Below are 57,671 nucleotides of genomic sequence, written 5' to 3'. Positions count from 1 at the left end.
ATCTTGACCTAAGAATGCATAAGCTATAGGTATAACAGCTGTACCACCAAGTATTATTTCAGCAAATTCATTTAATGATATCATAGCTACCGAAGATACTACTATATCTTCATCTGGCTTTAAGTAAGATGCATAGTTACATACTATACCCATACCTAAAGATAATGTAAAGAATATTTGACCTGCTGCTGCAAGCGCTGCTCTCCAGTTTAATGATGAAAAATCAGGATTCCATATATAACCAAGCCCACCTATAGAACTCCAATCAGGATTTACAGGAGAACCTATTGTAAGTGCTCTAACTGCTAATATTATACCAAATACATATAGTGTAGGCATCATTAGCTTAGCCCATGCTTCTATACCTTTTTGTATTCCTCTTGTTACTGCAAATCCTATGCTAAGTAAAGCTACTATCCAGAATATTAATGATGATGGATCTTGGATATATTTTACAAATATATCTGTTGTAGCTACAGCGCTGTCCATATATCCACCTGTTATTGATAAGAAACTATATCCTAATGTCCATCCTATTATATGATTGTAATATGAGTTCACTAGTAATGATACTGCAAATGCAAATGCTCCACATAACCCGCCAAGTATTATTGCCTTTCTAGGTGCTATACGTTTTTTAGCTTGAACATAAACCATAGGACCTACTGTTCCATGACCAAATCTACCTCCAAAACGTCCTATGTGCCATTCTATTAACATAACTGGGATACCTATAACTAGAAGTGCAAAGAAATAAGGTATCATAAATGCTCCACCGCCGTTAGATGCGGCTTGGTACGGGAACCTCCAGAAGTTACCTAATCCTACAGCATTACCTGCCATAGCTAATATCAGACCTATCTTGGACCCCCAATTTTCTCTTGATTCAGACATATAATGTTTCCCCCCTTTAATTATTTTAATTAATAATACTAGCATCGACGTCCTTTTATGCATACTTTTTATTTTATTTTTTGAATTAATTATTTTATTCATTTCTTTTTTCTGTAAATTGTTAATATTTAAACAAAATAAAACAAAGGACAAGACCTGTAATATCAACTATTACAAGCCTTGCCCTTTATAATATGCTACTTTTATAAAACTCTAGTTGAGCCTTTATATACTACACCTCTTGCAGCATCTACTGTTATAACATCCCCGTTTTTAACTAAGTTAGTTATATTTTTAGCAGATAAAATAACTGGTTTATTCATATTTAATCCTACTATCGCAGCATGGGATGTCATACCACCTTCTTCAGTTATTATAGCTCCTGCTTTTTCTATATATGGATTCATATCAGCATCGGTCATTGAAGTTACTAATATATCTCCTTCTTCAAAATCTACTGTTACACTTGATTTAGTTATAAGATGAACTCTTCCTTCTACAGTCTTACATCCTACACCTATACCAGTTGTTATTTCTTCGCTTATTACATGTACTTTTATTAAGTTAGTAGTTCCTGTTACTCCAACTGGAACTCCTGCAGTTATAACAACTAATTCGCCATTTTTTATAAATTCAGCTTCTTTAGCTGCTTTTATTGAATTCTCAATAACTTCATCTGTATTTACAGCTTGAGCTGATTTGACTGGATATACGCCCCAACACAATGCCAGCCTTCTCATAACTTTCTCATCATCTGTAGTAGCAATTATAGCACATTTTGGTCTAAACTTAGATACCATTCTTGCTGTATGTCCAGATGATGTAGATGTTATTATAGCAGTTGCACTTAAATCTACTGCAGTAGTACATGTTGCATGGCTTATTGCATCAGTAACTGTTATTTCAGTTATCTTTTTATCCTTTAACATTTCATTGTAGTTCAAAGCTTCTTCTGTTCTTTTAGCTATTGTCGCCATAGTTTTAACAGATTCTATTGGATATTTACCTGCTGCAGTTTCTCCTGATAACATTATGGCATCAGTTCCATCGTATATAGAGTTTGCAACGTCTGTTACTTCCGCTCTTGTAGGTCTTGGATTTCTTATCATAGAATCAAGCATTTGTGTAGCTGTTATAACTGGTTTTCCTAATTCATTACATTTTTTTATTATCATCTTTTGAACTATAGGCATTTCTTCTGTAGGTATCTCAACTCCTAAGTCCCCTCTTGCAACCATTATACCGTCAGAAACCTTTAAGATTTCATCTATATTTTCAACACCTTCTTGGTTTTCTATTTTTGATATTATTTGTATATCTGTAGCATTGTTTTTTTCAAGAACCTCTCTTATAGCCAAAACATCTGTCGCCTTTCTAACAAAGGATGCAGCTATATAGTCTATATCTTCTTTAATACCAAATTCTATATCACCTATATCTTTTTGAGTCAAAGCAGGTAAGTTTATTTTCACCCCAGGAACATTTACACCTTTATGGTTTTTTACTATACCTGAATTTTCAATTGTACATAGTATATCATCAGCACTCACTTCGTCTACTCTTAATCCGACTAAACCGTCATCTATTAATATTCTATCTCCAGGTTTAACATCAGAAGCCAATCCTTTATAACTTACAGTACACATTTCCTTAGTCCCTAGAACCTCTCTCATAGTTATAGTGAAGTTTTGTCCTTCTTCTAATAAAACTTCTGGATCAGCAAAGTTTCCAGTTCTTATTTCAGGACCTTTTGTATCTAATAATAAAGCTATTGGCTTATTTAGTTCTTTCCTTATTTTTTTAGCTACATCAATTCTGACTTTCTGCTCTTCATGATTTCCATGAGAAAAGTTAAATCTACATACATTAAGTCCATTTTTTATAAGTTCTCTTAAAATTTCTTCATTTTCGCTTGCAGGTCCTAGTGTACAGACTATCTTAGTCTTTTTCATATTATTTATCATAATTTACTCCTCCTATATGTAGATCATTATTATATGGATAAGATTTTTACTAGTTTATAAATATCCGTATCAAAGTCCCTTTTCATATCTAACGCTTCATTAATATCCATATCTATTATTTTATTATCTCTTATACCCACAACTTTAGCAGATTTTCCTTCTAATAATAATTCTACTGCCCTAGCTCCTAGTTTACTTGCTAATATTCTATCAAATGCTGATGGACTTCCACCTCTTTGAACATGACCTAATACAGTTACTCTTAAATCTGCTTTTGTTTTCTCAATTATTTCTTTGCCGAGTTCTTGAGCACTTCCTACACCTTCAGCTAAAACTATTATACTATGTCTTTTTCCTCTTTTTTTAGTTGTGTCTAATCTATCACATAATTCATCTATATTGTATGGAGTCTCAGGAACTATAACCGTCTCTGCCCCACCTGCAAGACCTGCATATAAAGCTATATCTCCACAATGTCTTCCCATTACTTCAACTATATTAACCCTTTCATGAGATGATGATGTATCTCTTATCTTACCTATAGCATCTAGTACCGTATTTATAGCTGTATCGAAGCCTATCGTAAAGTCCGTATATGCTAGATCATTATCTATAGTTCCAGGTAAACCTATAGCTGGGAATCCCATTTTACTTAGAGCTTGAGCTCCCATAAATGAACCATCTCCACCTATTACTACGAGACAATCTATATTATACTTTTTTAAAATTTCTACAGCTTTTTTTCTTCCTTCTTCAGTTTTAAATTCTTCACATCTTGAAGACTTAAGTATTGTTCCACCCCTATGTATTATATCTCCAACAGAAGACAAGTTCATCTCTTGTAAATCTGATTCTAAAAGTCCTTTATATCCTCTATTTATCCCGAACACCTTACAATCATAATATATTGCAGTTCTTACAACTGCTCTAATAGCAGCATTCATACCTGGAGCATCTCCACCACTAGTTAGTATTGCTATTGTTTTCATAGTTATAGCCTCCTAATCTAATAATATAGGGACCTGTATGGTCCCTATATTATTTTCTCATCCCATCAATAATAAAAAAATTAAACAACAACATTATATTCCATTTTTTGTTATTATATCATATATTTTTATTTTTTAATTTTTATACTTTAACCTTTATATTTTCTTCCCCAATTGTATTTTTCAATTTATATAGTAAGTCATCATTTATATCTACCATATATTCCTCAGACTTAAATGCCTTTTTGATATCTTGAGCAAAAATATATACCATACTATCTCCCTTGTTGCTATGGATTACGTCTTTTATTTTATTTAATACCTCCGTATTATTCATGCTATCTATTCTTATATATAAAGATTTATTATTTATTTTTTTTATTTCGGAAAATTGTCTAGCTATAATTTTTGCATTTTCTTCTTCTTTTATACTTAGTTTTCCTTTTACGTATACTATATTATCTTCTTTTAATATGTCATTATATTTTTGAAGTATTTGAGGAAATACCATTATTTCTATACTTCCATATAAATCTTCTAATTCAATAAATGCCATTATATCATTTTTTCTTGTTGTTTTTATTGTTTTGTTTACAATCATACCGCCTATTATTATTTCTTGTTCATCTAGTTTTAGATATTCTTCATTATCATCTTTTAGTTCATTTAGCATGCTATTATTTATAGTTGTATTTAGATTTAATTCATATTCAAATTGAGATAGCGGATGACCACTTACATATAGTCCAAGAACTTCCTTTTCTAAACTTAACTTTTCTTTTTCATTAAACTCTGCTACCCTAGGAAGATTATATATAGTGCTTTCATTAGATATACCTATATCCATAGTGTCAAATAAAGAAACCTGTCCTTGTATATTTTTCTTTCTATCATTTATTATACTCTCTATTAAACTTTCATACCCAGCTATAAGTTGCGCTCTATTAGGACTTATAGAATCAAATGCCCCACATTTTATCAAACTCTCTATTACACGTTTATTTAAATCCTTTGATTCTATCCTCTTACAAAAGTCTATAAAATCTTTAAATTCCCCGTTGATTTCTCTTTCTTTAGCTATATGATTTATTACATTTACTCCTACATTTTTAATTGCAGATAGCCCAAACCTTATATTTTTATCTTCAACCGAAAACGTAGAGTAGCTTTTATTTATATCAGGTTTTAATACTTGTATTCCTAGTAAATTACATTCTCTTATATACTCTACTACTTTATCGTTATTACCCATTATACTTGTTATTAAAGCAGCCATAAACTCTACAGGATAGTATGCTTTAAGATATGCGGTTTGATACGCTAGAACGCCGTATGCAGCAGAATGTGATTTGTTAAAAGCATATTTCGCGAAGTCTATCATATTATCATAGATTTTATTTGCTGCATCTTCTGGTATTCCATTTCTTATACATCCTGGAATTTCTATATTTCCATTATCATCTAGCTTGCCATATATGAAGTACTTTCTTTCTTGTTCCATTACATCCATTTTCTTTTTACCCATAGCACGTCTAACTAAATCACTTCTACCATAGGTATATCCGCCTAGGTCTCTAACAACTTGCATAACCTGTTCTTGGTATACTAAGCATCCATAAGTAACCTCTAGTATAGGCTTTAGTTTTGGATGAATATATGTCACTTCATCATGATTGTTTTTATTTCTAACGTACATTGGTATAGAGTCCATAGGACCTGGTCTAAATAAAGAGTTGCCCGCTACTATATCTTCAAAACTATCGGGCTTTAATTGCTTCATAAAAGCTCTCATTCCACTACTTTCAAACTGGAATATTCCAAGGGTATTTCCTGAACTAAATAATTCATATACCTTAGGGTCATCATATTCCATTTTTGAAAAATCTATTTTAACTCCATGGTTCTTATATACTAAACTTAGTGCATCTCTTACAACTGTAAGTGTTCTAAGACCAAGAAAGTCCATTTTTAATAAACCTAACTCTTCAAGAGTTGTCATTGTAAATTGAGTTGTTATAGCATCCTGATGCTTATATAAAGGAACGTAACTATCTACAGATTCTTTTGCTATAACTACTCCTGCCGCATGAGTCGATGCATGTCTCGGCATACCTTCTACGCCTCTTGATATATCTATTATTTCTTTAGTTACTGGATCTTCATCATACATTTTCTTTAAATCTTTATTTATTTCAAGGGCCTTGTCTATAGTCATACCTATTGCAAAAGGTATTTCTTTGGCTATTTTATCTACATGAGCATAACTTATATCTAATACTCTTCCTACATCTCTTATAGCTGCCTTTGCACCCATAGTTCCAAATGTTATTATTTGTGCAACATGGTCATCTCCATACTTTCTTTTTACATAGTCTATAACTTCTTCTCTTCTCTCATAACAAAAATCGATATCTATATCAGGCATTGAAATTCTCTCGGGATTAAGGAACATTTTATTGTTATCGTATAGGCTCTTTATCCTATACTTCTGGAGGTTTCCCTCATCGTTATCAAACCCGAATAATTAATAACTACTATAGGTCAGTTCCTATCCAGCTCAGACTATATCATCATAAAATCTATCGTATTTTCTCTGTATATACCATTCAGAATCTTTATACATCCATTCAGCAAATTTAGTAATTTCTTTCTGTTTATACAATTTAACATAAATTGCGCAGCTAGTCTCTCTGCTATCATTAACTAAGGTAAAACTAAAACCTAGTTGTTTAAGCTTATATTGGAGCTCTAATGCAAATTCTTTACTGGCAATAGTAAAGCTTAAATGTTTATAGGTATGATTATTAACATGATTTAAGAATATACTTCCATCTCCATCGAAAAAGCCTCTTACAAAGTGTCTAAATTGTTTATCTGTCAACAAGGGCATTTGTATTATTTTAGACTTTCTACTCATAACACCTAGTCTTTTTAATTCATTTAAAGCTTCTACATTAGTACATATAATCTTATAAGTGTCTGAATGAGTTTCTTTTTTACCCCTGGTTATATATAGTTTTCTATGGGGAGATATTAATGGTTTTATATTCTCTATAAATTCTTTGTCTTTTAATTCTAATGTTAATCTTTCTAGTTTATTCTGCTGTTTAGATATACAACCATCAGCATATATTAATCCTAACATATAATACTTAAACTCATTCTCCGCTTCCATAAAATTTAAGTCGTGTGCTTTCTGCCTGTAGGATGTAGCACAACCTTTACTACAAAATTGCTGATGTTTTTTACTATTCTGAAACTCTTTATTACAATTTTTACATATTATATTATGCATAATATCAATTCCTTTCAGGATTAATAATATCGCACAAATTTGTATTTTACAATAGATTTTATGCCCCGCTTTCATGGGTGAATTATTGGCATAACCATAGTTTTAGCCTCACACCTAGTCGTTACGCACACATTAACATTTCTATCAATGCTTTGCTCGGTATTGGCCTACATCTTTCTAAGATGCTATAGCTTTCACCGAATTAACGGAGTTTAAAGAGCGCATCCTCAACTTACGCTCAAAGAGTAGAGAGTACTTTATTGGGTCTATGTCTGTTATATTAAGGGTATATGCTACTATAGAACCTGCTGCACTACCTCTACCAGGCCCTACCATTATGTTATTTTCCTTTGAAAAGTTAATAAAATCCCACACTATAAGGAAATATTCAATATATCCCATTTTTTCTATAATATCTAACTCATAATCTAGTCTTTCAACTATTTCTTCTGATATATTTTCATATCTTTGCTTTAATCCGCTATAGCATAATTCTCTTAAATAAGAATTTGGAGTGTAACCACTTGGAACTTCATATTTTGGAAGATGTATAGTATTAAAGTCAAAGTCAACGTTACATCTATCTGCTATCTTAGCCGTATTTTCTAACGCCTCCTGGGCATAAGGAAACAGTTCATACATCTCCTCAGGTGACTTAAGATAGAATTCTTCACTTTGAAATCTCATTCTATTAGGGTCATCTAGTGTTTTCCCCATTTGAATGCACATAAGGACATCGTGAATTTTTGAATCTTTTTTATCAACATAGTGTATATCATTAGTTGCAACTAATGGTATATTTGTTTCTTTAGATAATTTTAACAATGCAGAATTTACTTCTCTTTGTTCTTTTATATTATGGTCTTGTAGTTCAAGATAAAAATTATCTTGTCCAAATATATCACTATAACTTAATACTAGTTTTTTTGCTTTTTCATAGTTTTTGTTTAATATAGCTTGTTGAATGTCACCAGCTAGGCAGGCTGATAGTGCTATAATACCTTCACTGTATTTTTTTAACTCTTCTATGTCTACCCTAGGTTTATAATAAAATCCCTCTACATAAGATGTAGAAACTAACTTTATTAAATTTTGATAACCAGTCATATTTTTAGCCAACAATACTAAATGTCCTTGATATTTATCAAAACTAGGGTCTTTATCCTTTAGCGTCCTAGGTGCTGTATATACCTCGCATCCTATAATAGGCTTTATACCTTCTTTCTTAGCCTTTTTATAAAATTCTATAACTCCAAACATGCAGCCATGGTCTGTTATAGCTATTGAATTCATTCCGAGCTCTTTAGTTCTTTTTATTAGTTTATCTATTCTGGAGAATCCATCTAATAAGCTGTACTCAGTGTGAACATGAAGATGAACAAAATCCTTACTCATCCTTATCACCTACCTTTTGTTTTAAGTATAAACATATTTTAACACAAAATCTAAACAAAGAAAAAGGAGACTATACAAGTCTCCTAATTTTATATATGTCCATTTTTTTCCCTTAAATCTTCTGCTATCTGTTCTATTTTTCTAAGTCTATGATTTACTCCTGATTTTCCTACAGGAGGGTTTAACATCTCTCCTAATTCTTTTAAGGTCAAATCTTCATATTCTATTCTTAAGTTAGCTATTTCTCTCAAATTCCTAGGAATATATTCAAGTCCTTTTGCATCTCTTATATATTTTATATTATCTATTTGTCTTACTGCAGCACTTACTGTTTTGGATAAATTAGCTGTTTCACAATTTACAATCCTATTTACATTATTTCTCATTTCTTTTACTATTTTTACATTTTGAAGACTTAAAAGAGCATTGTGTGCACCTATTATACTCAGTAAATCCGAGATTTGTTCACTTTCTTTTAGGTAAACAACATAATTGTTTTTTCTAGGCACAATTTTAGAATTAAACCCTATCGAATTAATGAGGTCTTTAAGAGATTCTGCAAATTCCTCATTACTAGTTACAAATTCTAAATGGTAGTTTTTTTCTGGGTCGCTTATAGATCCTCCGCCTAAAAAAGCCCCTCTTATAAACGATCTAGCACAATCTTCATGTTTTACTAAGCTATGAGGAACAGTATTTATAGTATAGAAGTCTTCTTCGCTATATAGTATCCCTAAATCTTTTAATAAATTTATAGCCCCCATATCACTAGTTACTAATAGCACATAACTAGTACTTTTCTTTAATGTTTTATTCTTATTTACAGATATTTTTGTATTAATTCCAAAATTTAACTTTAGCAATTTGAAAATCTTTCTAGCAATAGAATTGTGTTCAGTTGTTATCTTTAAGTTTATCTTTTTATTTCCTGCAAGCTGTAAGCTCCCACTTAACTTTACAAGGGCAGATAACTCCGCTACATTACAACATTTCTTTGGAGATATCACCCTTGATAATTCATTTTTTGTTTTTGCTGAAAATGACATTTATATCACCTATACTTTATTGGCCCTTTTTAATTCTTCTTTTTACTTCTTCAAGGGCTACTTTTATAATTTCCTTTTCATCATCATATCTAGCTAAATCTACTACTCTATCTAGGTGTATAAACTTAGCATCTATAAATCCTTCTTCTTTTTGGGGAATAGTATCCATATATCTCGCTTTCATTAAATACCAGTAAACCGTTTTATGAACAGATCTACTCTCATCCCAGTTTTCTTTAAAAGTATAATGAATTTCTCCTAGATATTTAATTATATCAGCTTTAACGCCTGTCTCCTCAAGAACTTCCCTAAGGGCCGCATCTTGCCTATCTTCTCCATCTTCTACTTTTCCTTTTGGAAGTACCCAATCCCCATTATACTTTTTTAGTAATAATATGGCATTACCAAACAGTACTACTCCTCCGGCACTAACTTCTTCTCTCATAGATGTTCACTCCTTAAATACATAGCATAATAATAAGGATTTCTACAAAAAGTACTAAAATCCTTTTTTACTTAATATTATCATCAGAAGCATAACTTAGTGCCAAATCTATAACTATCTTAGATATCTGCTGTGCATCGTGTCTAACATAATTCTTTTTAACCTCAACTAAGCTAGTTTCTATTGTCATAATTCCCATATCGTACAACTTTTCCATTTGCCCCGCATCTAAAAGTACTTGTCTTGCCCCGTCCTGTCTGTAATTTTTAAGTATATCTTCACTTAATATTTCATTATTAGATATTATTATATCTATAGTATTTTCGCCAACATGTTTATTTATAGCTTCTATATGGTTATATACATTGTAATTATCAGTTTCTCCTGGTTGAGTCATTATATTAGATATATATACTTTGGGAGCATTAGTGTTTTTTATAGCTTCTACAACTCCATTTACCAATAAATTTGGCATTATACTGGTGTATAAACTACCCGGGCCTATAACTATTATATCTGCATCATGTATTACATTTATAACTTCATCTAAAGGAGTCACATCCTTAGGATCTAAATATACTTTATCAATAGGACTGTGTTGTTTTTTAGATTGAACTGGTATAGCTGATTCACCTTTTATAACATTTCCATTATTTAGCTTTGCAATTAAGTCTACGTTTTGCAATGTAACCGGTAAAACTCTACCTGTTATTGCAAATATCTCAGACATTTTGTATACTGCAGTTTCAAAATTACCATATATCCCGTTCATAGCTGCTAGAAATAAATTTCCAAAGCTTTGACCTTTTAAATTACCTTCTGTAAATCTATATTGCATAATTTCTTGCATAGTAGGCTCTATATTTGCCAAAGCAAGTAAACAGTTTCTAATATCTCCAGGAGGAAGCATCCCAAGATCTTCTCTTAGTACACCTGACCCTCCTCCATCATCTGCAACAGTTACAATAGCAGTTATATTTTGAGTAAACAACTTTAATCCTCTTAGAAAAATTGATTGACCTGTTCCTCCTCCTATAACTACTACCTTAGGACCCTTTTGTTCCTTAGTCATTATACTAATATCTTCTATATTTTCTCTTTCCTTTTTAACTTTATATAGTAAATATATAGCTATTATTATTGCAACCCATCCCAGTACAGCTGCTATATATAAAATAATTGGCATTATTTTCTCCACCTATCTTACTTTAATGTATAATCTCTATGTTTTTTTAGAACTCTATATCCACTTTCCTTAAGATAGTCATATAATAAATTAGCTATTGTAACCGATCTATGTCTTCCACCCGTACATCCTATTGATATAATTAGGTGATTTTTGCCTTCTTCTATATACTGAGGTATTAAAAAATCTACCATATCTTTTAGTTTTTTATAAAATTCTATGCTAACCTTAGAATTCATTACATAAGTTCTAACTTCCTCATCTTCTCCTGTTTTCTCTTTTAATTCTACTATATAATAAGGATTTGGCAAGAATCTAACGTCAAATACTAGGTCAGCATCTATAGGGATACCATGTTTAAATCCAAATGATAATACAGATATAGTAAGCTTAGGGTTATTTTCTCCTACTAAATACAAATTGCCCAGTTCATCTTTTAAATCTTTTGGCTTCATATTAGTAGTGTCTATTATATAGTCCGCATCTTTTTTTAATCGTTTCATTATTTCTCTTTCTTGCTTTATTCCATCTAGTATATCCATGTTCTGTGATAAAGGATGATTTCTACGCGTCATTTTATATCTCTTAACTAACACTTGGTCTGCACAGTCCAGAAATAATATTTCATAACTATATCCTTCTTTTTTTAAAAAGCTCAAACTTTCATGAAGTTTTTCAAAAAACTTTCTCCCTCTTATATCTATGCCTAAAGCTACCTTATCTACAGTTCCATTAGACTGATAGCACAGTTCTGCAAATTTAGTTATAAGAGTTGGAGGTAAATTATCTACACAATAAAATCCCATATCTTCTAAGGATTTCATTGCTTCACTTTTCCCTGAACCAGATAACCCCGTTACTATAACAAATTTCATCTATTATCACCCTTTCGGTTACATCTCTACATTGCTTATCAACCTTAAGTCTACGTTTGTATCTCTTACTCTCTTTATTGCATCATCAAATCTTCCAACATCTTCAGGCCTATGAGCGTCTGAACCTATCATAAATTTAACTCCAATATCCTTTATAAGGCTTAATTGTTCTGTAGTTAAATATCCATGATGAGAGTTTATCTCTAAATGAGTGTTAGTTTCTTTTGCTGCTTTGGCTACTTCTTCTATATACACAGCCCCTTTATCTCCTGGATGTGTCACAATAAATATATCATTATTTTTCATAGCATTAATAGTAGCCTCTGTATTGTAATCTTTAGTGAATTTATCTAATCCTACAAAATTGAAAGCGTGATTTAATATACCCGTTACCTTTTTATTAGGAATAGATCCAAAGTGGTATCCTGCCATAACATAATCTACTAACTTCAATACTTTGTCATCTACATCTATACTTCCTTTGTTATCTAGTATATTTGCTTCTAAACCTAAAAGTATTTTTATTTCTTTATATTTTTCTTGTAGCCTATCTATTTCTTCTCTCATTATTTGTATGCTTCCATACTTAACTCCATAAGAAAAATGTCTATAACTATGATCAGATATACCTAGAGTCTTAAGACCTTTTAGCATAGCAACTTCTATATTTTGTTCTATAGTTCCAGTTCCATGACTATATACTGTATGTGTGTGATAATCGGCTATAATTTTCATTATTAATCCTCTCCTACGATTTTGACTTCCTCCTCCAACATCACACCAAACTTAGCATATACAGTGCTTTTAATAACATATATTAAGTTTAATATATCTTTAGTAGTAGTATCACCTAAACTTACAACAAATCCACAATGCTTTTCAGATACTTGGGCTCCTCTTAAAGTAAGACCTCTTAAACCGCAGTCTTCTATGAGCTTCCCAGCAAAGTATCCTGTTGGTCTTTTAAATGTACTTCCAGCACTTGGCATACTAAGTGGTTGTTTTGTTGTTCTCTTTTGAGTTAATTCATTCATCTTATCTCTTATTTCTTCATATATACCTGGCTTTAAATCTAATTTAGCAGAAAGTGCAATATAGTTTTTATCCGTAATTATACTTCTTCTATATCCAAATTTCATTTCCTCATTTTCAAATTCAAGTATATTTCCATCCATATCTATAACTCTTACAGATTTAACTATATCCTTCATTTCTCCACCATAGGCTCCTGCATTCATAGCTAATGCTCCACCTAAAGTTCCAGGTATACCACTTGCAAATTCAAACCCAGTTAGTGACTTTCTAAGTATACTCTTAGCAACTATTGATAATAGTATTCCCGATTGTGCCTCAACTATATTTCCTTCTATTTTAAATTCGCTAAAATTCTCTGATATTTTTATTACTATACCTCTTATTCCATTATCTTTAACAAGTAAATTTGACCCATTGCCCATCAAGAAGAACGGAATATTTTCTTCTTTAACTAAAGATATTATTTCTTTTATTTGATCTTCTGTTTTAGGTTTAACTAGTATGTCAGCAGGACCACCAACTTTAAAAGAAGTATGATTCTTCATAGGTTCGTCAATTAATACATCTTCTTTATCTAATATTTGAACTAATTTTTCATATATATATTTTTTATCCATTATATTTCCTCCTAATTCATAGCAATTAATTTTACCTACCATAATATTGTATATATCTATTATAATAATGTATCCAAAAAAAAATAACAACATTTAAGTATATACCCATATTTAAGTAAATAAAAGTAAATATACTTATTAGAAATAAAATGTAGATAATTTCTATTTATGTCCATGGTTATTGTATACAATTATATTAGTTTGTTGTATAATATTGAAGTATTTGAAATCATGAAACTTATCAATATCATCTTAGCAAATTCAAGGAGGTCTTTTATGTCTGATAAGAAAATTCTTATACCATCAGAGATAGCTCAGTACACAATAGATGCTGGTATAAAAAAAGCTAATACACCTACAAACAAAGTTCTCGCTTCAGCATTTTTAGCGGGAGCATATATAGCATTTGCGGTATTTGGATCACTGGGGGCTGCGCATAATTTACTTGCAAATCCTAATACTTATGGATTAGGTAAACTTCTTTCTGGGATAATATTCCCAGCCGGCCTTATATTTGTTTTGGTTGCTGGAGCCGATTTATTTACAGGAAATATTCTTATAACAATGGCTGCTTTACAAAAGAAAATTAAATGGTCTCAAGTTTTTAAAAACTGGGCATTAGTTTGGATAGGTAACTTAATAGGTTCAATATTAGTTACTTGGTTGGTAAGTTTATCTGGAATATTTGACTGGAGTACTGGAGTTTATGGTGGAGTAGTTATAAAAACTGCTATAAGTAAGGTAAGCTCAGGTTGGATTTCAATATTTGTGTCTGGTATATTATGTAACTGGGTAGTTTGTGTTGCTGTATGGATGTCTTATGGAGCAAAAGATATGGCTGGCAAAATAACGTCAATTTTCCCTGGAATATGCTTATTTATAGTTTCAGGATTTGAGCATAGTGTTGCCAATATGTCATATTTATTTGCAGGATTGTTCGCAAAATCTAATCCTATATGGATAGAGGCTTCTCATAAAACAGCTGCTGATTTAGCAAATTTAAACATTACTACTGTGTTTATTAATAACTTAATACCTGCTTCTTTAGGAAACATAGTCGGTGGAGCTGTATTTGTTGGTGCTATATATTATTACTTATATATAGCAAAATCAGACTCAGTTTCTGAAAACAAAACTATTGCATAAATAAAAGTGCTAGGAATTCCTAGCACTTTTATTTATTTTCAATTATTTCTATTTTGTCATTAAGTTTTACTTCTCCACCTATTAAAATTTTTGTAAATATTACTTCTTTAGGTAAAGCGCAGTCTACTTTAGATTTTATTTCACATCCTTCGTAACACTTTTTACCTATTTGAGTAATTTCTTGGATAGTTTCTCCTATTTTTACTTTAGTTCCAACAGGTAGATCATATAAAAAAATATCCTTTGTAATTATATTTCCTTTAAACTTACTAGTACATAATCCTTCTACTTCACGTGATTTTAATTTTTGTATAGTTTCTATACTCAATAAACTTACTTGCCTATTGTGACTTCCTGAATGTACATCCCCTAAAAGCCCATGATTTTCTTTAAAAGTACCATTTTCTATAGACTTTAATTTTCCTTTTTCTTTACTTATATTTATTGATACTACATTTCCAAACTTATTCATTTCTTAAATATTCTCCACTTTTTCCTCCAACTTTTTTTACAAGTCTTATATTATCTATAACCATATCTTTGTCTATAGCCTTACACATATCATATATAGTAAGGGCAGCCATTGATACAGCAGTCAATGCTTCCATTTCTACCCCTGTTTTTCCTATTGTAGAAACTGTTGCTTCTATTTCTATTTCATCTTCTAATACATTAAATTTTATATCTGCTCCGCTTAAAAATATATTGTGGCACATAGGTATTAAATCCCATGTTTTTTTTGCACCCATTATTCCACCTACTTGAGCAACAGATAATACATCCCCTTTTTTTATTTTTCCTTGTTTTATTACCTCTATAGTTTCTGTATTCATCTTTATGCTTCCTTTAGCTATAGCAGTTCTTTTAGTATCACTTTTTTCACTTACATCTACCATTTTAGCTTTTCCATGTTCATTAAAATGAGTTAATTCCATTTTATCCTCCTATATGAATAATATCACCTGTGTTGTCTAGTTCATATCCACCAAGCTTATTGATTTTTTCTTTAAATTCATCACTTTTTAATATAGATATAAACTTTTTTATTTTAACATCTTCTAAATTATCTTTGTATACTAAAAAATCGTAACTTTCATATCCTATTGGTATAAAATCTAAATTCATAGCCTTTGCTGCTGATAAAACTCCTAATCCTGTATCTGCAGAACCACTTTTAACACTAACAGCTACAGCCATATGAGTATTCATTTCTCTTTCATATCCATTTACAGTATTTGTATCTATATTTAATTTTTTTAAATTATAATCCAGGAGAATTCTAGTTCCGGCTCCTCTTTGTCTATTTACATATGATAAATCTTCTCTAGATAAATCATTAAAATTATTTATATTTTTAGGATTACCATTTTGAACCATAAATCCTTGAAGGCGCTTTACACCTTTTATTAATGCCATATTTTCATTATTAAAATATTTTTTTATATAACTTATATTGTATTCTCCAGTATTTTCGTCTAATAAATGTATTGGAGCTATATGAGCTTCTTTTCTCTTCATTGCCATTATTCCACCCATGCTCCCAACATGTCCTGATGACAAATTAATCATATCGCCTATTAAGTCCATTATTATATCATGACTCCCTATTGACACTAATGAGCTTTTTATTTCTTTAAGAGATTTTATAATCCTAACATCTACTTTACTTCCTGCATCTATACCTTCACTTTTTCTGGGTATTTCTAAAAATCCATCTGCCTTAACTAAACTCATCGTAACCCCTGCACCCCTAGTTAAAGGAGTTGCTATTAGCTTATTATTTACATAACCTAAATTTACCCTTACTATTTCTTTATTTTTAAGTGATGATACTAATCTTTTTGATAATATAGCATCGTAAGTTTCTTCATTTTCTTTTTCTAATCCAATATACTTATAAATTAAGGGCTTTGCAAACTCTTCAAATGCTATATAAGATGATACAGGGTATCCTGGTATACCTATAATTGGTTTTTCATTAATTACCCCTAATATAGTTGGTTTACCTGGCTTTAATGCTACTCCATGAACTACTACTTCTCCTATTTCTCTTATTATTTTAACTACATAATCTTCGCTCCCAGCTGATGTTCCTGCATTTGTTATTACTATATCATTATTTATTGAAGCTTCTTCAATAAGTTTTTTTAAATTGTTATAATCATCTTTTTGTGGAGAATATCTATTAGGTATACCTCCATATTTCATAACTAAATTTTCAAAAACCCTTGAATTTGAGTCTATTATTTTTCCTTCTTTTAATTCTTTTACACTCTCTACTATTTCAGATCCTGTAGGTATAATAGCTACACTAGGTTTTTTATATACCATTACTTTGTTTGTTCCACCAGCAATTAGTGCCCCTATATCCATAGGGCGAACCTTGTGCCTAGATGGTATTATCATCTCGCCAACTACTATATCCTCTCCTATAGGCCTTATATGTTGCCATGGATATGCAGGAGATAATATCTTAATACTGTTATCATCAATTTCTATAACATCCTCTATCATTATAACCGCATTGTATGTATCGTTTATAACATTCCCTGTGTTTACATACACAAAGTCTTTACCCTTAATAAGAATTTTTGGATTAATTTCGCTAGCTCCATATGTATTTTGAGCTAAAACTGCTATTCCGTCCATTGCTGCACTGTTATAGTGTGGGGATGATATATTTGCATATACAGCGCTATATGTAACTCTATCTAAAGAGTCATATACGCTTATTTCTTCATATTCAATGTTAGTTGATTTAAATTTAGAGAAATAAAGTTTTTTTGCTTCATCTATATCTATGTTTGATATATATATATTTCTATCTTCTTTTTTCATTTATTCTCCCCCTAAAACAGATGTACTCTTACTTCTTGTCCTTTATATAGTCCTTCATTATCTCCATCCAAAATTACATATCCACATGATTTAGATAATAACGTTATCATAGATGACTTCCCAAAGTTAGGTATAGCATAGTATTTTTCATCTCTTTCTTCTATATTTACCATTTGATATGTTTGTTTTCCAGGAGATGAGTGAAGATTACTATCCATAACAGCATTTATGCTATAATTATTATCCTTTATATTCAATAATTCATTTACAAGGTATTCTACAAATATTTTGAAAACTATTAAAGCCGAAACAGGATGTCCTGGAAGTCCAAAAACTGGTTTATTACAACACTCTCCTAATATAGTTGGTTTACCTGGTTTTAATGCTACTCCATGTACTAATATTCCTTGTCCATCAAATGAATTTATAACATCATGAGTAAAGTCTCTAGCCCCTACTGAGCTCCCACCTGAAATTAATACTATGTCACTACTTTCTATTCCATTTTTAACTTCTTCTCTTAAATAGTCATAATTATCCTTTACTATTGTTTTATTTATAACTTTGCCACCAAGTTTACTTATAAGACCATGAAGTGCATATCCATTTATATCTCTTATTTTCCCAAATTTTAATTCTTCATCTATATCTACAATTTCATCTCCCGTAGATATAATATAAAATCTTATATCTTTATAAACATCTACTTCTTTAATACCTAGCGCTGCAAGTACTCCAATATCTTGGTAGGTTACTTCTTTACCTTTAGTTAATACTACCTGTCCATTTTTTATATCATCACCTTTGTAAACAATGTTTTCCCCTATGGATACAGGCTTATGTATAGCTATTGTATCTTCGTCTAGCTTTTCTACATATTCTATCATTATAACAGCATCAGCCCCTTCAGGTATCATGCCTCCTGTAGGAACATAAATAGCATTTCCATATGATATACTTTCTTTAGCTATACACCCCATCTCAACTTCTCCTAATAAGTTCAAAAATGAAGGCATAGATTCGCTACAACCATGGCTATCGCTATTTTTTATTGCATATCCATCTACAGTTGATCTATTAAAATCAGGTACATTAAATTCTGATATTATATCTGAACTCAATACTTTCCCCAGAGAATCTATTATATTAACCTTTTCAGATTCTATTTTCATGTTGGTAAAATTCTTTTTTATTAATTCTTTTACTTCATCTACGGATAATACATTAAAAAAATTCATTTACTATCCTCCTTTAGAAACTTATTGTCTCAAATTCATTATTTAAGAGGTCTATATACAAAACCTTATTTCTCAGTAAATCACCCTTATTATTTAAAAGTTTTATAACTTCACAAGCTTGCATGGAAGCTATACATGGTGGTATAAATGATGGGTTTCCTAGTTCTTTTTCTACACCAACATTTCCGTGTTTATATATCTTGTTTAATGTTTTATCACCTGGAAAAACAGTAGTAACTTGTCCATAAAAACTTGCTATTGCTCCATGAACAAAAGGAATATTTAAACCTTCACATACTTCTTGAACTAACATACGTGTTTCTATATTATCTAAGCAATCTATCACAACATCATGACCTGACAGTATTTCATGTGCATTATCCATGTTCAACATAGCATGTATTGGATTTACCTTTGTATCCGGATTTATTATTTCTAAATCTTTTTTTGTTTTTGTTACTTTATTAATTCCTATTGAATTAACATCAGAAAATACCTGCCTATTTAGATTAGAGATAGCAAAGCTATCTCCATCTACAATAGTTAAATATCCTATACCAAATCTAGATAATATTTGGATTACGTATCCACCTAATCCTCCACATCCTAAAACACAAACTTTCTTTTCGAATAAACTTTTTAATTCTTCAGTAGAAAAAGTTTTCATATTTTTAGAGTATCTTTCAAAGTCCATTTAACCGCCTCCTACAGGTGGAAAAATAGATAAAATATCCCCATCGTTTATTATAGTATCTAATGTTGCATCTCTTCCATTTAATAGCAACATAGCTATTTCTTCCCCTTTAATATTTAGTATATCTAAAATTTCTCTAATATCTTCAGCGTCAATATAAGATCTACGGCTTCTACCTTCTCTTAGTGTAGCGAACAACCTTACCTCTATTTTTTTATTCATTAGTATACCTCTTTTTTAGCTTTGAGAAGCTACTTCTTCTAATCTATATTCTTCTAACCCTAACTTTTTTAATTTTTCTGATGTAATAACTCCATCTTCATTCCATCCTCTTTCTTTATAATATATATCAAGCATTTCTGATAATGGATGTACTTCTCCTTTTGATGGACCTTCAGATACTGGTTCTTCTAATAATCTCTTTGGAAGGCTATCATCAGATTTAGTGAATCCAGAATTTAAATTATATAATTTTTCTAGATTCCAAATTCTATCTCCGGCTTCCATTATGCTCTCTTCTGTATGGTCAATTCCACAACATGCATTATATAAATCTACATAATCTTGAACATCTTTTAATCCAAATGTTGTAAATATACACATTCCAAGAGCGTCCACTACTGCTGTAAAGTTTTGTATACCTATAGTAGCTTTAACCTTTTCTACATCACTTGAAAATCTATCTAATTTTTCTGGATATCCTAATATTTCAGGATTTATCATATATCCTTTTATATGACATCCTCCACGGTTATTAGTAGCATAATTTAGTCCTATTCCTTTAGCTCCCCTTGGGTCATAAGCAGCTATTTCTTGTTTTTTTACTGTCATCGATGCTTCTGGGTAAGAATACTTTTCACATAATCTATGAGACCCTTCTGCTAGTTTAGCTCCAAAGCCTTCTCTTCTTCCCATCTTTTCTACCCATTTTACTATAGACTCTCCATCTCCCCAGTTCAATGTAGCATCGTCACTTTTTATATCATCATTAGATATATATCCTTTTTCGTATAACTCCATTGCTGCAGCTATTGTAGCTCCTGCTGATATTGTATCAAGTCCATATTCATTACAAAGCATATTAGCTTCATTCACATAATTCATATCAAACATATTACAATCAGCACCAAATGACCATATAGTTTCATACTCTGGGCCACCTACTACTTTTCCATCTCTTAACTTAACTTCTCTTCCACAACCTATAGGGCATGCTGCACAATGAGTATTTCTAGTTAAATGATCTTTTGTAAGAGATTCACCGCTTACTGGTTCTATAACATCAGGATCTGTATATGAACCTTGGAAGTTCTTTACTGGGTGCATTCCATTTTCGTTTATTATATTAACGAGTACTGCTGTTCCATAAGTAGGAAGTCCACTTCCTCCAACAGGGTCATTTCTAAGTTTATTTGATTTTTCCTTTACTATTTCTTTGAATTTTTCTTTATCAGCTATTTCAATAGCTTTAGTTCCACGAGCAACTATTGCCTTTAGATTTTTAGATCCTAAAACAGCTCCAAGGCCACCTCTTCCTGCCGCTCTTTCAACATCGTTCATTACAGCAGCCATAGGAGATAAATTTTCCCCTGCTGGTCCTATACATAATACTTTGTGTTTGTCAGATGTTTCAGACTTTAAAGTTTCAGTAGCTTCAGATACAACATTTCCCCATATATGAGATGCATCTTTTATTTCCACTTTTTCATCTTCAATAAGTATATAAACTGGACTTTCTGATTTTCCTTCAACTATCATCATATCTATTCCAGATCTTTTTAGTTGAGTTCCCCAAAATCCTCCTGAGTTTGCTATTCCTATTGCATTTGTAAGTGGCGATTTAGTTACTACCATATATCTTCCACCAGTTGGAGCAACAGTCCCTGTTAATGGGCCTGTAGCAATTATTACCTTATTTTCTTCACTTAAAGGCTCTACATTAGGATCTACCTCATCAATATATGTCTTTACCCCTAATCCTCTACACCCTATGTAATCATAGGCACTTTTTTCATTTAAATCTTCAAATCTTGTCTCTTTAGTACTTAAATTAATTCTTAAAACCTTCCCCATATACCCAAACATAAAATTTCCCCCTATATTATATATTAAATTTTATTAAGAGTTATTATATTATCACATAAGCTTTCAGCTTGTTCTTTATTATGGGTTATAATAATAACTGTAGCTTTTTCTCTTTTGCAATAATCTAATATTTCTCTTTCTATAATATTTATGCTGTTAGAATCAATGTTAGAAGTTGGCTCATCCAGCATAAGTATCTTTGGTTTGAACACTATTGCCCTAGCAATAGATACCTTCTGTTGTTCTCCTCCTGATAGTTTACTTGCATTCATGTCCTTTAAATTATGTATGTCTAATTTTTTCAAAATATAATTAATATTTTCTTCTTTCTCGTTTTTTTTTATTTTTCTTATTTCTAGTGGATAAGATATAGTCTTATATACTGATCTGTTTAAAAGCCTAGGTTTTTGAAATATTAACGTAATTTCTCTTTGTATATATTTATTTAAAGTTTGACCATCATAGAGAATCTGACCTTCATATTCTTTATCAAGTCCAGCTATTATATTTAGTAAAGTAGTCTTTCCTGCTCCATTTTCTCCAACTATACCCGTTATTTTATTACAATCTATATTTAAATTAGGTATATCTAAAATAAGCTTGTCCTTATAATACTTTTTAAGGTTTTTTATCTTGATATCCACTTTAATCCTCCACATAATTTGTATAAGTAATAATATTTACTATAAAAGATATAAAAAGTAATACTATACCTAAAGCTATAGCCATTGAATAATCACCCATTGAATTAAACATAGCAATTGATGTTGTCATAACTCTTGTATGCCCTTTTATATTTCCTCCGACTACCATAACAGCTCCAACTTCAGATATTGCCCTTGAAAATGCAGTTATAATATTTATAAATATATCGTTTTTTAATTCTTTTATAATAAGCACTATAATTTGTAATTTATTTGCACCAAGTGTTATACCTAGTTTTTCTATTTCTTTTCCCCTTGATTTACCTAAGTTATATGTGAGACCTAGTATTAGTGGAGAAACTAATATAAATTGCGCTATTATCATAGCTTCAGACGTATACATAATATCCAAAAATCCTAAAGGGCCATTTCTAGTGAAAGTTATAGCTATTATTAGTCCTACTATTACAGATGGTATACTCATAGAAGTATATAAAAATCTTGAAAATGCTTTTTTGAATCTAAATTCCTTTATACCTAAATATATTCCTATTGGAATAAAAAAAATAGAAGATATAAAGGTAGCTAAGCATGATACTTTTAAAGATAAAAATATTATTGAGTATAATTCTTTATCAAAAGTTAGTAACATATTTATGCTTTCTTTAATACCTTCTATTATATAGTTCATTACTTCCTCCTATTATTTTGCATTTGGTATAAATAAAGATTCTCCGTATTTATCCTTACCAAATTCACCAATAAGCTTTTGAGTTTCTTCACTTAATATCCACTCTTCAAACTTTTTAGCCCCTTCAGAATTTAAATTATCAAATTTTTCTGGGTTAACAACCATAACTCCATATTGATTATTTAGATTATTATCTTTTTCAATAACTATGTCTAAGTCTAAACTATCTTTCATAGCTAAGTATGTTGCTCTATCAGATAACGTGCATCCTTGTTTTTCACTTGCCATTTTAAGTACTTCACCCATTCCAGAACCTGTTGATACATACCAATCACCTTCTGGCTTTAAGCTTGCACCTTCCCATAATCTTAATTCTTTCTTATGAGTACCTGAGTCATCTCCTCTAGATATAAAAGTAGCCTTATTTTCAAGTATAGAGCTTAATCCTTGCTTTATTTTTTCATCCCCTGATATTTCTTTTAATTTTAATTTATCGTCTTTTGGTCCTACTAAAACAAAGTCATTATACATAACGTCTTGTCTTTCTTTAGCAAATCCTTCTTTTACAAACTCTTCTTCAGATTTAGTGTCGTGTACTAAAAGCACATCTGCTTCCCCATTTTTACCCATTTCTATAGCTTTTCCTGTTCCTACTGCTACTGTTTTAACTTCTATACCAGTTTCTTCTGTAAACTTAGGAAGTAAATAATCTAAAAGACCACTATCTTGAGTACTTGTAGTAGTAGATAATATAATACTTTTCGGCTTTGTTTCTTTAGTTTCCCCCACCTCTTCTGTAGTTTTAGTACTAGTGCATCCAACTAAAGAAAGTGCTAAAATACATAAAAGCGATAATAAGTTTAGCTTTTTCATTAAAACACCCCTTGATATTTATACTTTTTATTTAATATTCTACAAAAATTACAAAAGTCCTACATAATTGTAGGACTTTATAAGTAAATGTTCATTTTATTTCCCCTAACAAAGCCTATTAAGCCTATATTAAGGTCTTTTGCTATATCTATTGCCAAGTTAGTAGGTGCTGACCTAGATACTATATATGGAATTCCTATTTTAGCGCATTTTAAAATTACTTCTGACGTTATTCTTCCACTTGTAATAATTATTTTGTCTTTTATAGATATATTGTCATATAGGCATTTTCCTATAATCTTATCCAATGCATTATGCCTCCCTATATCTTCTTCAAACAATAATATACCATCATTATTACAAAGTCCAACACTATGTACTCCACCTGTATCTAAAAATAGCTTTGATTTTTTATTAAAAGATTTCATTAGGGCTAATATATTATTATTATTTACATCCATTTTATTTTCTATTTTATTACACTTTATTCCATCTACAGTACTATAAAATATACTTCCCTTGCCACATCCAGTTGTAATAGTTCTTTTTCCATATAACTTTTGAGATAATAAGTTTTTATTTTTTGTTGTAATATATCCATACCCATTATCTTTATCTATTTTTATACTTTCTATATCATCTATTGATTTCAATATACCTTCTGAATGCAAAAAACCTACAGCAAGATGTTCTAAGGATTGTGGTGAACATAAAAGTGTTATAAATTCACTTCCATTTAAAAATATAGTAAATGGATATTCAACTATTACTAAGTCTTCTTTTTCATTTAACTCATCTTCAATGTATTTATTTATATTATATTTTTTAGTTATATTCATACTATTTTCATTTCCTTTATATAGTTATCTAAATCCTTTGGAGTGTTTAAATTTATAAATATAAATTCATTAAAATTATTTTTCTTAAATTCATCATCATTTATATAAATTAATTTCTTGTTATTTAACTCCAAAAATCCCAATATAGATTTTCTATTATTTTTATATAGATGAGTTTTTATATCATTAAACATACTTTTATTATAAAATCCATGAAAAGGCTCTATTCTTCCATTTATATTGCTCAAACAAGCATCTATTTCCAAGTTTTTTATCTTATTTTTTATATGCCTAATGTAGATTAAATCTACATTAGGCATATCACATGCAATAAAATAAACATATTTGCTTATACTTGTTTTTAGTCCTATATGAATACCACCAAGTGGTCCACATAATTTTATTTCATCACTTACAACTTTATATTTACTATCATTATAGTATTCTGGCTTATTGCTTACTATAATTATATCTTCAAATTCATTTTTTAGTTTATCTGCAATACTATATATTATTCTTTTTTCATCTAAACACAATAGTTGCTTATCGAATTTCATTCTTGTGCTTTTTCCACCAGCTAATATAACTGCAGATTTAAATAACTCCATAGCATCATCTACTTTCTAGCACAGTCACTAGCTTTACCAGTTAGTATTTCTAGTCCATGATGTAAGCTATCTATTATATATTCTAGTGATTCCTTTACAGCCTTTGGACTACCTGGCATATTTACTATAAGTGTATTATTTCTTATTCCACTTACTCCTCTAGATAACATAGCTCTTTTAGTTATAGTTAGACTATAGTATCTCATAGCTTCAGATATACCTGGTGCTAATCTATTAACTACATTTAATGTAGCTTCAGGTGTTACATCCCTTTTTGCAAATCCCGTTCCACCTGTAGTTAATATTAAATCTACACAAAGTTCATCTGCCATGTATATCATTTCTTTTTCTAATTCTTCTTTCTCATCTGGCAATACTATATATCTAGCAACTTCATATCCTTCATGAGTTACTATATCTTTTATTAACTCTCCACTTTTATCTTCTCTTTCTCCTACATATCCTTTGTCACTCGATGTTATTATTCCTACTTTGAACATAATTTCCTCCTAAGTTTGCTATATACCTTCATAAGCTACTTGTGGTGTAGATTCTTCACTTTCAGTAACTTTTTGAACATTTATTGCACATACCTTTAAATCAGGTATTTTACTTATACTATCTAAAGCAGTATTAGTTAAATAATTTGCTGCTCCATCAGCAAAGTGGAATGGCATAAAGAATATATCTTCTTCTATAATATCAGTTATCTTTGCAGTAGTAATTATTTCCCCTCTTTTTGAAGATACTTTTAGTTTTTCATTATCTATTATTCCTAGTTTATTTGCTGTAATAGGGTTAATTTCTATATATGAGCTAGGAGCTTTTTCATTTAGTCCATCTACTCTTCCTGTCATACTTCTTGAATGATAATGATATAAGATTCTACCGTTTATTAATGTATATGGATATTCTTCACTAGTTTCTTCATAACTTCTTATATAGTCAGATGGAACAAATGTAGCTTTTCCCTTTGCAAAATTATCTTTGTGTAAATACTTAGTCCCTGGATGATCTAATGTTGGACATGGCCATTGTAGACTTCCTTCTTCTAATCTATCGTAGCTTATTCCTCCATATTGAGGAGTAAGTAGAGCTATCTCTTCCATTATCTCATTTGGATGAGAATAATTCTTTTCATACCCAAGTTTGTTCATAAGCTCCATAATTATTACCCAGTCTGGCTTTGAATTTCCTACTGAATCTATTGCCTTTCTAACTCGTTGAACCCTTCTCTCAGTATTTGTAAATGTACCGTCTTTTTCAGCAAAAGAAGATGCCGGTAATACTACGTTTGCATATTCTGCTGTTTCTGTTAAGAATATATCCTGAACAACCAAGAAATCTAAATGTTTTAGAGCTTTCTCGATATGATTTAAATCTGGGTCTGATATCATAGGGTTTTCTCCCATTATATATAAGAATTTAATGTTATCTTCTTCTATTGAATTCATTATTTCTGGCAAGGTAAGACCAGCATCCCTTGAAAGTTCAGTATTCCAAACTTTTTCAAACTTTTCTATAACAGTTTCATCAGTTACATTTTGATATCCAGTTAAAACATTAGGAAGTCCACCCATGTCACATGCTCCTTGGACATTATTTTGCCCCCTTAATGGATTAACTCCTGAACTTTCCTTTCCTATATTACCGCAAAGCAGAGCTAAGTTCGATACACTCATAACTCCTTGTGTACCAGTTTTGTGTTGAGTTATACCCATAGCATAGAATATACTTGCATTACCAGATTCAGCATATAATCTAGCAGCTTTTCTAATATCATCTGCATCTACTCCACAAATTTCTGAACATTTTTCTGGAGTATAATCTTTAATTATTTCTATTAATCCTTCATAGTTTTCAGTTCTTTCTTTTATATAATTTATATCTTGAAGATTTTCATCTATTATTACATTCATCATAGAGTTAAGTAATGCTATATTTGATCCAGGTTTTATTTGTAAAAATAAATCTGCATATTTAGCAAGTTCTATTCTTCTTGGATCTGCTACTATAAGTTTTGACCCATTACTTACTGCCTGTTTTATTTTAGCTCCTATTACAGGATGATTCTCTGTTGTATTTGAGCCTATAACAAATATTGTGTTCATATTTTCTATTTCTTCTATACTATTAGTCATAGCCCCACTACCTAGTGTAGTTGCAAGTCCTGCAACTGTAGATGAATGTCAGAGTCGTGCACAGTGGTCTACGTTATTAGTTTTCATTACTGATCTCATCATTTTTTGGAATAAATAATTTTCTTCATTAGTACATCTAGCAGATGTTAATCCTGCAAATGAACTTGACCCAAATTCATTATTTATTCTTTTATAATTTTCTACTATGTATTCATATGCTTCATCCCAACTTACTTCTTCAAATACGCCATTTTTCTTTATAAGTGGGCTCTTTAGTCTATCATCATGGTTTATAAATTTATAACCAAATTTACCTTTTACACAAAGTAAACTATTATTTGATGGTCCATCCGCTGGCTCTGACCCAACAATTTTATTATCTTTAACCCTCAAATCTAGTTGACAACCAACTCCACAATATGAACAAGTAGTTCTTACTTTTTCTGTTTTCCAAAACATTTCATTCTTTGGAACTAAAGCTCCTACTGGACATACTGATACGCAGTTACCACATGACACGCATCTAGACTCGTTTAATGGTTCTTCAAAAAAGGGTCTTATTATAGTTTCATATCCCCTATTAACTGAATCTATAGCGTATGTTTGTTGAAGTTCATCACATACTCTTATACACTTTTTGCACATTATACACTTGTTAGGATCGTATATGTAAAAAGGATTACTATCATCTATTGGAAGATTTTTATTATTATTTCTATATTTATTTTTATCTATAGAATATAAGTATTCTTGAGAGTAATCCTGCAATTTACACGACCCTGTTTTAGCACAAAGTGTACATTCAAGTGGATGATCTGCTAGTATAAGTTCTAATATTTCTTTTCTTGCAAATCTTACATTTTTACTTGATGTATATATTTCCATTCCATCTCTTACTTTTGTTCCACATGCTACCTCTAAATTTTTTCTCCCCTTTATTTCCACTACACATATCCTACATGACGCATGTGGAACTAATCTGTCATCATGACAAAAATTAGGTATCTCTATTCCTACACTTTTACAGGCCTCTAAGATAGAATCATTTTTAGATACACTATATTCTCTATCGTTAATTCTAATACTTACCACTAGCCATCCCCCCGATTTTTTGTTTATTTTATATTCCTATATGAATCTCTTATATCAGGAAATGGTTGTAGGGCTCTATCTAATACCCCTGTCACATGCCCTATAAGAACCCCATAATTTACTATAGGAATATTGTTTTGTTTAGCTTGTTCAACCCTAAATTGCATTTCCTTAGGATTTAACATGCAGCCTCCACAGTGAACTATGAGGCTATATTTATCTATCTCATCAATTGATGGATAAGCCACTCCAGAAGACCATTCAAAATCCAATTTATTATTTGCTATCTCCTCTAACCACTTTGGTATTTTATCTTTACCTATATCCCCTTCTTGCTTATGATGAGTACACCCCTCACATATAAGTACTTTATCTTTTTCTTTCAAATTTTTTATTTTATCAATCCCAAGTACTAATTCTTTTAAGTCAGCTTTATATCTAGCAAACAATATTGAAAAAGATGTTAACGGTATCTCATCTGGAACTATTTCATCTACAACTTTAAATGCTTGAGAATCTGTTATTACTAAAGCTGGCTTTTTGCCTAGATTTTCTAGAGTTTCTTTTAGTTCTGTATCTCTAGTTACTATAGATATAGCTCCACTATCTATAATATCTCTTATAGTTTGTTGTTGCGGAAGGATAAGTCTTCCTTTTGGAGCTGCCTTATCTATTGGAGTTACTAAAACTACATAATCATATTTATTTATTAAATCCCCAACTATATATTTCTTTTCATAGTTTTGTGGTGTGTTTTTTATGATAGATTCCTTTAATTCATTTATGCCCTTTCTAGTTTTAGAACTTGCCCTTATAATTTCTATGCCCAGTTCTTCTTCAATATGATTAAATACATTTTTGTCAATATTACCTGTATCTATCTTGCTTAGCACTCCAATTGTCGGAATGTTTTTACTTTTTATGATGTTTAATATTTCTATATCAGCTTCGCTAATTCCTTCTCTAGAGTCTACTACTATTAAAGCTATATCTATTTTATTTAATACTTGCAATGTCTTTTTTATTCTAAGTTCCCCTAAATCTCCTTCATCGTCTAATCCCGCTGTATCTACTATCATAACTGGCCCTATTGGTAAAATTTCCATTGCTTTATACACAGGGTCAGTTGTTGTACCTGCTATATCTGATACTAACGCTATATCTTGGTTAGTTAATGCATTTATTAAGCTAGACTTACCTGCATTTCTTCTTCCAAATATTCCTATATGAAGTCTATTCCCTTTAGGCGTTTCTATCATCTTTAAATACCTCCCAGTCAACTTTTAAAAACGAAGGGAATTTTTTATTAGCTTCAATTATAGAATCATATGCTGCTTTTAAATCTATCATATTTTTATCACTATATATTTGATAGTTTTCCCTATATTCAGCTGGAGTGTTTACAAGCATTAGAGTGTTTGCTCCAGACATTAAAGCTTTTCCTTGATATTTAATATCCACACTTGCAAGAGCAGTTGTAGCTGGTATAAATACTCTCTTACAAACAAGCCTAGTAACAGCAACAGCCTTTAAAGTAAGTTCTGGACTTCCAGGGGGATAATTCTCAAGTGGTGTACCCTTTGCTGGTAAGAACGGTCCTATTCCTATCATATTTATTCCCATTTCTTTAAAGTACAGTATATCATTTGCTATATCCTCTTCTCTTTGTCCAGGAAGACCTATAATACATCCAGATCCATTTAGATATCCTAATTCTTTTAAAATTTTAGAACATTCAACTCTATGGTCATAATCATCATCTGGGTGTACATGTTTGAATATTTCTTTATTAGTGGTTTCTATTTTTAACAAATAGTTATTCGCTCCTAATTTTTTGAAATATTCATATTCATCCTTTGTTCTTTCTCCTAAACTTAAAGTAATTTTCATTCCTGTTTCTCTTTTTATTCTAGTTATAAGATTTCCCATTTTTTCTTTTGTCCAAGCTATGTCTTCTCCAGATTGAAGTATAACTGTGTGGTGACCCATATCTTTTAATTCATGAACTATCTTCATTATTTCATATTCATCCATTCTATATCTTTCAAGTTCTGGTAGTTCTCTTCTAACTCCACAATACTTACAATTTTTTATACAATGGTTAGAAAATTCTATTGCTGCCCTTATATCTACTACATCTCCTATTATTTTTTTTGTCATCTCATCTGCAGCTTTATACAGTGCTTGTACCTCTGCATCTCTATCTGTTTTTAACAACATTACTATATCTTCATAACTAAGGTCTTCACCAAGTTCAATTTTTTGAAGTGCATTTAAGAACTCTTCTCTTATAACTTTATTTTTTAATCTTTCTACTAATCCACTTATCTTTTCAGTTTTATCTTCATAAATACCAGATATTACTATATTGCTATCTATTAAAAGCTTATTTGTTTTCTCTAAATTATCTTCACTTACTTTTATGGCTATTGCACATACAGTTCCGTACTCTGCAGGTGCTGGCACCAAAGATGTGTTTATATTATTGTCTTTTAGGATTTTGTCCCCTTTTAACATATGGCTAGTCGAGCCTGTTAGTATTAGAAAGTTTTTCATTGTGCTTCCTCCTATGAGTATAAGTCTCCCTTTTATTATATATCCCTGTTAATAATCTGACAATGCTTACTAAGTATCTACAGCTTATTAATATTTTATTTTTATAAATTCATTATAAATTGACTAATATTTAACTTATTCTGAGTATTAAAAATTATTCTAATAGTTCATTAACTTTATTATAATATATTAATTAAAGCATTTTGGCTTTTGTGAAATTATTTTTAAAAAATAAGGGGGAGTAAATGAATGTGCAGTTGCAACGAGAAAAACAATCAAAAATTTAATATTTTAGGAGAATTTATCAACTCTATTCCTGATAAAAAAGGAGCTTTAATACAAGTTCTTCATAAGGCTCAGGAAATATTCGGTTACTTGCCAAAAGAAGTTCAACTTTATGTTGCTAATGAGTTAAACCTATCTCCTGCCAAAGTTTATGGAGTTGTTAGCTTTTACTCATACTTCACCACAGAGCCAAAAGGTGAATATAAAATTAGTGTATGTTTAGGTACAGTATGTTTTGTAAAAGGTTCTGATAAAATATTAGCTGAATTTGAAAAGCAATTAGGTATAAAGTCAGGACAAACAACTAAAGATCTTAAATTTAGTTTAGATGGATTAAGATGTGTAGGTGCATGTGGCCTAGCTCCAGTTGTTGTTGTAAATGATAAAGTGTACGGACATGTAAAACCTGAAGGTGTTGTAGGAATATTAGAAGAATACAAGAAAGCTCAAGCAGAATTAGAAGCTAACATTGTGGAAGCTTAATTTATGAGAAAACTAAATAGGGGGATATAACTATGACTAAAATAAATTCCATAAATGAATTACTTTCTTTAATGGATAAAGTAAAGCCTACATTAGAATTAAGAAAAGAACTTTTTAGTGGTGAAATAACAAAAAGGGACATATTAGTATGTGGTGGTACAGGTTGCCAATCATCTCAAAGTGAAAAAATAATAGAAAACTTTAAGACTCATATAAAAAATGTAGGTCTTGAAAATGATGTTCGTGTATCATTAACAGGATGCTTTGGTTTCTGTGCTGAAGGTCCTATAGTTAAAGTTCATCCTGACGATGTATTTTACGTAAGAGTTTCACCAAGTGATACAGAAGAAATAATTAAAGAACATATACTTAACGGAAATCATGTAGATAGATTAGTGTTTGAAGAACCTTCCATAAAGCAAAAAGTACATAGACATCACGATATGTCATTCTATAAAAAACAAAGCCGTATTGCTTTGAGAAACTGCGGTCATATAAATCCAGAAGACATTCACGAATATATCGCAAGTGAAGGATATCTAGCTTTAGGGAAATGTCTATCTTCATTAGGTGAAGATGAAGTTATTAATGAAATAAAATTATCATCATTAAGAGGAAGAGGCGGTGCAGGTTTTCCAACAGGTGTTAAATGGGAATCCGCAAAGAAATCTGAAAATAATCAAAAATATGTAATATGTAATGCTGATGAAGGTGACCCAGGGGCATTTATGGATAGATCTATACTTGAAGGTGACCCTCATAGTGTGTTAGAAGCAATGGCTATATGTGGGTATTCTATAGGAGCAGATACTGGATATATATATATTCGCGCTGAATATCCACTTGCAATACACAGGTTGGAGGTTGCAATAAACCAAGCTAGAGAATTAGGTTTATTAGGAAAAAATATATTGGGAACAGAATTTAATTTTGATATAGAGCTTAAGTACGGTGCTGGAGCATTTGTGTGTGGAGAAGGTACCGCTCTAATACATTCTATTGAGGGAAAACGCGGAGAACCTAAAATGAATATATTCTTCCCTACTGAAAGAGGATTATGGGATAAACCAACTTGTATGAATAACGTAGAAACTTTTGCTAATATACCTATAATAATAAATAACGGTGGTCAATGGTATAAAGATATGGGTACAGAAAATTCATCAGGAACTAAGGTTTTTGCACTTGGTGGAAAGGTTAACAACGTAGGTCTTGTTGAGGTTCCTATGGGTACTACACTAAGAGAAATAGTATATGAAATAGGTGGAGGAATACCTAATGATAGAGGATTTAAAGCTGTTCAAACTGGAGGACCATCAGGTGGATGTATCCCTTCTAAACACTTAGATACTCCTATTGATTTTGGGTCATTAAGTGATATAGGTTCTATGATGGGCTCTGGTGGTATGCTAGTTCTTGATGATTCTGATTGTATGGTTAATATATCTAAATTCTTCTTAGAATTTACAGTTGAAGAATCTTGCGGTAAATGTACACCTTGTCGTATAGGGACCAAGCGTCTACACGAAATATTGACTAAGATAACTGAAGGAAAAGGAACAGAAAAAGATTTAGATGACTTACGAAACTTAGCACAAATTATAAAAGATACTTCTTTATGTGGACTAGGTAAATGTGCTCCTAACCCAGTACTTAGTACTCTTGAGTATTTTATGGATGAGTATAGAGCTCATGTTATAGATAAAAAGTGTCCAACTGGCAAGTGTCAAGCCCTTCTAAATTTCTATATAACTGATAAGTGTATAGGATGTACTAAATGTTCTAGAATATGTCCTGCTAGTGCTATATCTGGAAAAGTAAAAGAAAAACATGAAATAGATATTGATAAATGTTTAAAATGTAATGCTTGTATGGATAGCTGTAAGTTTGGAGCTATAATAAAAAAATAATTTAAATGTATTTAGCGGGAGTAAATATAACCCTCATTATATTTACTCCCGCTATTAAAACCTTTAATATTATATTTTATAGTATTTTAAAAATATAAGTCTTTCTTACCTTCTTCTATTTCTTTTAGTCTTTTAATAACTTCTTGTTTAAACTTTCCTTCTTTCATTTTATCAAGTTCTTGCTCTATTAATTTTTCACCTAATTCCTTCGTTTCTTTTGATGCAACATTAACTAGATTTTCTTTAAAAGTCAACATTGAGTTAGGTTGACAAAACTCATTTATATCTCCATGTTTCGCAAGTTCCATAAATGCCTCACCCGTTCTTTGTTTTCTATAACATGCTGTACAGAAACTAGGTAAATGTCCTTGTTTACATATAACTTGTAATATTTCATCTAAACTTCTTTCATCAGATGTTTCGAATTGAGTAGCTTGATTATCTTCTTCCTCATATCCTCCTGGATTTACTTTAGAACCAGCTGACATTTGTGATACCCCTAATTCTATTAGTTCATCTCTTAAAGCAGCACTTTCTCTAGTAGATAGTATTATACCAGTATACGGAGCTGTCATTCTATATATTGCAACTACTTTCTTTATATCTGTATCACTAAGAGGATAAGGCACTTCATCTAAATCTGACCCTATTGCTGGCTTAAGTCTAGGCATAGATATAGTATGAGGCCCTATGTTGTACTTTTGATCTAGATATTCAGCATGCATCAAAGTCCCTAGTACATCAAATTTGTAATCATATAAACCTAACAACGCTCCTATACCTACATCATCTATTCCAGCCTCAAAAGCTCTTTCTACAGCAGTTAATCTATAATCATAATCAGATTTTGATCCGCTTACATGCATTTTTGCATAAGTTTCTCTGTGGTATGTTTCTTGGAATATTTGGTAAGTTCCTATAGCAGCTTCTTTCAGTTTTTTAAAATCTTCTACTGATAAAGGAGCACAATTTACATTTATTCTTCTTATATCAACGTTTTCATAAATAAATTTTACACTATTAGTTATATGGTCTATTGTTGCATATCTTTGATCTTCACCCAAAACTAAAAGTATTCTTTTATGACCGCTTTTTTCTATTGACTTTGCTTCATTTACTATTTCATCGTAATTTAAAGTTCTTCTATGAAGTTCCTTATTTGTAACCCTAAAACCACAATATAAGCAGTTATTAGTACATTGGTTGCTAGTATATAGTGGTGTAAATATTACTATTCTATTACCATATATCTTTTCTTTTATCTCTCTTGCAGACTCAAACATCTCTTCTAATAAATCTTCATCTTCTATTTGTAATAAAGCTGCAGCCTCTGATAAATCTAATCCCATACAATCTTTAGATTTTCTTATTATTTCTTGTAATTTTGATTTACTTAACTCCTTACCTTTATTTAATAAATCAATTATTCTATTTTCGTTAATTATATTACAATCTTTCATAATATACCCTCCTATTTTTTATACTTGTCAATTGTTTGACATAATTTTTTAAAGTGGTCTTACCAAAATGCTTTTCATTTTGAGTTTTATTTTATTTATTAATTAATATTTTAAAGTATTTTTGTTATTTTGACTAGCAAAAACTCTTTTATTAATTTGATAATTATATTATAATATATTTTGTAAGATAAAGATTGATAAATTTTTATAATTATCCCATTGTTCCTTTGGAACTTAATTCATATAACTCCATATTTTGGGATATAACATTATTTTAAGACTTTTATTAAATGGGGAGGTCAAAGGAAATGTGCAACTTTTATACGAAGAATAGTGAAAAAATTAACAGATTGGAAGAATTTATAAGCTCTATCCCTGATAAAAAAGGAGCTTTAATACAAGTTCTTCATAAGGCTCAGGAAATATTTGGTTATTTACCAAAAGAAGTTCAACTTTATGTATCAGAAAAGTTGAATATATCTCCAGCTCATGTTTATGGTGTTGTTAGCTTCTACTCATACTTTGCAACAGAGCCAAAAGGAAAATATAAAATTAACGTATGTTTAGGTACAGTATGCTTTGTAAAAGGAGCTGATAAAATACTGGCTGAATTTGAAAAACAATTGGGTATAAAATCAGGGCAGACAACTAAAGATCTTGGATTTAGTTTAGATGGATTAAGATGTGTAGGTGCATGTGGCTTAGCTCCAGTTGTTGTTATAAATGAAAAAGTTTATGGACACGTAAAACCTGAAAACGTTGCAGGTATATTAGAAGAATATAAGCAAGTTCCAACAGAGCTAGAACCTGCTTCTGCAGAAGCGTAAAATAACTAGAGGGGGATATTAGTATGGCTAAAATACAATCAATAAATGAATTATTATCTTTAAGAAATCATGTAAAGCCTCTATTAGAACTAAGAGATGAATCTTTTAGCGGTGAAATAACAAAAAGAAGTATATTAGTATGTGGTGGTACAGGTTGTCAATCATCTCAAAGTGAAAAATTAATAGAAAATCTGAACATTCATATAAAAAATGCCGGTCTTGATGATAAAGTTTCTGTATCATTAACTGGATGCTTTGGTTTCTGTGCTGAAGGACCTATAGTTAAAGTTCATCCTGACGATGTATTTTACGTAAAGGTTTTCCCAAATGATGCAGAGGAAATAGTTAAAGAACATTTAGTTAATGGTAATCATGTAGATAGATTATTATTTGAAGAACCTTCTATAAAGCAAAAAGTTCATAGACATCACGATATGTCATTTTATAAAAAACAAAGTCGTATAGCTTTGAGAAACTGTGGTCTTATAAACCCAGAAGACATAAATGAATATATAGCGAGCGAAGGATATCTAGCTTTAGGAAAATGTCTGTCTTCATTAAGTGAAGATGATGTTATTAGTGAAATAAAACTATCTGCACTAAGAGGTAGAGGTGGTGCAGGTTTCCCATCAGGCATTAAGTGGGAGGCAGCGAAGGCATCTGAAAATGATAAAAAATATGTAATATGTAATGCCGATGAAGGTGACCCAGGGGCATTTATGGATAGATCTATACTTGAAGGAGATCCACACAGCGTACTAGAGGCTATGGCTATATGTGGATATTCAATAGGAGCAGATACTGGATATATATATATTCGTGCTGAATATCCACTTGCGATACACAGGTTAGAGGTTGCAATAAATCAAGCTAGAGAGTTAGGTTTATTAGGTAAGAATATATTAGGGACAGATTTTAATTTTGATATAGAACTTAAATACGGTGCTGGCGCATTCGTATGTGGAGAAGGTACTGCTCTAATACATTCTATTGAAGGAAAACGTGGAGAACCTAAGATGAACATAGTCTTCCCTACTGAACAAGGATTATGGGCAAAACCAACTTGTATGAACAACGTAGAAACTTTGGCTAATATACCTATAATAATAAATAACGGTGGTCAATGGTATAAAGAAATGGGTACGGAAAATTCATCAGGAACTAAGGTTTTTGCTCTTGGTGGGAAGGTTAACAATGTAGGTCTTGTTGAGGTTCCTATGGGTACTACTCTAAGAGAAATAGTGTTTGAAATAGGTGGTGGAATACCTGAGGGTAGAGAGTTTAAAGCTGTTCAAACTGGAGGTCCATCTGGTGGATGCATACCATCTAAACACCTAGATACTCCTATTGATTTTGGATCATTGAGCTCTATAGGTTCTATGATGGGTTCTGGTGGTATGTTGGTTCTTGATGATTCTGATTGTATGGTTGATATAGCTAAATTCTTCTTAGAATTTACAGTTGAAGAATCTTGTGGTAAATGTACACCTTGCCGTATAGGAAACAAGCGTTTACATGAAATGTTAACTAAGATAACAGAAGGAAAAGGTACAGAAAAGGATCTAGATGATTTACAAAATCTAGCTTCGAATATAAAAGAGACTTCCTTATGTGGATTAGGTAAATGTGCCCCTAACCCAGTACTTAGTACTCTTGAATATTTTATGGATGAATATAGAGCTCATGTTATAGATAAAAAATGTCCAACGGGCAAATGCCAAGCACTTCTAAACTTCTATATTACTGATACGTGTATAGGATGTACTAAGTGTTCTAGAATATGTCCTGCTAGTGCTATATCTGGAAAAGTAAAAGAAAAGCACGAAGTAGATATTGATAAATGTTTAAAATGTGGTGCTTGCATAGATAGCTGTAAGTTCGGCGCTATAGTAAAGAAATAATTTAACAAGGGGGTTATGACAATGAGTTTAGTTAATCTAACTGTAAATGGGCAACAAGTTCAAGGAGAAAAAGGTCAAACTATACTTGATATAGCTAAATCTTTAAATATAAAAGTACCTACATTATGTCATTTTGATTTATGTGATATAAAAATGGTAAACCAATGTGCTTCATGTCGTGTATGTATGGTTGAAACTACGAGAGGTTTAGTTCCAGCTTGTGCTACTCATATATCAGAAGGTATGGAAGTTAAAACAGATTCTTTAAAAGCTATAAGAGCTCGTAGAACTGTAGTAGAATTATTATTATCTAATCATCCTCAAGATTGTCTAGTGTGTGATAAAAATGGTGGATGTGAACTTCAAAGCATATCTGCTGACTTAGGTATAAGACAAATAAGATATCAAGGTGAGCGAACTAACTTTGGATTGGATAAATCAAGTAAGTCAATAATAAAAGACCTGGATAAATGTATATTATGTAGAAGATGTGAAACTATGTGTAACGATGTTCAAACAGTAGGTGCACTATCTGGAATTAATCGTGGATTTAATACTGTTGTAGGAACATTCTATAATCTTCCTATGCATGAGACATATTGCACGTTCTGTGGTCAATGTGTAGCGGTATGCCCTACTGGTGCATTAACAGAAGTTAGCAATATATCTAAGGTTTGGGATCTTTTAGATAATAAAAATAAAACAGTTGTAGTTCAGGTTGCCCCAGCTGTTAGAGTTGCTCTTGGTGAAGAATTTGGCATGGAGCCTGGTTCTATAGCTACAGGTAAAATGGTAACTGCTTTAAGAAAACTTGGATTTAAAATGGTATTTGATACTAACTTTGCTGCTGATTTGACTATAATGGAAGAAGCTTCAGAGTTTATCCATAGATTTAAAGAAAATGAATCTTTACCTATACTTACAAGTTGCTGCCCTGCATGGGTTAAGTTCTTTGAACATCAATTCCCAGATTTATTAGATATACCTTCTACTTGTAAGTCACCACAAGAAATGTTTGGTGCTGTAGCTAAGGCTTATTTAGCTCCTAAGATGGGATTAGAACCAAAGGATATGACTGTAGTATCTATAATGCCATGTGTTGCTAAAAAATATGAAGCAGCTAGACCTGAACTTTCAAATGAAGGCGTAAGTGATGTTGATGTTGTTTTAACTACAAGAGAACTTGCTAAAATGTTGAAGGAGGCAGGTATAGATTTATCAAATCTTGAAGAAGATGATTTTGACAATCCATTAGGTCAATCTACTGGTGCTGGTTCTATATTTGGAGCTACAGGTGGAGTTTTAGAAGCTGCTCTACGTACAGCTTATGAATGGATAACTGGAGAAACTCTAGAAAAAGTTGACTTTGAAAACTTAAGAGGTATAGACGGTATAAAAGAAGCTACTATAAATATAGCTGGCACGGACGTAAATGTAGCTGTTGCTAGTAGCTTAGGTAATGCTAGAAAACTTCTTGAAGATGTACAAAGTGGAAAATCTAAATATCATATAATTGAGATAATGGCTTGTCCTGGAGGATGTATAGCTGGTGGTGGTCAACCTTATCACCTTGGAAATTACGATATAGTAAAAGAGCGTGCTGCTGCATTATATAAAATAGATGCAAATAAAGAAATACGTAAATCTCATGAAAATCCAGATATTAAAAAGATATATGAAGAATTCTTAGGAGAACCATACGGAGAGAAATCACACGAACTTCTTCATACTCACTACTTTAAAAGAGAAAAGGTTACAATATAAAAATAATTTAAATATTTTTAGCTGGAGTAATATATTTTATTCCAGCTATTTTAATTTTCAATGTATAAGATAGATATTAAATAATAGAAATATTTACCATCAAAGGCTTTTTGTTAAATAAACAATTATAGTATAATATACTTACATAAAAGAGTTAGCAAAACCTTTAGAATCATTTTTAATTTCTTTTAATATACTTATTTTATATGCATTATTTTTATTACATATTTATTAAATATAAGGGTTTTGTAAATAAGGGGGATGAACTAAATGTGCGATTTTTACACGAAAAACGCTCAAAAATTCGATGAATTGAAGGATTTTATAAATTCTATTCCATCAAAAGAAGGTGCTTTAATAGAAGTACTACACAGGGCTCAAGGTATATTTGGATATTTGCCAAAAGAAGTTCAACTTTATGTTGCTGATAAGCTAAACTTATCGCCTGCTAAAGTTTATGGAGTTGTAAGCTTTTACTCATATTTTACAACTGAACCAAAAGGGAAATATAAAATTAATGTATGTTTAGGTACAGTATGCTTTGTCAAAGGATCTGATAAGATATTAGTTGAATTTGAAAAACAATTAGGTATACAATCTGGTCAGACAACCAACGACCTTTTATTTAGTATAGATGGTTTAAGATGTGTAGGCGCATGTGGTCTAGCTCCTGTCGTTGTTGTAAATGATAAAGTTTATGGACATGTAAAGCCTGAAGATGTTACAGGTATATTAGAAGAATTCAAAAATGTTCCAACAGAATTAGAAGCTTCTCTCTCGGAAGCTTAATAGGGACTAAAGGGGGATATCATTATGACTAAAATAAACTCAATAAATGAGTTATTTTATTTAAGAGATAAAGTAAAACCTATGTTAGAACTAAGAGATGGTTCATTTAGTGGTGAAATAACCAAAAGAAATATATTGGTATGTGGGGATACAGGATGCCGATCATCTAAAGGCGAAGAAATAATAGAAAATTTAAATATTCATATAAAAAATGCTGGTCTTGAAGAAAGTGTTTCTGTGTCATCAACGGGATGTTTTGGGTTTTGTGCTGAAGGTCCTATAATTAAAATTCAACCAGATAATGTATTTTATGTAAGAGTTTCTCCAGATGATACTGAAGAAATAGTTAAAGAACATTTAATTAATGGAAATCCTGTTGAAAAATTATTATTTGAGGAACCTTCTATAAAACAAAGAGTTCATAGTCACCATGATATGTCATTTTATAAAAAGCAAAGTCGTGTAGCTTTAAGAAATTGTGGTCTTATAAACCCTGAAGATATAAATGAGTACATAGCAAATGAAGGATATATAGCCCTTGGAAAATGTGTAACTTCAATGAGTCAAGATGATGTTATAAACGAAATTAAATTATCTGGCTTAAGAGGTAGGGGTGGTGCAGGTTTCCCAACAGGTGTTAAATGGGAATCTACAAAAGTAGCTCAAAGTGATCAAAAATACGTAATATGTAATGCTGACGAAGGTGATCCAGGGGCATTTATGGATAGATCTGTACTTGAAGGTGATCCTCACAGCGTATTAGAAGCTATGGCCATATGTGGATATGCTATAGGAGCTGATACTGGATATATATATATTCGTGCAGAATATCCACTTGTAATACAGAAATTAAAAATTGCAATAAGCCAAGCCAAGGAATTAGGTTTATTAGGAAAAAATATATTAGGAACTGATTTTAATTTTGATATAGAACTTAAGTACGGCGCGGGAGCATTCGTATGTGGAGAAGGTACTGCTTTAATGCACTCTATAGAAGGAAAACGTGGAGAGCCTAGAATGAAAATTCATTCTTCTTCTAAGAAAGGATTATGGGAAAAGCCAACTTGCTTAAATAATGTAGAGACATTTGCAAATATCCCTATAATAATAAATAACGGCGGTCAATGGTATAAAGAAATTGGTACAGAAAAATCATCAGGGACTAAGGTTTTTGCACTTGGAGGTAAAATAACTAACACGGGTCTTGTTGAAGTTCCCATGGGTACTACTTTAAGAGAAATAGTTTATGAAATAGGCGGAGGAATACCTGAAAATAGAGAGTTTAAAGCTGTTCAAACTGGAGGCCCATCAGGCGGATGTATACCTGTTAAACACTTAGATATTCCTATTGACTTTGATTCATTAAGTTCTATAGGTTCTATGATGGGCTCTGGTGGTATGTTGGTTCTTGATGATTCTGATTGTATGGTGGATATAGCTAAGTTCTTCTTGGAATTTACAGTTGAAGAATCTTGTGGTAAATGTTCACCTTGCCGTTTAGGGACTAAACGTTTATATGAAATATTAACTAAAATAACAGAAGGGAAAGGTACAGAAAAGGATTTAGAATTTTTACAAAACTTAGGAAAAACTATAAAAACTACCTCTCTATGTGGATTAGGTAAATCTGCTCCTAACCCTGTTTTAAGTACACTTGAATATTTTATGGATGAATATAGGGCTCACGTTATAGATAAAAAATGTCCAGCTGGTAAATGCCATGGACTCTTAAACTTCTATATAACTGATAAGTGTATAGGCTGCACTAAATGTTCTAGAATTTGCCCTGCAAATGCTATATCTGGAAGGGTAAAAATAAAGCATAGAGTAGACATTAACAAATGCTTAAAATGTGGCGCTTGCATAGATAATTGCAAGTACGGAGCTATAATAAAGAAATAAAAATTCGCTACGCTCATGTCGCCAACGACCATATGGGACCTTGCTCAAATTTATAAGTTGGAAATTTAAAAATAAGGTACTCTCTTTGAGAGCACCTTATTTTCTTTGACTTTCTATACGTTGTGCAAGTTTTTCTGTAAATTCTAGAGCAGCATCATAGCCCATTCCACGTTGTCTAAAGTTCATAGATGCAACTTCTAGTATCATAGCCGTATTTCTTCCCGGCTTAACTGGTACAACTAGCTTTTCAACAGGTATGCCCATTATTTCTTCATATTCTTTATCTAACCCTAACCTATCGTAATAATTACTTTCATCCCAACTTTCAAGGTATACTATCATATCTATTTTTTTAGTATTTTTTACTGCTCCAACACCATATAAACTTCTTATATCAATTATACCAATACCTCTTATTTCCATAAAGTGTCTTATAAGTTCAGGTGATTGCCCAACTACTACAGTATCGTCGGTTTTTTTTATTTCTACAGCATCATCGGCTACCAATCTATGCCCTCTTTGTACAAGTTCTAATGCAGTCTCTGACTTGCCTATACTGCTTTCACCTTTAATTAAAACACCTATTCCATATATATCTACTAAAACTCCATGTATAGTTATTGATGGAGCTAAAAATGCATCGAGATAATTTGATAGTCTATTTATAAATCTAGTTGTATTGCTTTTTGTAGATAATATAACCCTTTTATGCTTTTTCGCCATTTTCATAGCGTCTTCATTAACTTCCAGCCCTCTTGTAAGTATCATGGCAGGTATTTCATAGGAAAATATTTTATCTAGTCTTTCTTCTCTAGTTTTACCATCCATGTATTGAAAATATGTATATTCTCCCTTGCCAACTATTTGAATTCTGTCATAAGCAAAGTGTTCAAAATAACCTGCATATTGAAGCCCTGGTCTATTTATATCCTGAGAATAAACGAAATACTCTTTATCCTCCGGCATATATATAATATCCAATTTTAAATCTCTTATAATATCCTTAATTGATACTTTCTTTTCATGTTCTGACATACTTAAGTTTCCTTCCTAAAGAAATTATACACACTTTCTGCTGATGTTTTATTCATTCCTTCTACCTGTTGCAATTCCCCTATGTCTGCTTTTTTTATATTATCTATACTTTTAAAATGACTTAATAGCGCCTTTTTTCTTTTTTCGCCTATCCCTTGTATATCATCTAAAGCTGATTTAGTTATATGCTTATTTCTCAAACTCCTGTGATAAGTTATAGCAAAATTATGAACTTCTTCTTGAATACTTGCGACAAATTTATATATGTTAGAACTTTTATCGAGTTCTATTTCCTTTTCCCGGGAAATAAGTCCTTTAGTTCGATGTTTATCGTCTTTATACATTCCCCATAGAGGAATATCGACACCATAACTACTAAGTACATTTTCTACCGCACTAACTTGTCCAATACCACCATCTACCATAATAACATCTGGAAAATTTCCATACTTTAATCTTCTTTCAACTATCTCTGCCATAGATGCATAGTCATTAGGCCCTATAACTGTCTTTATTTTAAACCTTCTATATTCTTTTTTATCTTTTTTTCCATTAGTAAATACTACCATAGACCCAATTGAATCCACCCCTTGTATATTAGATATATCATAAGCTTCTATTTTCTTTGGTATTTTATCTAGATTCAATAAGTCTTTTAGTTCACTAAGTACTCCCGTAGTTTTTTCATATTGTACCTTATTAACATGAGAAAACTTCTCTAAATACTCAATGGCATTTTTTCTTACCATTTCTATTAATTCTTTCTTGTCACCTTTTTGAGGTATTTTTATACTTACCTTCTGACCCTTTTTAGATTCTAACCACTTCTCTATTACTATTTGATCCTCTACTTCATCTTCTATTAATAATTCTTTAGGTATAAAATCTTGTGATGAATAAAATTGTTTTATAAATGATGCAAATATAGCTGGCCTTTCGATTTCCATTACACCTTCTAATATATAATGCTCTCTTCCTACTATTTTTCCACCTCTTATAAAAAACACTTGAACACAGGCTTCATCATGTGCCCTTGCCATAGCTATAACATCTTGGTCTAAATCACTAGTAGTTGATACAACTTTTTGCTTTTCTATCATATCTTGCAAACTTTTTATTTTATCTCTATAGCCAGCTGCTTCTTCAAAATTAAAGCTTTTTGATGCTTCTTCCATTTTTTCCTTTAAATATTCTATTAAATATTCTTCTTTTCCTGATAGAAATAACAATATTTCATCTATCATTTTTCTATATTCTTCTTTAGATATATTTCCAGTACAAGGTCCAACACACTTTTTTATATGATAATTTAAACATGGCCTTTGTTTTTTTTCTATAGCCTTGTTTATATCTATACTACAACTTCTTATTGGATATGTATTTTTTATTATTTCTAAAGTATCATTAACTGCTGATATGTTTGTGTAAGGTCCAAAGTACCTAGCTTTATCCTTTTGTATTTTTCTAACTTTTAATATCCTTGGGAATTCCTCGTTAACACTTACCTTTATATAGGGATATGTTTTATCATCTCTTAAGAGTACATTGTACTTTGGTTTATATTGTTTTATAAGATTACACTCTAATATAAGAGCTTCTAATTCAGAATCAGTTATTATATATTCAAAACTATATATGTTTTTTACCATAGATTTTACTTTAGAAGAATGATTTTTTGAAGATTGAAAATACTGTCTAACTCTATTTTTTAATGATATAGCCTTTCCAACGTATATAACATTATTGTATTTATCCTTCATCAAATAAACTCCAGGATTATCTGGAAGTTTTTTTAGCTGTTCTTGTATATCAAACAAATTTTTCACCTCTATAATTAAACTATATAATAAATTATACCCATATTTATATATGTTTTGTATATTCTTTTAAAAATAATATATATATGATATAATTATATTAACTATAATTTTAAGGAGTGTGATTTGGGCGATGTCCACTGGTGACAGTCCGGTCGTCTCGGAGAAGCTGAAAAACCTTTCTGCTTGTCTAGGACTACTATTTACAATTTATTTTATATCTACATTGTTTTTATCTATAATAAGTTAAAAAAGCTGATGAGTTTCCTCATCAGCTTTTATATTTCAGTTATTTATTTTATATTATTTCTTTTCTCCATTTTTTACTAATAAGAAATAAGTTGATGCCATTCCCTTAGTATGGAATTCTTTAGAATCTTTGTACTTATCTACGTGTTCAGCAGATAATCTGTTTATTCTATCTATTTCGTTAGTTTCATATAAGTTTACAACAGCATTTATATCTTTAACTATCTTAGTATTTATTGTTTTTAACTTAACAGCACTTGCATCCCAGTAATTAGCATTTTTGCTCATAGTATATTGGTCTTCTAACTTCCAATTTGTTAAAGTGAATGGACCGTTGTATACTACTGACTCTAATGTAGTACCATACTTGTCACCTTGCGCTTTAATAACTTTTTCATTTTGTGGATAGAATATTTGGAATGCCATTAATTTATCGAAGTAGTTAACAGGTCTATTTAAAGTTACTTGTAATGTATTATCATCTAAAGCTTTAACCCCTACAGCATTTGCATCTGTAGTTTTTCCTGTATTATAATCACTAGCACCAACTATATCATAAAGTATATATCCATATTCAGAAGCTGTTGCTGGATCTAAAGTTCTCTTCCATGAATATTCAAAGTCTTTAGCAGTTACAGTATCTCCGTTAGACCATTTAGCACCTTTTCTTATTTTAAATGTCCATGTCTTTTGATCTTCAGAAGCTTCCCAACTTTCTGCCATAGCTGGCCCTATTGTTCCATCTTTTTGAACTCTAGTTAAACCTTCCATAGTGTTGTTTATAACGTTAAATGAAACTGAATCTGTAGCTTTACTTACGTCCATTGATGGTATATCAGAAGAATCAGCTAAGTTTAATGCTTCTTTCCCTTCTACAGAAGCCCACTTATAAGTAAAGTCTGCTCCATAAGAGTGTTCTACTATATCTTTAACATACTCTCTTGAAACTACTGAATCCCCTCTTTGATATATTGGAATTAAGAATGCCTCATCTAAGAACATTTTTTCAGCTTCTGCATATTTAGCCCAGCTTTCTTTAACATCTGTAGACTCTTTAGCTGCCTTTATTAATTTATCAAATTCAGCATTGCTATAATCAACCTTAGCAGCATATTGAGCATCTGTTACAAATGTTTCTAAGAATGTTAGTGGGTCTGGGTAGTCAGCACCCCATCCAGCATATGACATATTAAATTGTCCTTTAGTTTCTAAGTCTAGTTTTTGCTTAAATGGTTGTTGTTTTATTTCAACATCTATTCCAGGTAAGTTAGTTTCTAACTGTGACTGTATGTATTCACTACTCTTCTTACTTGTTTCAGTATCATAAGTTAAGAATTCTATTTTAACTGTATCAAATCCAACTTCTTTTTTAGCTGCTTCCCAAGCTTTTTTAGCTTCCTCTGCGTTATAAGCTATCCCCATGTCCCCTGCTACATCACGGTAGTCTTTTCCTTCATTGTCGATAGCTAGTTTTGATGGAGTGAAATAATTAACTGGAACAGAACCATCATTTAGTATAACATCAACCAATTGTTGCTTGTCTATAGCCATAGCTATAGCTTTTCTAGCATTTTGGTTTGCTAATACTGCATATGGATCTCCTTCTCCACCTCCAGTAGATGTTCCTCCTGTACTAGTACATCCTACTAGTGCAGTAGCACTTATTGCTGAAGCTGCTAATATCATTGCTAATCTTTTTCTTAATACCATGTGTTTACCCCCCTAAAAATTTAAATAAATTTTGGTTATAGTAATTATACTAGATAAAATCAAAAAAATCATTATATTTTTTCAATTTTTTAACATTTTTTTATTTTTGCAATATTTGCAAAGTATCGTTTTTATGATACTATATTTCTAAACCTAAAATAAATATATGATTACTAAGGAGTGAATATGTTGAAAAAATCGTTTTGTTTTATATTATCTAGCTTAATAATTAGCTTTTTGTATTCGGCTATAAATGGATTTGAAAAATTTGCATTTATAAATTCTTCATTTACCATAGGTATGTTGTACCTAGGACTTGGAATTTTATTGTACGTTGGTGAAAAAGGCTTTTTTAATTTAACATTATACTCTTTTAATAAATTGTTTCAAAATTCAAATAAAAATAAAGTGTTATTTGAAGGAGAAAGTAATATTAAAATAGAAGATTATTTAAATAAAAAAATTGAGTTTTCTAGTACAAGATTTTTATTATCATCAGGGATTTGTATATCTACTATTACATTTATAGTAAGCTTTATTATATACAATAATACTATATAAGAACTTATATACCTTTTTTATATTTAATCATATTAAAAAATTTAAACATAAAAATTGTATTTTTAGTGTTGGTACATGCATATAAATAAGTGTTGAGAATTTCTGAGCTCATTGTTCAGAATTTTTATAAATATGTAAATATTTAAAAACAAAAAATTTTTCAAGGGGGTGTAGCGATGACTCGCTATATATTAAATCGTCTGATTTACATGTTTTTGACACTAATAGTTGTCATCTCGTTTACTTTTTTTCTAGTAAGGCTTTTACCAGGATCTCCATTTAATGATGAGAAACTAAGTCCTACTCAAATTGAATTGATCGAAAAGCAATATGGGCTAGATGCTCCTCTTCCAGTTCAATATGCTAAGTATTTAACAGGGGTATTTACTGGGGATTTAGGAACATCTTTTAAATGGGATAATAAAAAAGTTGAAGATATAATAGCAACTCGTATTGCTCCATCATCAATGTTAGGTGTTCAAGCAATATGTCTAGGTACATTCTTAGGTCTAATGCTAGGTATAGTAGCTGCTCTTAATCGTAATACAATTTGGGATTATTGCGCTACGGTTTTATCAGTAATTGGAGTATCCGTTCCAGCATTCGTGTTTGCCGCCATATTGCAATTATTTGTTGCTAGAGGCACAGGATTATTCCCTGTTACATGGGGTGTTCCGTTCGGTTCTGACTTTAGATATATATGGACTGTACTTCCAACTATGGCTTTATCGCTTTTCACATTAGCTACAGTTGCTCGTTTTACAAGAACAGAACTTATAGAAGTTATGGGCTCGGATTATATAATTACTGCAAGGGCTAAAGGCTTAAGCAGAAGGGGAGTTATAATAAAACATGGACTTAGAAATGCATTAATACCTGTTATTACTGTATTAGGTCCTTTAGTAGTTGGTTTACTTACAGGATCTCTAGTTGTTGAAAAAGTTTTTGCAGTTCCAGGATTAGGTGACTTATTAGTAACTGCTATAACAACTAATGATTTATTTGTTATATCTGGAGTTGCTATATTCTATAGTGCTTTCTACATAGGTGTTATATTAATTGTTGACATACTTTACGGATTAATTGATCCAAGAATACGTTTAGCAGGAGGGAAAGCATAATGGCTATTGATAAAGTAATTATAGATGATAAAGAAATTGAACTAAATGATGATTTATTTTTGTTGGACCCTGCAGATGAGGCTCAACATGAAATAATAACTAGACCAAGCTTAACATTTTGGCAAGATGCTAGAATAAGATTATTTAAAAATAAGGGTGCAATCGTAGGTTTATCTATAATATGTTTGTTAGTAATTTTCACTATATTTGCACCTATGTTCTCAAAATACAAGTACGATCAACAAAATTTATATCATGCGAAAATGCCACCTAAAATGACTTTACTTGCTCCTCTTGGTATATTTGATGGTAAAAACTCAGATGGTGTTGATGTATATAAGGAAAAAGGTGTCGATACTGCTTATTGGTTTGGTACAGATGAACTAGGCCGTGATTTATGGACACGTGTATGGACAGGAGCTAGAATTTCGTTATATATAGCTGTATTGGCAGCAGTATGTGATGTTTTAGTTGGGGTTACTTACGGTGGTGTATCGGCATACTATGGGGGAAAAGTAGATATTATAATGCAACGTATCGTAGAGGTTTTGGTTGGGATTCCAAGCTTAGTTGTTGTTACATTGTTTATAATGGTATTCAGACCTGGTATACTATCATTATCACTAGCAATGGTTGTAACAGGTTGGATAGGAATGTCTAGGGTTGTTCGTGGTCAAATTTTAAAGTTAAAAAACCAAGAATTCGTATTAGCTTCTAGAACATTAGGTGCTTCAGATGCTCAACTTATAAGAAAACACTTAGTTCCTAATGTTGTTGCACCTGTTGTAGTTATGATGATGTTTACTCTACCAACTGCTATATTTTATGAGGCATTCTTAAGTTTTATCGGGTTAGGTTTACAACCTCCATATGCTTCACTTGGTTCATTAATAAGCGATGGATTTAAAACATTACAAACAAATCCTTATATGATGTTTATACCTTCATCTGTTGTTTGTTTGTTAATGTTAAGTTTTAACTTAGTAGCAGATGGATTAAGAGACGCTGTTGACCCTAAAATGCGTAATCAATAGTGAGAAGGGGGATGAAAATATTGGAGAAATTATTACAAGTAAAAAATTTATGTGTTAACTTCAAAACTCATGGTGGTGAGGTTCAAGCCGTAAGAGGAGTTACTTTTGATTTATATAAAGGCGAAACACTAGCTATAGTAGGTGAATCTGGTTCTGGTAAGTCTGTTGCTTCTAAAACTATAATGGGAATACTTGCTTCTAATGGGTATATTAAAGATGGTGAAATATTATTTCATGATAAAGACCTTACTAAGTTGTCAGAGGGGGATATGCAACAAATTAGAGGAAGAGACATTGCGATGATATTCCAAGATCCTATGACTTCTTTGAATCCAACTATGAATATAGGTAAGCAAATAATGGAAGGTATAATAAAACATCAAGGACTTAGTAAAGAGGAAGCTAAGAAAAAAGCTATTGAACTTATAGACCTTGTTGGTATCGAATTTCCTGAAAAGAGATTCAAACAATACCCACATCAATTTTCAGGTGGTATGCGTCAACGTATAGTCATAGCTATAGCTCTTGCTTGTAATCCAAAGGTACTAATAGCAGATGAACCAACTACGGCCCTAGATGTTACTATACAAGCACAAATATTAGAACTTATTAAAGATATCCAATCTAAAACTGGAGTTTCGGTTATATTTATTACACATGATTTAGGTGTTGTTGCAAATATGGCTGATAGAGTTGCAGTTATGTATGCTGGTAAAATAATAGAAGTAGGTACTTCTGATGATATATTTTATGATCCTAAACACCCATATACTTGGGGACTACTTGGATCTATGCCTAGCTTAGATATAGGTGAAAATGATTTATATAACATACCTGGTACTCCACCAGATTTAATGCACCCTCCAACGGGAGATGCGTTTTCACTTCGTAATTTGCAAGCATTAAAAATAGACTTTTTAGCTGAGCCACCAATGTTTAAAGTAAGCGATACTCATTATGCAGCTACTTGGTTATTACATCCAAAGGCTCCAAAATTGGAAAGACCTATTACTGTTGGTAGAAAGAAGGTGGCTAATAATGAATAGAGAAAAGCTTTTGGAGGTTAAAAACTTAAAACAACACTTTGAAATAGACAAAAAAACTGTTGTTAAAGCAGTTGATGGTATAACTTTTGATATATATGCAGGTGAAACATTTGGGTTAGTTGGTGAATCAGGTTCTGGTAAATCAACTACTGGAAGAACTATAATTCGTCTATACGATCCTACTGATGGAGAAATTAATTATAGAGGTAATTGCATATCTAAAAAACTATCTAGAGAAGATAGAAAATTCTTAAATAAAAATATGCAAATGATTTTCCAAGATCCATATGCTTCTTTGAACCCTCGTATGACTGTTGCTGATATAATAGCTGAAGGTCTAGATATACATGGTTTATCTTCTTCAAAAGAAGATAGAATGCAAAAGGTATATGAATTGCTTCAAACAGTTGGTCTTAATGAACAGCATGCTAGTAGATATCCTCATGAATTCTCTGGTGGCCAAAGACAACGTATAGGTATAGCAAGAGCTCTAGCTATAGAGCCAGAATTTATAATAGCAGATGAGCCTATATCAGCACTAGATGTTTCTATACAAGCACAAGTTGTTAACTTATTAAGAAAACTTCAAAGGGAAAAAGGGCTAACATATTTATTTATAGCACATGACTTATCAATGGTTAAGTATATAAGTGATCGTATAGGTGTTATGCATCACGGTAGATTAGTTGAATTAACTACTTCTGAAGAGTTATACGCTCACCCACTACATCCATATACTAAGTCACTATTATCAGCTATACCATTACCTGACCCTGAACATGAAAGACATAGAAAACGTATTAAATACGATCCTTCTATACATAAATATGAAACAGAAAAACCTAAGTGGGTAGAAATAAGACCTGGTCACTTTATTTATGGATCTGATTCAGAGCTTAAAGGATATGAAAAAGAATTAGCTATTTCATCAACTATATAAAATTCGCTATGCTGATGTCGCCAACGACCTTGAAAAGCAGGTCCGTTGCTCAAGTAAAGGTTTTGTATATTTAAAAGGGTACTGAATTCAGTACCCTTTTTGCTATTCAAAATATTTTTTTAGGAAACTTCCAGTATGAGAATTCTCTACTTTAGAAACATCTCTAGGTGTTCCAGTAGCTACTATAGTTCCACCTTTATCTCCACCCTCTGGCCCTAAGTCTATTATATAGTCGCAAGTTTTTATAACATCTAAGTTATGTTCTATCACTACTATAGTATTTCCAGTATCGGCAAGTCTTTGTAATACATATATAAGCTTCTCCACATCTGCCATGTGAAGTCCTGTGGTAGGCTCATCTAGTATATATAATGTTTTTCCTGTAGGTCTTTTGCTTAATTCAGTTGCTAGTTTTATTCTTTGAGCTTCTCCTCCAGACAACTGTGTAGACGGCTGACCTAATGTTATATAAGATAAACCTACATCCACAAGGGTTTCCATTTTTCTTTTTATATTAGGTATATTTTCGAAAAACTCCAATGCTTCTTCTACATTCATATTTAATACATCTGATATAGTTTTTCCTTTATATTTAACTTGAAGAGTTTCTCTATTATATCTATCTCCCTTACATATTTCACAAGGTACATATACATCTGGTAAGAAGTGCATCTCTATTTTTATTATACCGTCACCTCTACAGGATTCACATCTTCCACCCTTAACATTAAAACTAAATCTTCCTTTGTTATATCCTCTAGCCTTTGCTTCATTAGTAGATGCAAATAAATCTCTTATTAAATCAAATACACCTGTATAGGTAGCAGGATTTGAACGTGGAGTTCTTCCTATAGGAGACTGATCTATATTTATAATTTTATCTATATTTTCTATACCTTTTATCTCTTTGTGTTTTCCTGGTTTAACTCTTAATCTATTTATTTTAGAAGCTATTCCCTTGTATAGTATATCATTTATAACTGTACTCTTTCCTGACCCCGATACTCCAGTTATAGATGTAAATGTTCCTAAAGGTATTTTAATGTCTATGTTTTTTAAGTTGTTTTCATTAGCTCCTAATATTTCTATATAATTTCCATTTCCTTCTCTAGTTTTTTCTGGTATTTCAATTTTATTGGCGCCACTTAGATATCTTCCCGTTATAGAATCTGGATTTTTCATTATTTCGTCTACAGTACCTTGTGCTACTATATGGCCACCATGGATACCAGCTCCTGGTCCTATGTCTACTATATGGTCACAAGCAAACATGGTATCTTCGTCATGTTCAACAACTATCAGTGTGTTTCCGATATTTGTTAGATGTCTAAGTGATTTTATAAGTCTTTCATTATCTCTTTGATGAAGTCCTATGCTCGGCTCATCTAAAACATACAAAACACCTACTAATGCTGAGCCTATTTGTGTAGCCAGTCTTATACGTTGCGCTTCTCCACCAGATAAAGTTCCAGCTTTTCTAGATAAGTTCAAATAATTTAACCCTACATCTCTTAAGAAAGAAGATCTAGATTTCACTTCCTTTAATATCTCACTGGCAATAAAGCTTTGCTTTTGAGTTAAATTTATATTCTCTATAAAATCTATAAGTTCACTTACAGACATATCAGTAACTTCCATTATATTTTTTCCTGATACTAAAACAGATAAAACTTCTTTTTTAAGCCTAGCTCCCCTACACTCATGACATGGATTTTCAGCCATAAATTCCTCTAGCTTTTCTCTTGCATGTTCTGAATTAGTTTCTTTATATCGTCTTTCAATATTAGGTATTACACCTTCATATGGAGCTCTATATTGTCTAAATCCTCCATATTTAGAATCAAATACAAACTCTAATATTATATTATTTCTTCCATATAGTAGTTCATCAACAAAGTCACTTGGTAAATCTTTAAATGGTATATCAAGAGATGCGCCAAACTTCTGAGCTAGATTATCTACCATCTTATAATAGTAAGTTTCTTCACTACCTGATGACCCTACAGATGACCAAGGCGCTATTGCCCCTTGTTTTATACTTAGCTCAGGATTAGGTATAACTAGTGATGGATCTACTTCCTTACTTTCTCCAAGACCATTACAAGTAGGACATGCACCAAAAGGGTTGTTAAATGAAAACATTCTTGGAGACAACTCTTCTATTCCTATTCCATGTTCAGGACATGCAAACTTAGTTGAATATAATATTTCTTCTCCATCTATTATTTGACCTATTACAAGCCCATCTGATAACTTAATAGCAGTTTCAATTGAATCTGCTAATCTTCCTTCAATACCTTCTTTTACTATTATTCTATCTACTACAACTTCTATATTATGTTTTTGATTTTTATTTAAATCTATTTCATCTGTAACTTCAAAACTTTCTCCATCTACTCTTATTCTTACAAATCCTTCTTTTTTTATATGTTCTATAGTTTTTTTATGAGTTCCTTTTTGACCTCTTACTATAGGTGCTAAAATTTGAAGTTTGGTTCTATCAGGAAACTCCATTATTTTATCAACTATTTCTTGTACAGTCATTTGACTTATCTTATTACCACATACCGAACAGTGAACGTCTCCTACTCTAGAAAATAGTAATCTTAAGTAGTCATATATTTCTGTAACAGTTCCAACAGTTGATCTAGGGTTTTTAGATGTGGTTTTTTGATCTATAGATATTGCAGGTGATAATCCTTCTATATATTCCACATTAGGCTTTTCCATTTGCCCTAAAAACATTCTAGCATATGAAGATAAGCTTTCAACATATCGCCTTTGACCCTCGGCATATATAGTATCAAATGCAAGAGATGACTTCCCTGATCCAGATAATCCAGTAAATACTATAAATTTATTTCTAGGAATCTCTATATTTATATTTTTTAAATTATTTTCTTTCGCGCCTCTTATTATTATTTTATCATCCATTATTGCTCAATCCTTTCTTCTAACTCTCTTATCTTGTCCCTAAGTTGTGCTGCTCTTTCAAATTGAAGATTTTGAGCACATTCTATCATTTCTGCACTTAGATTTACTATGGATTGTTTTATTTCCTCTATATTCATATTATCTTTATCTTTTATTCCATATTGAATTTCTTCATCTGCAACTTTAGTCGCTTCTATAGTATCTCTTATATTTTTCTTAATTGTTTTAGGAGTTATTCCATGTTCTTCATTATAACTTATTTGGATTTCTCTTCTTCTATTAGTTTCATCTATTGCTCTTTTCATAGAATTAGTTATTTTATCTGCATACATTATAACTTTTCCATTTTCATTTCTAGCAGCTCTTCCTGTAGTTTGTATAAGAGATGTTTCTGAACGCAAGAAACCTTCTTTATCTGCATCTAATATTGCTACTAAAGAAACTTCAGGTATATCAAGACCTTCTCTTAATAAGTTGATACCAACTAAAACATCATATTTCCCAAGTCTTAAATCTCTTATTATTTCTATCCTCTCTAGAGTTAGTATATCCGAATGTAGATAATTAACTTTTACACCTGCATCTTTTAAATAATTAGTTAAATCCTCTGCCATTTTTTTCGTTAAAGTAGTTATTAAAACTCTTTCATTTTTTTCAGTTCTAATATTTATTTCATTTAATAAATCATCTATTTGATTTAATATAGGTCTTACTTCAACTACAGGGTCTATAAGGCCAGTAGGTCTTATTATTTGTTGTGCAATAGAAGTAGACTTTTCTATTTCATAAGGTCCTGGAGTTGCAGTTACAAACACTACTTGATTTACATTGCTTTCAAATTCTCCAAAATTTAATGGTCTATTGTCATATGCAGAAGGCAATCTAAATCCATTATCTATAAGAGATCCCTTTCTCGATTTATCTCCTGCATACATCCCTCTTATTTGTGGAATAGTAACATGGGACTCGTCTATTATTATTAAAAAATCATCTGGGAAGAAATCCATTAGTGTGTATGGTTTTTCTCCTTCTTTTCTACCGGTTATATGTCTTGAGTAATTTTCTATTCCTTGACAAAAACCTATTTCTTTTAACATCTCTATATCATACTTCGTTCTTTGGTCTATTCTTTGTGCTTCTAACAATTTATCATTGTCTTTAAAGTATTCCATTCTTTCTTGTAATTCTTCTTCAATTTTTTCTATAGCAAAGTCGATTCTATCTTTTGTAGTTACATAGTGAGATGCAGGAAATATTGCTACATGATTCCTCGTTCCTATTATTTGACCCGTTACATAATTTATCTCTGTTATCCTATCTATTTCATCTCCGAAGAATTCCATTCTTATTGCCTTTTCATCTGTGTTTGCTGGAAATACCTCTAGTATATCTCCTCTAACTCTAAATGTGCCACGGACGAAATTTATATCATTTCTTTCATATTGCATCGCTACTAATCTTTTTATTATATCATCTCTATCTTTTATCATTCCAGGTCTTAAAGATAACATAAGTTCTTTGTAGTCCTTTGGATCCCCTAAACCATATATACATGATACAGATGATATTATTATTGTATCTCTTCCTTCAAGTATTGCAGCTGTAGCGGAATGTCTTAATTTATCTATTTCTTCATTTATAGAAGCATCTTTTTCTATATAAGTATCCGTTTGCACAACGTATGCTTCAGGTTGAAAATAATCATAATAACTTACAAAGTATTCAACTGAATTATTAGGGAAAAATTCCTTAAATTCACTATATAATTGGGCAGCCAAAGTTTTGTTATGAGCTATAATTAATGTTGGTTTTTTAACCTTTTCTATTATATTAGCCATAGTAAAAGTTTTTCCTGATCCAGTCACTCCAAGTAATGTCATATATTTTTCTTGTTTATTTATAGCATTTACTATAGTATTTATTGCCTCAGGTTGATCTCCTGTTGGTTTATATTCTGATTCTATTTTAAAATCCATAATCTCACCTCTTTGCGAACGTAAGTTCCTTTATAAAAATATTATATCATATTTAATATACACATTTTATCTTTTTTAAAAACATATACAATTTTTTCAAAAAATAAAAAAATCCTCATTCGAAGATTTATTGAAGTTTATAATTTATTATAGATTATAAAAAGACTTCTATGGGGGATAGAAGTCTTTTTAAATGGGGGAGATTGAGTAAATTATTCAATTTTGTTTTTCTAATTATATTATTGTCAGTTTATATTTTTATATACATATATTTTTAAAAAATTTATTAAAATCAGCTACGCTTATGTCGCCAACAACTAGATGGTACCTTCCTCAAGTATATCCGTTGGAAATTATAGTTTCGTTGTAATAAAAAAAGAAGCGTATATACGCTTCTTTTTAAAATGGCTACGTCCTACTCTCCCAGGCAGCTTCCCACCAAGTACCATCAGCGCTAAAGAGCTTAACTTCTGTGTTCGGAATGGGAACAGGTGTATCCTCTTTGCTATAGTAACCACATAATCTTCAATTGAAATTGCTAGCAATTTCAAAACTAAACAGCATATTAATGGTCAAGTCCTCGACCTATTAGTATTCATAAGCTAAATCCATTACTGAACTTACACCTTGAACCTATCAACCAGGTAGTCTTCCTGGGGTCTTACCCTTACGGTGGGAAATCTTATCTCAAAGTCGGCTTCGCGCTTAGATGCTTTCAGCGCTTATCCATTCCGTACGTAG

The 57,671-nt window shown here is 31.2% G+C and carries 45 protein-coding genes, 2 rRNA genes and 2 pseudogenes (1 of these 49 running past the window's edge); 13 read left to right on the top strand and 36 right to left on the bottom strand.

Annotated elements, in window-relative coordinates; genetic code table 11:
* The 12 genes and pseudogenes from BS62_RS03410 to murB all read right to left on the bottom strand — a co-directional run.
* Positions 1–894, bottom strand: the 5' portion of a protein-coding gene (locus BS62_RS03410) for a sodium:neurotransmitter symporter family protein (RefSeq protein WP_496489843.1). Its footprint begins 681 nt before the window's first position; only the first 894 of its 1,575 coding nucleotides appear in the window; its start codon is at positions 892–894; the stop codon falls past the left edge of the window.
* A gap of 203 nt (positions 895–1,097) precedes the next feature.
* Positions 1,098–2,858, bottom strand: coding sequence for a pyruvate kinase (gene pyk, locus BS62_RS03405; RefSeq protein ID WP_496489842.1), 1,761 nt, complete (start codon positions 2,856–2,858; stop codon positions 1,098–1,100).
* A gap of 29 nt (positions 2,859–2,887) precedes the next feature.
* Positions 2,888–3,847, bottom strand: a complete 960-nt coding sequence (pfkA, locus tag BS62_RS03400) for a 6-phosphofructokinase (protein ID WP_496489841.1) — start codon at positions 3,845–3,847, stop codon at positions 2,888–2,890.
* A gap of 142 nt (positions 3,848–3,989) precedes the next feature.
* Positions 3,990–6,296: pseudogene (gene dnaE, locus BS62_RS03395) on the bottom strand (DNA polymerase III subunit alpha); the annotation flags it as partial.
* Positions 6,297–6,404: 108 nt separating this feature from the next.
* Entirely contained in the window at positions 6,405–7,142 is a 738-nt protein-coding gene (locus BS62_RS03390; protein ID WP_496489840.1) for an LAGLIDADG family homing endonuclease, read from the bottom strand.
* Positions 7,143–7,370: 228 nt separating this feature from the next.
* A pseudogene (gene dnaE / locus BS62_RS03385) lies at positions 7,371–8,537 on the bottom strand (DNA polymerase III subunit alpha); the annotation flags it as partial.
* 89 nt (positions 8,538–8,626) lie between these two features.
* On the bottom strand, positions 8,627–9,583 hold the full coding sequence (gene whiA / locus BS62_RS03380) for a DNA-binding protein WhiA (RefSeq protein WP_496489839.1): 957 nt from the start codon (positions 9,581–9,583) through the stop codon (positions 8,627–8,629).
* A gap of 16 nt (positions 9,584–9,599) precedes the next feature.
* Positions 9,600–10,028: an NUDIX hydrolase gene (locus BS62_RS03375; RefSeq protein WP_496489838.1), complete on the bottom strand. Its 429-nt coding sequence runs from the start codon at positions 10,026–10,028 to the stop codon at positions 9,600–9,602.
* Positions 10,029–10,095: 67 nt separating this feature from the next.
* The gene (locus BS62_RS03370) at positions 10,096–11,214 is read right to left on the bottom strand and encodes a gluconeogenesis factor YvcK family protein (protein WP_496489837.1); all 1,119 of its coding nucleotides are present in this window, start codon (positions 11,212–11,214) and stop codon (positions 10,096–10,098) included.
* A gap of 17 nt (positions 11,215–11,231) precedes the next feature.
* Positions 11,232–12,089: an RNase adapter RapZ gene (rapZ, locus tag BS62_RS03365; protein ID WP_496489836.1), complete on the bottom strand. Its 858-nt coding sequence runs from the start codon at positions 12,087–12,089 to the stop codon at positions 11,232–11,234.
* 18 nt (positions 12,090–12,107) lie between these two features.
* Positions 12,108–12,824, bottom strand: a complete 717-nt coding sequence (locus BS62_RS03360) for a PHP domain-containing protein (RefSeq protein WP_496489835.1) — start codon at positions 12,822–12,824, stop codon at positions 12,108–12,110.
* A 2-nt stretch (positions 12,825–12,826) separates the two neighbouring features.
* On the bottom strand, positions 12,827–13,741 hold the full coding sequence (murB, locus tag BS62_RS03355) for a UDP-N-acetylmuramate dehydrogenase (RefSeq protein ID WP_496489834.1): 915 nt from the start codon (positions 13,739–13,741) through the stop codon (positions 12,827–12,829).
* Positions 13,742–14,017: 276 nt separating this feature from the next.
* On the opposite strand from murB, the gene BS62_RS03350 reads away from it, so the two are divergent.
* Positions 14,018–14,887: a formate/nitrite transporter family protein gene (locus tag BS62_RS03350; RefSeq protein WP_496489833.1), complete on the top strand. Its 870-nt coding sequence runs from the start codon at positions 14,018–14,020 to the stop codon at positions 14,885–14,887.
* Positions 14,888–14,915: 28 nt separating this feature from the next.
* Here BS62_RS03350 and BS62_RS03345 read toward each other — a convergent pair whose 3' ends face one another.
* The 16 genes from BS62_RS03345 to hydE all read right to left on the bottom strand — a co-directional run bounded on the left by BS62_RS03345 (position 14,916) and on the right by hydE (position 31,186).
* Entirely contained in the window at positions 14,916–15,359 is a 444-nt protein-coding gene (locus BS62_RS03345; protein WP_496489832.1) for an MOSC domain-containing protein, read from the bottom strand.
* On the bottom strand, positions 15,352–15,822 hold the full coding sequence (moaC, locus tag BS62_RS03340) for a cyclic pyranopterin monophosphate synthase MoaC (RefSeq protein ID WP_496489831.1): 471 nt from the start codon (positions 15,820–15,822) through the stop codon (positions 15,352–15,354). Before moaC ends, BS62_RS03345 begins: the two co-directional genes overlap by 8 nt.
* A 1-nt stretch (position 15,823) precedes the next feature.
* Positions 15,824–17,725: a molybdopterin biosynthesis protein gene (locus tag BS62_RS03335; RefSeq protein ID WP_496489830.1), complete on the bottom strand. Its 1,902-nt coding sequence runs from the start codon at positions 17,723–17,725 to the stop codon at positions 15,824–15,826.
* A gap of 11 nt (positions 17,726–17,736) precedes the next feature.
* Positions 17,737–18,963 (bottom strand): molybdopterin molybdotransferase MoeA, encoded by a 1,227-nt coding sequence (locus BS62_RS03330; protein WP_496489829.1) that lies wholly within the window; start codon positions 18,961–18,963, stop codon positions 17,737–17,739.
* Positions 18,964–18,976: 13 nt separating this feature from the next.
* On the bottom strand, positions 18,977–19,657 hold the full coding sequence (locus BS62_RS03325; RefSeq protein WP_496489828.1) for a HesA/MoeB/ThiF family protein: 681 nt from the start codon (positions 19,655–19,657) through the stop codon (positions 18,977–18,979).
* On the bottom strand, positions 19,658–19,879 hold the full coding sequence (locus BS62_RS03320; RefSeq protein ID WP_496489827.1) for a MoaD/ThiS family protein: 222 nt from the start codon (positions 19,877–19,879) through the stop codon (positions 19,658–19,660).
* A 15-nt stretch (positions 19,880–19,894) separates the two neighbouring features.
* Positions 19,895–21,742, bottom strand: coding sequence for an aldehyde ferredoxin oxidoreductase family protein (locus tag BS62_RS03315; RefSeq protein WP_496489826.1), 1,848 nt, complete (start codon positions 21,740–21,742; stop codon positions 19,895–19,897).
* A gap of 23 nt (positions 21,743–21,765) precedes the next feature.
* Positions 21,766–22,386, bottom strand: a complete 621-nt coding sequence (locus BS62_RS03310) for an ATP-binding cassette domain-containing protein (protein WP_496489825.1) — start codon at positions 22,384–22,386, stop codon at positions 21,766–21,768.
* A gap of 1 nt (position 22,387) precedes the next feature.
* Entirely contained in the window at positions 22,388–23,077 is a 690-nt protein-coding gene (locus tag BS62_RS03305) for an ABC transporter permease (RefSeq protein WP_496489824.1), read from the bottom strand.
* A gap of 12 nt (positions 23,078–23,089) precedes the next feature.
* Positions 23,090–23,950: an ABC transporter substrate-binding protein gene (locus BS62_RS03300; protein ID WP_496489823.1), complete on the bottom strand. Its 861-nt coding sequence runs from the start codon at positions 23,948–23,950 to the stop codon at positions 23,090–23,092.
* Between the two features lie 77 nt (positions 23,951–24,027).
* On the bottom strand, positions 24,028–24,789 hold the full coding sequence (fdhD, locus tag BS62_RS03295; RefSeq protein WP_496489822.1) for a formate dehydrogenase accessory sulfurtransferase FdhD: 762 nt from the start codon (positions 24,787–24,789) through the stop codon (positions 24,028–24,030).
* Positions 24,786–25,397, bottom strand: coding sequence for a molybdenum cofactor guanylyltransferase (gene mobA / locus BS62_RS03290; RefSeq protein ID WP_496489821.1), 612 nt, complete (start codon positions 25,395–25,397; stop codon positions 24,786–24,788). Before mobA ends, fdhD begins: the two co-directional genes overlap by 4 nt.
* Positions 25,398–25,405: 8 nt before the next feature.
* Complete coding sequence (locus BS62_RS03285) at positions 25,406–25,897, bottom strand: MogA/MoaB family molybdenum cofactor biosynthesis protein (RefSeq protein ID WP_496489820.1); 492 nt, start codon at positions 25,895–25,897, stop codon at positions 25,406–25,408.
* 18 nt (positions 25,898–25,915) lie between these two features.
* Positions 25,916–28,630 carry a formate dehydrogenase subunit alpha gene (gene fdhF, locus BS62_RS03280; protein WP_496489985.1) on the bottom strand — a complete coding sequence of 905 codons (2,715 nt, stop codon included), beginning with the start codon at positions 28,628–28,630 and terminating at the stop codon, positions 25,916–25,918.
* A 23-nt stretch (positions 28,631–28,653) separates the two neighbouring features.
* Positions 28,654–29,889 carry a [FeFe] hydrogenase H-cluster maturation GTPase HydF gene (hydF, locus tag BS62_RS03275; RefSeq protein WP_496489819.1) on the bottom strand — a complete coding sequence of 412 codons (1,236 nt, stop codon included), beginning with the start codon at positions 29,887–29,889 and terminating at the stop codon, positions 28,654–28,656.
* Complete coding sequence (gene hydE, locus BS62_RS03270; protein ID WP_496489818.1) at positions 29,873–31,186, bottom strand: [FeFe] hydrogenase H-cluster radical SAM maturase HydE; 1,314 nt, start codon at positions 31,184–31,186, stop codon at positions 29,873–29,875. The genes hydF and hydE overlap by 17 nt, the downstream gene beginning before the upstream one ends.
* 249 nt (positions 31,187–31,435) lie before the next feature.
* Here hydE and BS62_RS03265 point away from each other — a divergent pair, with 249 nt between their 5' ends.
* Together BS62_RS03265 and BS62_RS03260 are read left to right on the top strand one after the other, a co-directional pair.
* Positions 31,436–31,954, top strand: coding sequence for an NADH-quinone oxidoreductase subunit NuoE family protein (locus BS62_RS03265; protein ID WP_496489817.1), 519 nt, complete (start codon positions 31,436–31,438; stop codon positions 31,952–31,954).
* Positions 31,955–31,986: 32 nt separating this feature from the next.
* Positions 31,987–33,864, top strand: coding sequence for an NADH-ubiquinone oxidoreductase-F iron-sulfur binding region domain-containing protein (locus tag BS62_RS03260; RefSeq protein WP_496489816.1), 1,878 nt, complete (start codon positions 31,987–31,989; stop codon positions 33,862–33,864).
* An 86-nt stretch (positions 33,865–33,950) separates the two neighbouring features.
* Here the strand turns inward: BS62_RS03260 and hydG are convergent, their stop codons facing one another.
* Positions 33,951–35,324, bottom strand: a complete 1,374-nt coding sequence (gene hydG / locus BS62_RS03255) for a [FeFe] hydrogenase H-cluster radical SAM maturase HydG (protein WP_496489815.1) — start codon at positions 35,322–35,324, stop codon at positions 33,951–33,953.
* Between the two features lie 308 nt (positions 35,325–35,632).
* Between hydG and BS62_RS03250 the strand changes: the two genes are divergently transcribed.
* The 5 genes from BS62_RS03250 (at position 35,633) to BS62_RS03230 (ending at position 42,507) form a co-directional block, all read left to right on the top strand.
* On the top strand, positions 35,633–36,151 hold the full coding sequence (locus BS62_RS03250; RefSeq protein ID WP_496489814.1) for an NADH-quinone oxidoreductase subunit NuoE family protein: 519 nt from the start codon (positions 35,633–35,635) through the stop codon (positions 36,149–36,151).
* A gap of 23 nt (positions 36,152–36,174) precedes the next feature.
* Positions 36,175–38,052: an NADH-ubiquinone oxidoreductase-F iron-sulfur binding region domain-containing protein gene (locus tag BS62_RS03245; RefSeq protein ID WP_496489813.1), complete on the top strand. Its 1,878-nt coding sequence runs from the start codon at positions 36,175–36,177 to the stop codon at positions 38,050–38,052.
* Between the two features lie 21 nt (positions 38,053–38,073).
* A complete protein-coding gene (locus BS62_RS03240) occupies positions 38,074–39,816 on the top strand; it encodes an NADH-dependent [FeFe] hydrogenase, group A6 (protein WP_496489812.1) in 1,743 nt (580 codons plus the stop codon).
* 270 nt (positions 39,817–40,086) lie between these two features.
* Positions 40,087–40,605, top strand: coding sequence for an NADH-quinone oxidoreductase subunit NuoE family protein (locus BS62_RS03235; protein ID WP_496489811.1), 519 nt, complete (start codon positions 40,087–40,089; stop codon positions 40,603–40,605).
* A 24-nt stretch (positions 40,606–40,629) separates the two neighbouring features.
* The gene (locus BS62_RS03230) at positions 40,630–42,507 is read left to right on the top strand and encodes an NADH-ubiquinone oxidoreductase-F iron-sulfur binding region domain-containing protein (protein ID WP_496489810.1); all 1,878 of its coding nucleotides are present in this window, start codon (positions 40,630–40,632) and stop codon (positions 42,505–42,507) included.
* A 96-nt stretch (positions 42,508–42,603) separates the two neighbouring features.
* Here BS62_RS03230 and hprK read toward each other — a convergent pair whose 3' ends face one another.
* The 3 genes from hprK to BS62_RS03215 all read right to left on the bottom strand — a co-directional run bounded on the left by hprK (position 42,604) and on the right by BS62_RS03215 (position 47,318).
* On the bottom strand, positions 42,604–43,542 hold the full coding sequence (gene hprK, locus BS62_RS03225) for an HPr(Ser) kinase/phosphatase (protein ID WP_496489809.1): 939 nt from the start codon (positions 43,540–43,542) through the stop codon (positions 42,604–42,606).
* 2 nt (positions 43,543–43,544) lie between these two features.
* Positions 43,545–45,359: an excinuclease ABC subunit UvrC gene (gene uvrC / locus BS62_RS03220; protein ID WP_496489808.1), complete on the bottom strand. Its 1,815-nt coding sequence runs from the start codon at positions 45,357–45,359 to the stop codon at positions 43,545–43,547.
* A gap of 303 nt (positions 45,360–45,662) precedes the next feature.
* A complete protein-coding gene (locus BS62_RS03215; protein WP_496489807.1) occupies positions 45,663–47,318 on the bottom strand; it encodes an ABC transporter substrate-binding protein in 1,656 nt (551 codons plus the stop codon).
* A 189-nt stretch (positions 47,319–47,507) separates the two neighbouring features.
* On the opposite strand from BS62_RS03215, the gene BS62_RS03210 reads away from it, so the two are divergent.
* From BS62_RS03210 to BS62_RS03190, 5 genes are all read left to right on the top strand, one after another.
* The gene (locus BS62_RS03210; RefSeq protein WP_496489806.1) at positions 47,508–47,879 is read left to right on the top strand and encodes a DUF3899 domain-containing protein; all 372 of its coding nucleotides are present in this window, start codon (positions 47,508–47,510) and stop codon (positions 47,877–47,879) included.
* A gap of 176 nt (positions 47,880–48,055) precedes the next feature.
* Positions 48,056–49,000, top strand: coding sequence for an ABC transporter permease (locus BS62_RS03205; RefSeq protein ID WP_496489805.1), 945 nt, complete (start codon positions 48,056–48,058; stop codon positions 48,998–49,000).
* On the top strand, positions 49,000–50,034 hold the full coding sequence (gene opp3C / locus BS62_RS03200) for an oligopeptide ABC transporter permease (RefSeq protein WP_496489804.1): 1,035 nt from the start codon (positions 49,000–49,002) through the stop codon (positions 50,032–50,034). Before BS62_RS03205 ends, opp3C begins: the two co-directional genes overlap by 1 nt.
* A 20-nt stretch (positions 50,035–50,054) precedes the next feature.
* A complete protein-coding gene (locus BS62_RS03195; protein WP_496489803.1) occupies positions 50,055–51,080 on the top strand; it encodes an ABC transporter ATP-binding protein in 1,026 nt (341 codons plus the stop codon).
* Positions 51,073–52,020, top strand: a complete 948-nt coding sequence (locus tag BS62_RS03190; RefSeq protein WP_496489802.1) for an ABC transporter ATP-binding protein — start codon at positions 51,073–51,075, stop codon at positions 52,018–52,020. The genes BS62_RS03195 and BS62_RS03190 overlap by 8 nt, the downstream gene beginning before the upstream one ends.
* A 102-nt stretch (positions 52,021–52,122) precedes the next feature.
* Here the strand turns inward: BS62_RS03190 and uvrA are convergent, their stop codons facing one another.
* The 4 genes from uvrA to BS62_RS03170 form a co-directional block, all read right to left on the bottom strand.
* Complete coding sequence (gene uvrA, locus BS62_RS03185) at positions 52,123–54,954, bottom strand: excinuclease ABC subunit UvrA (protein WP_496489801.1); 2,832 nt, start codon at positions 54,952–54,954, stop codon at positions 52,123–52,125.
* Positions 54,954–56,930: an excinuclease ABC subunit UvrB gene (uvrB, locus tag BS62_RS03180; RefSeq protein WP_496489800.1), complete on the bottom strand. Its 1,977-nt coding sequence runs from the start codon at positions 56,928–56,930 to the stop codon at positions 54,954–54,956. Before uvrB ends, uvrA begins: the two co-directional genes overlap by 1 nt.
* Before the next feature lie 402 nt (positions 56,931–57,332).
* Positions 57,333–57,449: ribosomal RNA gene (rrf, locus tag BS62_RS03175) — 5S ribosomal RNA — on the bottom strand.
* 49 nt (positions 57,450–57,498) lie between these two features.
* Positions 57,499–57,671 (bottom strand): 23S ribosomal RNA (locus BS62_RS03170); the annotation flags it as partial.

Source organism: Sporacetigenium mesophilum DSM 16796, assembly GCF_059569055.1.
The sequence above is the reverse complement of the archived record's forward strand: the minus strand, read 5'-3'. Positions and strand labels throughout refer to the sequence as shown.

Bases quoted from the DNA above. Each gene is read 5' to 3' on its own strand.
- pyk (WP_496489842.1), bottom strand. From the start codon at position 2,858: ATGATAAATAATATGAAAAAGACTAAGATAGTCTGTACACTAGGACCT.
- BS62_RS03245 (WP_496489813.1), top strand. From the start codon at position 36,175: ATGGCTAAAATACAATCAATAAATGAATTATTATCTTTAAGAAATCAT.
- hydF (WP_496489819.1), bottom strand. From the start codon at position 29,889: ATGATAGAAACGCCTAAAGGGAATAGACTTCATATAGGAATATTTGGA.
- BS62_RS03345 (WP_496489832.1), bottom strand. From the start codon at position 15,359: ATGAATAAGTTTGGAAATGTAGTATCAATAAATATAAGTAAAGAAAAA.
- hydG (WP_496489815.1), bottom strand. From the start codon at position 35,324: ATGAAAGATTGTAATATAATTAACGAAAATAGAATAATTGATTTATTA.
- BS62_RS03190 (WP_496489802.1), top strand. From the start codon at position 51,073: ATGAATAGAGAAAAGCTTTTGGAGGTTAAAAACTTAAAACAACACTTT.
- BS62_RS03240 (WP_496489812.1), top strand. From the start codon at position 38,074: ATGAGTTTAGTTAATCTAACTGTAAATGGGCAACAAGTTCAAGGAGAA.
- hydE (WP_496489818.1), bottom strand. From the start codon at position 31,186: ATGAAAAACTTTCTAATACTAACAGGCTCGACTAGCCATATGTTAAAA.
- murB (WP_496489834.1), bottom strand. From the start codon at position 13,741: ATGGATAAAAAATATATATATGAAAAATTAGTTCAAATATTAGATAAA.
- opp3C (WP_496489804.1), top strand. From the start codon at position 49,000: ATGGCTATTGATAAAGTAATTATAGATGATAAAGAAATTGAACTAAAT.
- uvrA (WP_496489801.1), bottom strand. From the start codon at position 54,954: ATGGATGATAAAATAATAATAAGAGGCGCGAAAGAAAATAATTTAAAA.
- BS62_RS03370 (WP_496489837.1), bottom strand. From the start codon at position 11,214: ATGCCAATTATTTTATATATAGCAGCTGTACTGGGATGGGTTGCAATA.
- whiA (WP_496489839.1), bottom strand. From the start codon at position 9,583: ATGTCATTTTCAGCAAAAACAAAAAATGAATTATCAAGGGTGATATCT.
- BS62_RS03305 (WP_496489824.1), bottom strand. From the start codon at position 23,077: ATGAACTATATAATAGAAGGTATTAAAGAAAGCATAAATATGTTACTA.
- BS62_RS03330 (WP_496489829.1), bottom strand. From the start codon at position 18,963: ATGAATTTTTTTAATGTATTATCCGTAGATGAAGTAAAAGAATTAATA.
- BS62_RS03335 (WP_496489830.1), bottom strand. From the start codon at position 17,725: ATGAAAAAAGAAGATAGAAATATATATATATCAAACATAGATATAGAT.
- BS62_RS03300 (WP_496489823.1), bottom strand. From the start codon at position 23,950: ATGAAAAAGCTAAACTTATTATCGCTTTTATGTATTTTAGCACTTTCT.
- BS62_RS03265 (WP_496489817.1), top strand. From the start codon at position 31,436: ATGTGCAGTTGCAACGAGAAAAACAATCAAAAATTTAATATTTTAGGA.
- BS62_RS03375 (WP_496489838.1), bottom strand. From the start codon at position 10,028: ATGAGAGAAGAAGTTAGTGCCGGAGGAGTAGTACTGTTTGGTAATGCC.
- fdhD (WP_496489822.1), bottom strand. From the start codon at position 24,789: ATGAATATAACTAAAAAATATAATATAAATAAATACATTGAAGATGAG.
- BS62_RS03230 (WP_496489810.1), top strand. From the start codon at position 40,630: ATGACTAAAATAAACTCAATAAATGAGTTATTTTATTTAAGAGATAAA.
- BS62_RS03390 (WP_496489840.1), bottom strand. From the start codon at position 7,142: ATGCATAATATAATATGTAAAAATTGTAATAAAGAGTTTCAGAATAGT.
- moaC (WP_496489831.1), bottom strand. From the start codon at position 15,822: ATGGAATTAACTCATTTTAATGAACATGGAAAAGCTAAAATGGTAGAT.
- hprK (WP_496489809.1), bottom strand. From the start codon at position 43,542: ATGTCAGAACATGAAAAGAAAGTATCAATTAAGGATATTATAAGAGAT.
- BS62_RS03325 (WP_496489828.1), bottom strand. From the start codon at position 19,657: ATGGACTTTGAAAGATACTCTAAAAATATGAAAACTTTTTCTACTGAA.
- BS62_RS03285 (WP_496489820.1), bottom strand. From the start codon at position 25,897: ATGTTCAAAGTAGGAATAATAACATCGAGTGACAAAGGATATGTAGGA.
- BS62_RS03360 (WP_496489835.1), bottom strand. From the start codon at position 12,824: ATGAAAATTATAGCCGATTATCACACACATACAGTATATAGTCATGGA.
- uvrB (WP_496489800.1), bottom strand. From the start codon at position 56,930: ATGGATTTTAAAATAGAATCAGAATATAAACCAACAGGAGATCAACCT.
- rapZ (WP_496489836.1), bottom strand. From the start codon at position 12,089: ATGAAATTTGTTATAGTAACGGGGTTATCTGGTTCAGGGAAAAGTGAA.
- mobA (WP_496489821.1), bottom strand. From the start codon at position 25,397: ATGGAGTTATTTAAATCTGCAGTTATATTAGCTGGTGGAAAAAGCACA.
- BS62_RS03235 (WP_496489811.1), top strand. From the start codon at position 40,087: ATGTGCGATTTTTACACGAAAAACGCTCAAAAATTCGATGAATTGAAG.
- BS62_RS03315 (WP_496489826.1), bottom strand. From the start codon at position 21,742: ATGTTTGGGTATATGGGGAAGGTTTTAAGAATTAATTTAAGTACTAAA.
- pfkA (WP_496489841.1), bottom strand. From the start codon at position 3,847: ATGAAAACAATAGCAATACTAACTAGTGGTGGAGATGCTCCAGGTATG.
- BS62_RS03250 (WP_496489814.1), top strand. From the start codon at position 35,633: ATGTGCAACTTTTATACGAAGAATAGTGAAAAAATTAACAGATTGGAA.
- BS62_RS03320 (WP_496489827.1), bottom strand. From the start codon at position 19,879: ATGAATAAAAAAATAGAGGTAAGGTTGTTCGCTACACTAAGAGAAGGT.
- BS62_RS03350 (WP_496489833.1), top strand. From the start codon at position 14,018: ATGTCTGATAAGAAAATTCTTATACCATCAGAGATAGCTCAGTACACA.
- BS62_RS03215 (WP_496489807.1), bottom strand. From the start codon at position 47,318: ATGGTATTAAGAAAAAGATTAGCAATGATATTAGCAGCTTCAGCAATA.
- BS62_RS03260 (WP_496489816.1), top strand. From the start codon at position 31,987: ATGACTAAAATAAATTCCATAAATGAATTACTTTCTTTAATGGATAAA.
- BS62_RS03205 (WP_496489805.1), top strand. From the start codon at position 48,056: ATGACTCGCTATATATTAAATCGTCTGATTTACATGTTTTTGACACTA.